Below are 56,397 nucleotides of genomic sequence, written 5' to 3'. Positions count from 1 at the left end.
TGCCGCGATGGTAGATGCCACGCACAACATTGCTGTCGCCATGTGCCAAGGCACGCTCGATCGCATCAGGATTCCAAAGGCCCGACTCGTTCAGGAATGTCGATGCTGTCGCCCGGAGTCCATGAGCGGTGACTTCTTCCTTCGAGTATCCCATGCGACGGAATGCGGCATTGAGCGTGTTTTCACTCATGGGACGCTTGGAGCTGCGCGCAGACGGGAAAACATATCCTTCGCGGCCGAGCATCTCGGCCAGATCAGTGAGATAGCCTCTAACCTGCTTGGAAAGCGGGACGGCATGCGCTCGGCGCGCTTTCATTTTACCGGCAGGGATCTTCCAGACCCCATCGACGAGGTCGATCTCATGCCATTCGGCGTGCCGGAGTTCGCCGGGGCGCACAAACACGTGCGGCGCGATCTGCAAAGCCAACTTCGTCACCATGTAGCCAGTGAAGTCGTCGATGGCGCGGAGCAACCCGCCTAGCTCGGTGGGCTCGAGAATTGCTGCATAATGCTTGGCTCGCGGCGTTACGAGTGCACCCTTCAGCATACTGGTCGGATCGGATTTGCAACGGGTCGTTGCGACACCATAGCGAAACACGCGGCCTGCGAACGAGCGGCATTTCTTCGCAGTCTCGTGCTTACCCGTGGCTTCTAGTCGTTTAAGAGGAGCCAGGACTTCGAACGGCTCGATCTCGTTGATGGGTCGGTTCCCGATGGCAGGCGCAAGCTTGTCGAGGAAATAATTGGCCTTGACGATCGTGCCATCGGCACGGCCATTCTGGACCATCATCTGTTCAATATACTCACGTGCAACTGCCTCGAACGTCTGTGCAGAAAGGAACTCGGCGCGGATTTTCCGCTTCCGCTTCTCAAAGGCCGGGTCGCCGCCAGAGGCAACAGCTAGTCGTGCCTCGTAGGCTGCGTCTCGCGCTTGCTTGAGGCTGATTTCGGGATAGCTGCCGATGCAGAGCTTCTTTTGCGCACCGCCGGTCCGGTATCGGAATCGCCAAAGCTTGCCGCCGGTCGGCGTGACCTCAACATATAGGCCGCGCTCATCGGTGACCTTGTACGGCTTATCCTTGGGCTTGAGTGCGCGGAGGCGAGTATCTGTCAGCGGCATGTGGGGGCCTTTTCATCTGGGCCTTTGCGAAACGGCCTCAAAAGGCCCACAAAAGTGTCTGGAAGCCCCGAGAACAGGCGGGACGATCCGGAACGATCCAAGGGCCAAATCCCTAGGATTTCTGCGGGTTTTATAGATTATTTGGGAGAACGTGAGAAGAACAAATGGTGCCCAGAAGAGGACTCGAACCTCCACGACCATACGGTCACCAGCACCTGAAGCTGGCGCGTCTACCAATTCCGCCATCTGGGCTGATCACGGGAAGGCGCGTCCTACCGTCTGGCGCGGCATTGTCAATGGAAGAAACTGATGCTGCGTGACGAAAGATGCGTTTGCAGGCAGCGGGAGCTTTCGCGCCGCTTGCCGATTGGTATAGGAACAGATTGAACGGAGCCGAAGCGCTTCCATCCAGAAACGAAGACAGGACGATCATGCAGAACCAGTTGGTGACGGTTTTCGGCGGCGGCGGTTTCCTGGGCCGCTATGTTTGCGAGGAATTGCTGAAGGCGGGCTGGCGCATCCGGATCGCCGAGCGCGATCCGTCGAACGCGGTTGGTATCAAGCCGATGGGCGGCCTAGGCCAGACGCAGTTCGTATCCTGCGACATCACCAAGAAGGATGGCCCGCTGCGGGCCGCGCGCGGAAGCGATGCGATCGTCAACCTGTGCGGCGCTTTTGCCGATCGCGGCGAGGATGTGAACCGTGACGGCGCGGACCATATCGCCAAGGCCGCAGCGCAGATCGGCGTGAAGGCGTTTGTCCATGTTTCTGCCATCGGCGCAGATCCGGAGAGCAACAGCGTCTACGGGGAGACCAAGGGCGAAGGCGAACAGCGGGTTCGCAAGGCGTTTGCCAACGCCACCATCATGCGCCCTTCGGTGATTTTCGGCCCGGACGACGATTTCCTCAATCGTTTCGCCAACATCATCCGCATGAGCCCGGTGGTGCCGGTGATCGCCGCCAGCACGAAGTTCCAGCCTGTATTCGCGGCGGATGTCGCGGCGGCCATCGCCCGTGCGGTAGCGGAGCCGTTCACGTTCGGAGGCCAGACCTTCGAGCTGGGCGGGCCGGAGCGCATGACGATGATGGAACTGAACCGCTGGATCGCACATGAAATCCGCGCCGAGCGCCTTTTCATCGAAGTACCGTTCACCGCCGCATTCGGCCTTGCGCTCTTTACGCGCTGGCTTCCCAAGCCGCCGATCACCGACGATCAGCTAATCATGCTGAAGAAGGACAACGTAGTGGCAGAGGATGCCAAAACCTTGCAGGATTTGGGCATCGAACCGAAGCCGCTTGCGAGCATCGCGCCCGACTATCTGATCAAGTACCGTCGCCACGGCCGCTTCAGCAGCAAGGCGCGCACCGCCTGATGCGGCCGCAGGGGGCGGCGCTCGCTCAGAAGAAATAAAGCAGCGCCACGCCCATCAGCACACGGTAAACCACGAACACCATCATCGACGCGTTTTTCAGGAAGCGCATCAAGAACACCATGGTCGCCAAGGCCGCGAGGAAGGTGAGGCCACCGGTAATCAGCGCCTCGACCAACAGCGCGCTGTCCGCGTTCAGCAGATCCGGCACGATCAGCACCCCTGCCCCGGCAATTGCCGGGATCGACAGCAAGAACGAAAAGCGGGCTGCCTCAACGCGGGCAAAGCCCAGCGTCCGCGCCATCGTCATGGTGACACCCGAACGGCTGGTGCCCGGAATAAGCGCAAGCGACTGGGCGAGGCCGACCAGCAGGCCGTCGAGAAAACGAACATTTTCAAAGCTGCGGTTGGTGCGGCCGAACTTGTCGGCAACGCCGAGCAGGATGCCGTAGACGATCAGGTTCACGGCGATGAGATGCGTCAGACGCAGCGATTCGAGCAGGTCATCATTCTTGATCTGCAGGTTGAACATCGTCTGGAAAACGCCGTTCAGCATTCCCGTCTTGATCGCCAGACCCACGACGACGGCGGGAATGGTGCCGATGATGATCCACCAGAACAGCCGCTTCTCCTGCGGTGCATTGCCGATGCCGATGCTCGCAAAGCCGCCGCGTGCAAGACCCGCCACATCGCGAAAGAAATAGGTGACGATCGCCAGCAGCGAACCGACATGCACGGCGATATCGATCATCGGACCCTGATCTTCGAAACCTGTCAGATAAGGCAGGATGATGAGGTGGCCCGAAGAGCTGATCGGCAAAAACTCGGTGACCCCTTGAACGAGCGCGATCAGGAGCATTTGAATGAAGGACATGCGCGATTTCCGGCTTGATGGAGAAGCGTTCGCGCGCGGCTTTAGGCTTTGCGCCGGGCAAAGTCAGCCGGGATGTTAGGTCCGGTGCGGACGTTCTTTCAATGCAGCTTCGCAATAAAATTATCTCCGGCCCTTCGAAATGTTCAATTTAGGTAATAAGTACTTTCCCATTGCGCGGAAAGTGGCTGACAAGCGCCCTCATCCAGCTTAGTCCCGCGCGCATGAGTGACAGGATGCTTCAATTCGTGGATCGCCAGCAGAGCTATCCCGACAAACGCCCCGCCGATGCCCGCGCGCAGGACTTCCGCGAGATCGCGGATCGCTATGCGCGCGAGGCAGCCGAGGACCAGTCGGCGCGCTGCTCGCAATGCGGCGTGCCCTATTGTTCGGTCCATTGCCCGCTGCACAATCATATTCCGGACTGGCTGCGCCTGACCGCGGAGGGACGGCTGCGCGAGGCCTATGAGATGTCGAACATGACCTCGACCATGCCGGAAATCTGCGGACGCATTTGCCCGCAGGACCGATTGTGCGAAGGCAATTGCGTGATCGAATTTTCCGGCCATGGCGCGGTGACGATCGGCTCGGTCGAGAAATATATCACTGACACCGCCTGGGCCGAAGGCTGGGTGGAGCCGCTGCAGCCGGGGCCGGACCGCGGCCAGTCCGTCGCCGTGATCGGCGCTGGACCGGCGGGCCTTTCCGCAGCGGAATATCTGCGCGTCGGCGGTTATGAGGTGCATGTTTACGACCGGCATGACCGCAGCGGCGGCCTGCTCACTTACGGCATTCCCGGCTTCAAGCTGGAGAAGGAAGTGGTGATGCGCCGTGTCGATCGCCTGAAGGACGGCGGCATCCACTTCCACGAAGGTTTTGCGGTGGGCAAAGACGCCACGCTGGACGAGCTGCGCGAAAAGCATGACGCGATCCTGATCGCGACCGGCGTGTACAAGGCGCGCGACCTGAAGGCGCCGGGCAGCGGCCATGACGGCATTGTGCCTGCGCTGGATTTCCTGATCGCCAGCAACCGCAAGGGCTTCGGCGACAGCGTGCCGGAATATGACGACGGCTCTCTGAATGCGGCAAACCGTCATGTGGTGGTGGTTGGCGGCGGCGACACCGCGATGGACTGCGTTCGCACCGCGATCCGCCAGGGCGCGAAATCGGTGAAGTGCCTCTACCGCCGGGACCGGGATAATATGCCCGGATCGCAGCGCGAGGTTGTCAACGCGGAAGAGGAAGGCGTCGAGTTCGTCTGGTTGAGCGGCCCCACCGCGTTCGAAGCCGATGAGAACGGCGGCGTCACCACCCTTCGCGGCACGCGCATGAAGTTGGGCCAGCCCGATGCCAGCGGCCGCCGCGCGCCCGAACCCGATCCGGAAGGCGATTTTACGCTGGAGGCCGATCTCGTCATCAAGGCGCTCGGCTTCGAAGCGGAAGATCTGCCGATACTGTTCGGTGCTGAAGACCTCTCGGTCACCCGCTGGGGCACGCTGCGCATCGACCATGAGACGATGATGACGAGCCTGGACGGCGTGTTCGCTGCCGGAGACATCGTGCGCGGCGCCAGCCTCGTCGTATGGGCCATCCGCGACGGACGCGAAGTGAGCGAGGCGATGCACCGTTATTTGCGCGCCAAGAAGCTGGAAGAGAAGGAAGCAGCATGAAATCGAACGCCCTTTTGCTTGCCGCCGGTCTTGCGCTGGCCAGCCCCGGCTACGCACAGGAGAATAACGAGGCCCCGGACGCGGTCGCCGTCACAGCAGATGATGAGCGCGCCTCGGACGGTCTGAGCGATGCCGAACAAGCGGAAGCGCAGGCTGCGCTTTCGAAAATGTTCGACGGCATGGCGCAAGATTTGCGTGCCGATCTCGAGCCGGTCGATCCGGAGCGGCTGGCGCTGGCCGGACCAATTGCATCGAAGGTACTGCCCGATGGCGTGATGCGAGACATGATGTCGAAGAGCTTCGACATGGTTTCGAAGATGATGGAAACCATGGCCGAAGGGTTGCCGCTCTCGACCATCGCCGCTGTCGGCGGACTGTCCATGGATGAGGCGACTTCGCTGGATGACGCGACGGTGGGCGAAGTCATGGCCATCGTCGATCCCTATTATAAGCAGCGATCGTTGCAGATGTTCGATCGGATGACGGTGGTGATGGGCGGCATTGCGGCCGAGATGGAGCCGCTTATGCGCACCGCCCTCGGACGGGCCTATGCGAAGCGGTTCACGAGCGATCAGCTTGCCGCCATCGGCGCGTTCATGGACACGCCCGCCGGCAGCGCCTTCGCTGCCGAGAGCTACCGCATTTACACGGACCCCGAGATGATGGTCGCAACGGCCGAAATGATGCCCAAGATGATGGCACGACTGCCCGAATTAATGGCAGCGGTAGAGAAGGACGCGCTTCCCCCGCCGCGGCAGATCGATGATCTGAGCGCCGAGGAAAAAGCCAAGCTGGCGGACCTGCTCGATGTCGATGTCGACGACCTTTCCGATCCGCCTACGGACGAGATGATGTCTGAAGAAAGTGACGCAATCTAGCGGGTGACGGCCGCTCCAAAAAGCCGACGATTCCCGCTCTGAACGAATGAAAATGACCATGGACAACCAAGCCGAACGCCGCCGCATCGCCGAAGAGGGCATGTACCATCCCGATATGGAGGGCGATGCCTGCGGTACCGGACTGATCGCCGAAGTATCCGGCAAGCCTTCGCGCCGCGTCGTGACCTCGGCGATCGAGGCGCTGCGGGCTGTTTGGCATCGCGGCGCAGTGGATGCGGATGGCAAGACCGGCGATGGGGCCGGCATCATGGTCGATCTGCCCGAACGCTTCTTCGACGATGCGATTGCGGACGGCGGCCACCGTGTGCTGCCCAATCGCCTCGCCGTCGGCATGATCTTCCTGCCGCGCACCGATCTGAACGGGCAGGACCAGTGCCGCATGATCGTGGAGAGTGAGCTGATCGCCAGCGGCTACACCATTTACGGCTGGCGTCAGGTACCGGTCGATCCGTCCGTGATCGGTCGCAAGGCGCAGATCACGCGCCCGGAGATCGAGCAGGTGATGATCGCCGGCCCCATGCCGGAGGAAGAGACGCTCGAGGAGTTCGAGAAAGACCTCTACCTTGTGCGCCGCCGGATCGAGCGTAAGGTGATCGAGGCGCAGATCGCGGATTTCTACGTCTGCAGCCTCTCCTGCCGCTCGATCGTCTACAAGGGTCTGTTCCTGGCCGAGAGCCTGTCCGTCTTCTATCCGGATTTGCAGGACGAGCGTTTCGAAAGCCGCGTCGCGATCTTCCACCAGCGCTATTCCACCAACACCTTCCCGCAATGGTGGCTGGCCCAGCCGTTCCGCGCGCTTGCCCATAATGGCGAGATCAACACCATCCGCGGCAACCGCAACTGGATGAAGAGCCACGAAATCCGCATGGCGAGCATCGCCTTCGGGGACGCCTCGGACGAGATCAAGCCGGTGATCCCGGCAGGCGCATCCGACACCGCCTCGCTCGACGCCGTGTTCGAAACACTGATCCGATCCGGCAAGGAAGCGCCGACGGCAAAGCTTACGATGATCCCCGAAGCCTGGCAGGCGTCGGTCGATCTGCCGGCCGAGCACAAGGCGATGTACGAATATATGGCCAGCGTCATGGAGCCATGGGACGGCCCCGCCGCGCTGTGCATGACCGACGGACGCTGGGCCGTGGCGGGCGTGGACCGCAATGCGCTGCGGCCCCTGCGCTACAGCCGCACGTCTGACGGCCTCCTCGTCATCGGCTCCGAAAGCGGCATGGTAATCTTGCCCGAGCCCGATGTGGTGGAGAAAGGCCGCCTCGGCCCCGGCGAAATGATCGCCGTCGATCTACAAGAAGGCGCGCTCTACCGCGACCGCCAATTGAAGGACCGCGTGGCCGCCGAACAGCCTTATGCGGAGCTGGTGAAGGGCTTCCGCACGCTTGGCGATCTACCGGAATGCGAGGCGCCGGACGTGCCGCGCTATGACCGAGCCGAGCTATCCCGCCGTCAGGTGGCCGCAGGACAGACGATCGAGGATATGGAGATGATCCTCGCGCCCATGGCCGAGCAGGCAAAGGAAGCCGTGGGATCGATGGGCGACGATACGCCGCTGGCCGTCATCAGCCACAAGCCGCGGCTGATCAGTCAGTTCTTCCGGCAAAATTTCAGCCAGGTCACCAACCCGCCGATCGATTCCTTGCGCGAGCGGCATGTGATGAGCCTGCGCACGCGTTTCTCCAACCTCGCCAACATCCTCGATGAGCAGGACCAGAACGATCACGTCCTGGTGCTGGAAAGCCCGGTGCTGCTGTCGGCAGACTGGGCGCGGCTGAAATCGGCGTTCGGCAAGCTGGCCGGTGAAATCGACTGCACCTTTGATCCGCATGCCGGCCATGAAGAGCTGCGCACGGCCATCACCCGCATCCGGCGCGAGGCCGAGGAGGCCGTGCGGGGCGGCAAGACCGAGCTGTTTTTGACCGACGAGGCCATTTCCGAGGATCGCTGCGCCATCCCGATGGTGCTGGCCGCAGCGGCGGTCCACACGCATCTGGTGCGCAAGGGATTGCGCGCCTTTTCCTCGATCAACGTGCGCACCGCCGAATGCCTCGACACGCATTATTTCGCGGTCTTGATCGGCGTCGGCGCGACCACCGTGAACGCCTATCTGACCGAGGCCGCCATCGCAGAGCGCCATGGCCGTGGCCTCTTCGGCGATCTTTCGCTGGAAGAATGCCTCGCCAACTTCCGAACGGCGATCGACGACGGCTTGCTGAAGATCATCGGAAAGCTGGGGATCGCCGTGATCTCGAGCTATCGCGGTGGTTACAATTTCGAAGCCGTCGGCCTCAGCCGTGCGCTGGTGAACGATCTCTTCCCCGGCATGCCCAACAAGATTTCGGGCGAAGGCTATATGTCGCTTCATTTGAACGCGACCGACCGGCACAAGCTGGCGTTCGACAGCATGGTGGCAAAGCTGCCGATCGGCGGCTTCTACAAGCAGCGCGCAGGCGGCGAGGAGCATGCCTGGTCCGCGCAGCTGATGCACCTTCTCCAGACCGCGGTCGCGAAGGACAGCTATTCCAGTTATCTGCAGTTCTCCGCGGGCGTTCGCGCGCTGGACCCCGTCTATCTGCGCGATTTGATGGAGTTCAATTACGCACGCGAACCGCTTCCGGTGGACGAAGTCGAGGCGGTGACGGAAATCCGCCGCCGTTTCCTCACCCCGGGGATGAGCCTGGGGGCGCTGTCTCCGGAAGCGCATGAGACGCTGGCGATCGCGATGAACCGCATCGGCGCAAAGGCAGTGTCGGGCGAAGGCGGCGAGAGCCCGGAACGTTTCAAGCCGCGCCCCAATGGCGATAACGCCAACAGCGCGATCAAGCAGATCGCATCCGGGCGCTTCGGGGTCACCGCCGAATATCTCGGTGCCTGCGAGGAAGTGGAAATCAAGGTCGCGCAGGGCGCCAAGCCCGGCGAAGGCGGGCAGTTGCCCGGCTTCAAGGTGACCAAGTTCATCGCCAAGCTGCGCCACTCCACACCCGGCGTCACGCTGATTAGCCCCCCGCCCCATCACGACATCTATTCGATCGAGGATCTGGCCCAGCTGATCTACGATCTGAAGCAGATCAATCCGCGCGCGCGGGTCTGTGTGAAGCTGGTGTCCGCAGCAGGCATCGGCACAGTTGCTGCGGGCGTTGCCAAAGCGCACGCCGACGTGATCCTGATTGCCGGCCACAATGGCGGCACCGGGGCCTCTCCGCAGACGAGCATCAAATATGCCGGCACGCCGTGGGAAATGGGCCTGTCCGAGGTCAATCAGGTGCTCACCCTCAACGGACTGCGCCACCGTGTGAAGCTGCGCACCGACGGCGGGCTCAAGACCGGGCGCGACATCGTGATCGCCGCGATTCTAGGCGCGGAGGAGTTCGGCATCGGCACGCTGAGCCTCGTGGCCATGGGCTGCATCATGGTGCGCCAGTGCCATTCCAACACCTGCCCCGTGGGCGTCTGCGTGCAGGATGAGCGGCTGCGCGAAAAGTTCACCGGCACGCCGGAAAAGGTCATCAACCTCATGACCTTCATCGCCGAAGAGGTGCGCGAAATCCTCGCGCGCCTGGGCGTTTCCAGCCTGGACGAGGTGATCGGGCGCACCGAACTCCTTCGTCAGGTCAGCCGCGGCGCGGAGCATCTCGACGATCTTGATCTCAACCCCATACTCGCCAAGGTTGACGCCCCGGACACGCATCGCCGGTTCAAGATCAACACCTTCCGCAACGAGGTGCCCGACAGCCTGGACGCACTGATGCTGAAAGACGCAGGGCCGGTGTTCGAGAAGCGCGAAAAGATGCAGCTCACCTACACCGTGCGCAACACGCACCGCGCGGTGGGCACGCGCCTCAGCAGCGAGGTAACGCGAGTCTTCGGCATGAAAGCGCTGGACGATGATTACATCCAGGTCCGGCTGCGCGGCAGCGCGGGGCAATCGCTCGGCGCGTTCCTTTGCAAGGGCATCCGACTGGAAGTGTTCGGTGATGCGAACGATTATGTCGGCAAGGGCCTGTCCGGAGGGCACATCATCGTGCGCCCGACGGTCAGCTCACCGCTGAAAAGTCAGGAAAACTCGATCATCGGCAACACCGTGCTCTACGGCGCGACCGCAGGGCAGTTGTTCGCGGCAGGCCAGGCGGGCGAGCGCTTTGCGGTCCGCAATTCGGGGGCTGAAGTCGTCGTCGAAGGCTGCGGCGCCAATGGCTGCGAATATATGACCGGCGGCACAGCCGTGATCCTGGGGCAGACGGGCGGCAATTTCGGCGCAGGAATGACCGGCGGCATGGCCTTCGTTTACGATCCGGAGGCCGTGTTCCCGATGCGCGCCAACCCCGGCAGCATCGTCTGGCAGCGGCTGGAAAGCGCCCATTGGGAAGAGCAACTGAAATCGCTGATCGAAGCCCATGTCGCGGCAACCGACAGCCGCTGGGCCGCCTCCATTCTGGAGGACTGGGACAGCGCGCGCGGAGCCTTCTGGCAGGTCTGCCCAAAGGAAATGCTCGGCCGGCTGGACCATCCGCTGAGCGAGGGGGAGCCGGAGGTGGTCGCAGCGGAATGAAGGCTTAACCGGTAAGGCCTGCCTTGCGCAGCGCGCGATAGGCATAAGCCTTCGGCTTGTTGCTCGCCGGAAAGCGGCCGGGCGCTTTGGGTTCAAACCCAGCGCTGCGCAGCAACCGGTTAAACCCATGCGCGTCCGCCTCGGCAAAGCTCCAGTCGCTGCGCCAAGTGATGGAGAGGCTGATCGAGGGCTCCGGACCGTTGCGCACGAAATGCGGTGCCATCACCGGCACGAACACCGCCTGCCCCGGCGCCAGATCGATCGCGGTGCCGCTGGCCTGGAAATCGTCGCGCCAGACGAGATTGCGCTGATGGCCGGAATGATAAGCCTCATGCGCGCTTGGCGGGGCGAAGCGGGCGTCGCCCGCAGGAAACTGCGTCATCACTTTGCTTCCGCGCAACTGGAGAAGGATGTTGTGCTCAGGATCGAAGTGATAAGGCGTCATCGAATTCGGGGATGATACGAAGATGAAGCCCTGGGGCCGCAGCATGCGTCCCGTCTTGGCTTCGATCGCGGGCCTCAGCTCGTTCAGAAGCTGCATCAGCAACGCGGCATAATCGGGCCTCTGCTCGATATTCTTGAGCACCGCCCAGCTGCGGCAGGCATCGATAGTGCGTATCGTCTCACCGATCGACAGGCCGTTATCAGGCACGTCGGCGGCATCGATGCCGACCGGCAAATCGCCGGGATGATATTCGACGCTGCCTGCCGGAAGCGCCTCGCTCAGGTCGGCGATGGCCTCCAGCGTGAGCAGGTCGTGCACGCGAAGATGATGGTTCAACCTGTGCGGCGTTTCGGGATAATGCTTCGCAAAGCGCGTGGTGGTTTCATCGTCGAATATTCTGGTCATGCCGTGTCTCCATGCCGCGCCGCCATCCAGTCTTCCGCCTTTCGCAGCGCATCGAAGGCGAGCCGACGGGCCTTGCCGCCAATGGCAATCGATACGCGCCCGATCGCGCGCCGCTCGGTCCAGAGACTGTCGATCATCGGGTGATCGGGGGCCGCGCAGCTGTCCGCCCAGGCGACATCGGGCCGATCCAGCAGCGCGTAATTCTCGATCTGCAAGAGCACGCCCGGGGAAAAGCGCGCAAAGGCTTCGTCGAACGTCGTCTTGAACGAGAACACGCCCTCGCCCGATCGTAAATTGACCAGCATCGCGATCGGCGCGCCTTCGAAACGCAGCGCCAGCAACTCCAGCCGGCCCGCCTCGGCCAGCGCCCCCAACATTTCACAGAACAGCGCGCGGGTGTCCGCCTGGCTGCCCAGCGCGCTTTCTTCCTGCCCTTTCCAGCCGGCCGCCTCCAGCGCGAGGAATTCATCGACCCAGCGCTCCAGTCCTTCGCCGCCCTCGCTCCGGTCGAATGTCAGCGCGCCCATATCTTCGAGCCGCCGCTTCTGACGCCTTAGTTCCTTGCGCTTCTTGGACCGGACGGCCTGTTCGTAATAGGCATCCGAACCGAGCGGAGACTGGAGGAAGGCCCGCTCGTGCCGCCGCACGATATCGCAGCGGCGGCGCTGGTCCTCGCATAGGTTGAAGAGCGTCCGAGACGCTGGATTGTCCAGTGCAAAGCAATCGAGATGGAAGAAGAGGCCGCGCCCCGCATGCGCATCGCAATAAGCAAGCAGTGCCTCCCAAAAGGCCTGCTCATGCCCGTGCGCGATCAGCGGGTTGCCCAGAAAGGCATTGGGATGCAGCCAGTTCTGCCAGTTAGGAACGGGCCGGTTTCCATAAAGCGGCTCGAGCGAAAGCGGCATCAGCCCGATCAACTGGCTTAGCCGCGGAATACCTTGCCAGAGCAGGAACAGCTGCGCGCGGCCGTCCGGGTCACAATGGGCCAAAGCCGCAGGCAGAATCTTGCTTTCGGAAAACACATTGGTGCCGGTGGTTTGCCGGTCCAGCTCCTGCCATGCCCATAAGAGCGCAGCATCAATCGCGCTTGCCGCCACCAGCTCGGCCTGCACCGAACCTGGTGCCGCAATCGGCACCGGCGCTGGCACTGCGCCTTCGAAGGCCTCCGGAAATATAGTCTGGTTCAAGCCGCACGCTCCCTAAGCGGCTTGTTCTAGAAGCTATTCGCAAAGATTCGGCTAAAGTCGCGGCCAAGAGAAAGGGCCGCCGGAACTGCCGGCAGCCCGCTATCCCGATCGTAATAATGAACTAAACTGCTGCCAGCGCGGCGAGCAGCAATAGTGCCACGATATTGGTGATCTTGATCATCGGATTGACCGCGGGGCCGGCGGTGTCCTTGTAAGGATCGCCCACCGTGTCGCCGGTCACCGCGGCCTTGTGCGCCTCGGATCCCTTGCCACCATGATGGCCGTCTTCGATATATTTTTTTGCGTTGTCCCACGCGCCGCCGCCCGCCGTCATCGACAGCGCTACGAACAGGCCGGACACGATCACGCCCAGAAGCAGTGCGCCCAGAGCCGCGAAGCCATTAGCCTGCCCCGCCACCAAAGTGATGACGAAATAGACCACAATCGGGGCCAGCACCGGCAAGAGCGAGGGGACGATCATCTCCTTGATCGCCGCCTTGGTGACAAGATCCACGGTACGCCCGTAATCCGGCTTGGCGGTGCCCTGCATGATGCCGGGATTATCACGGAACTGCCCGCGCACTTCCTCGACCACAGCACCCGCGGCGCGGCCAACGGCGGTCATGCCCATCGCGCCGAACAGATAGGGCAGCAGCGCGCCGAGGAGCAGCCCCACGATGACGTATGGATTGCTGAGCGAGAAATCGACGTTGAGGTCCGGAAAGAACTCATCGAGGTCGGTCGTATAAGCGCCGAACAGCACCAGCGCGGCGAGGCCCGCCGAACCTATGGCATAGCCCTTTGTCACCGCCTTGGTGGTGTTACCCACCGCGTCGAGTGCGTCGGTTTTCTCTCGCACACTGTCATCCAGCCCCGCCATTTCGGCGATACCGCCTGCGTTATCGGTCACCGGGCCATAGGCATCGAGCGCGACCACCATGCCGGCAAGCGCCAGCATAGCCGTGGCCGCAAAGGCGATGCCGATAAGACCCGCCAGCTGATAGGCGATGACGATGCCGACGCAGATCACCAGCGTTGGCAAGGCGGTCGCCTCCAGGCTGATTGCTAGCCCCTGGATGACGTTGGTGCCATGGCCGGTTTCCGAGGATCGGGCGATCGAGCGGACCGGGCGGTAATTGGTGCCGGTGTAATATTCGGTAATCCAGATGATCAGCCCGGTCACGGCGAGCCCGACCATCATGGAGAAGAAAAGGTCCCAGCCGGTGAAGCTGGCAACGGTGCTGGCCCCGGTCTCGGCGGTGAACCCGTCCGTTGCGAGATCGCCGCCGATCGGTGCGCTCATATCCCCGAAGATGTACTGCGTCGCGAGATAGATGGCCGGAATTGACAAGATCGCAGTGACCAGAAAGCCCTTGTACAGCGCGCCCATGATGTTGGTGCCGCCGCCCAGGCGCACGAAATAGGTGCCGATGATCGAGGTGATGATACATGCGCCGCCGACCAGCAGCGGCAGGCTCATGAGATTGAGGAGCGCCGCATTGCCGACATCGACCAGCAGCGCGGACAGCACCATCGTGGCGCCCACGGTGACGACATAGGTCTCGAAAAGATCGGCAGCCATGCCCGCACAGTCGCCGACATTATCGCCCACATTGTCGGCGATGGTCGCCGGATTACGCGGATCGTCTTCCGGAATGCCTGCTTCCACCTTGCCGACCAGATCGGCACCGACGTCCGCCGCCTTGGTGAAGATGCCACCGCCCAGACGCGCAAAGATGGAGATGAGCGAGGCACCGAAGGCCAGTGCAACCAGAGCGTCGACCACCGTTCGATTGTCCGGGCGATAACCGGCTGGGCCCGTCAGATACCAGAAGAACACCGAGATCGCGAGCAGCGCCAAGCCGGCCACCAGCATCCCGGTAACGGCCCCCGCGCGGAAAGCAACGGTAAGGCCGCTCTGCAGGCTGGTCGAGGCGGCCTGCGCGGTCCGCACATTGGAACGGACCGAGATGTTCATCCCGATATAGCCCGCAACGCCCGATAGAATGGCTCCGATGACGAAGCCTACCGCGGACGTAATGCCGAGGAAGACGAACACCAGTATCGCGACGACGACACCGACAATGGCGATCGTACGATACTGCCGGCCAAGATAGGCCTTGGCACCCGTTTGGATCGCGCCAGCAATCTCCTGCATAGTTGAATTACCGGCATCGGCCCCAAGAACCTGACGACTGGTAATGAACCCGTAAAGTACGGCGATGAGGCCGCAGATGATAGCAATGACAATGACAGACATGGCGTTCAGACTTCCCCTCCTGCTCCAATAGGTGCCGCCTCGTTTTCGGGCGACTTGGGAAGGGAGACTAACCGGATGCCGTCAATTGACAAGCGGCAAACGGATGAGGGGGTTTAGTGGCGATAGCCGCCGATCGCATCGGGATTGAGCACAGCGTCGTCGAGCCTGACGGTGCCGGGCTGCCCATCCACCATCGTGCCGATGCGCGCGGCGGGCACCGGCGGTTCGCACTCGACCGGGGCCGCGAATAGCAGCGCATAATCATCGCCCCAGCGCAGCAGTTCGTCTTCTCTGCCCCGCAGGACGGCACGCGCCGCGTCCGAAACGGGGATCGTTGCCGTGTCGATGGCGGCAGCGAGGCCGCTGGCTTTCGCGAGCCGGGCGGCGTCGATCAGCAACCCGTCGCTCACGTCCATCATCGCACTGGCGAGCGGGGCGAGCGCCTGTCCCTCCGCCAGCAGCGGGCGAGGTCGCAAATAAGCGGCGGTGAGCGGCCCGTCATCCGCACCGCCCGCTTCCAGCAGCGTGAAGCCGGCAAGCGCATCCCCGATGCTGCCGGCCACCCATAGCGCATCGCCGTCTCGCGCGCCGGACCGCGCCGGCACCGGATCGCTGGTAGCGCGGCCGATAGCCGTACAACCAAACACACGGGTCGCGCCCTCGGGCAAGCGGATCGTGTCCCCGCCCAGTAGCGGCACATCGTATCGATCGAGCACGGCCCGCAGCCCTTCGGCAAAGGCGGCATCCCAGGCATCATCGCCCAACGCGTGACTGGTGAGCACCCCCAAGGGCTCCGCGCCCTTGGCGGCCAGATCGGAGAGGTTCGTGGCGATCAGCTTCCAGGCGACATCGACAGCATCCGTGTCGATGCGGACATGCACCCCCTCGGCGATGCTGTCATGCGTCAGGATGAGCGTCTCGCCGCCCAGCTTCAGCACCGCGGCATCATCGTCGAGGGCGCGGGCCGCCGGATGCGTTGCGAGGGCGCGGAGGCGATCGATGAAGGCGAATTCGGCGCTCACCGCCCCTCCAGAGCCGTCATCCGAGGGCGGGACTCACTCGCCGCGCACTTCTTTCGAAATGCCGTCGAGCAGTCCGTTCACGAACTTGGCGTCCTTGTCGTCGAAGAAGGCATGGGCGATATCGACATATTCGTTCACCACCGCGCCGGTCGGCACGTCGGGCCGCGCGAGCAGTTCGTAGGTGCCGCAGCGCAGCAGCTGCAACATCGCCTTGTCGAGCCGGTCGATCTTCCAACCTTCGGCCAAGCGGCCTTCGATCAGCGCGTCGATCTCGGCGCGGCGCGAGTCGACCCCGGTTACCACATCGTCGAAAAAGTCCGGCTCGCCTTCCGCGATCGGCTCTTCCTCGATCGCCGAACCCAGACGGTGTTCGTGGAACTCGCGCAGCAGGCGGGCCAGCCCGATGTCTTCCATGTCCATCTGGTACAGCGCCTGCACGGCGGCGAGCCGGGCAGCGGAGCGGGGTTGGGATCGGGAATGGCTCATCATCTTTTACCTGTTCCTCTGTGAACTCTCAGGCGTCCAGCCGCCGCCGAACGCTTTCGGCATGGGCGGGAAGCCCCTCTTCCTCGGCCAGCCGCACCGCTGCCGGGCCGACCTTGGCGAGCGACGCTTGGTCCAGTTGAATGAAGCTGGTGCGCTTCATGAAGTCCAGCACCGAAAGGCCGGAGGAGAAGCGCGCACGCCGCCCGGTCGGCAGCACATGGTTCGGCCCCGCGACATAGTCGCCCACCGCCTCGGGCGTATGCCGCCCCAGGAAGACCGATCCGGCATGGCGGATGCGCGCAAACAGCGCCTCGGGCTCGGCGATCGAGAGCTGAAGATGTTCCGCCGCCAGCCGGTTCGCCAGCGGCACCGCATCGGCGAGGTCCGCCACGGTGATGATCACACCGTGATCGTTCCAGCTTGCCTCCGCCGCCTTGCGCGTGGTGAGCGCAGCAGCTTGTACCTTCACCGCATCCTCGACATTGCGGGCCAGATCGGCGCTGTCGGTGATGAGGATGGACTGGCTGGTCGGGTCATGCTCGGCCTGGCTGAGCAGGTCCGCGGCCACGATCGCGGGATCGTTCTCGCCGTCCGCAATCACTAGGATTTCGCTGGGGCCGGCGACCATGTCGATGCCGACCACGCCGTAGAGCTGGCGCTTTGCCTCGGCCACCCAGGCATTGCCGGGGCCGGTCACGACATCCACCGGCGCGATCCTGTCCGTGCCGTAAGCGAGCGCGGCGATCGCCTGCGCGCCGCCGATGCGCCAGACTTCGTCCACCCCGGCCAAAGCGGCAGCGGCCAGCACCAGCGGGTTCGCCTCGCCGCCCGGCGTCGGCGTCACCATGACGAGCCGCTCCACGCCGGCCACCTTGGCAGGCAGCGCGTTCATCAGCACCGAGCTGGGATAGGCCGCACGTCCGCCGGGTACGTAGACGCCCGCGGCATCCACGGGCAGCCAGCGCGCGCCCAGGCGCACTCCGGCATCGTCGGTCCGCTCGCTGTCTTCGGGCCGCTGTGCTTCATGATAGGTGCGGATTCGGGTCGCGGCCAGTTCCAGCGCCTCGCGCAGGTCCGGCTCGAGCGCGTCGAGCGCCGCCTCGCAAACCTCGCGTTCGATGCGCCAGCCGCTTTCGTCCAGATCATGGCCGTCGAACCGCTTGGTCAGCTCTGCCAGCGCTTCGTCGCCATCGGTGCGGACGCGGGCGAGGATGGCGGACACGTCAAGCGCGACATCCGGATCGCTTTCGCGGCGCGCGGTAACGATGCGCTTGAACGCTTCGGCAAAGCCGGGATAGGCCGCATCAAGCCGCTTCACGCACGCCTCCGGCGATGGCGCGAAACCGCTCGACGAGCGCGGGAAGCGTGCCAGACATCATCTTGAAGGCCGCGCGGTTGACGATCAGCCGGGCCGAGATGTCCATGATGGTCTCGGTCTCGACGAGGCCGTTTTCCTTCAGTGTCTGCCCGGTCGACACCAGATCGACGATGCGGCGGGTGAGGCCCAGCGCGGGCGCCAGCTCCATCGCGCCGTTCAGCTTCACGATCTCCGCCTGCAGGCCCTTGGCGGCGAACCAGCGGCGGGTAAGCTCGGGATATTTGGTGGCGACGCGCACATGGCTGAGCGTGGACAGCGCCTGCCCCGGCTCCGCATCCTTCGGCTCGGCCACGGACAGGCGGCATTTGCCGATGCCGAGATCGACCGGCGCGTAGAGCTCCGAATAGCCGAACTCCTCCACCACATCCGAACCGACGATGCCGATCTGCGCCGCGCCATGCGCCACGAAGGTGGCGACATCGAACGCGCGCACGCGGATGATGCGTACATCGTCGCGATTGGTGCCGAATTCGAGCGCGCGGTTCGCCTTGTCGAAGAAGCCGGGCTCCGGCTCGATCCCCGCCTCGCGCATGACGGGCAGGGCCTCGTCGAGGATGCGTCCCTTGGGGATGGCGAAGGTGATGGGGCGGTTCATGATGGCGGCGATGTAGCTGCGGCTCCGTTAAAGGGCAATGAAGCTCGCGCGCCTAATCGCGCGCGGCGCGGCTAACGCAGGAACGCCTCCATCGCGTCGATCACCTTGTCGGGCGCTTCCCAGGGCACGAAATGGCCGCTGCCCGGCACCTCGACCAGCGTCAGGTCCTCCACCTGCTGGTCCGTCCCCTCGGTGTTGACCGGCGGCAGCGCGAGGTCGTCGAGCGCCCAGACCACCAGCGTGGGGATCGTCACCTTCGGGAAGTCGCGCTTGGCGAACTCGGGCAGTTCGGCGTCCTCGTCCATCGCGGGGACGTGGACGGAGCTGGCGCGGTACCAGTTCAGCATGCCGAAGGCCGCATCGCGGTCCTTCCAGTCGGCAAGCAGACGGTCCCGCTCCTCGTCCGGCATGGCGCTGCTGCGCTCCCACTTCACCGCCTTGGCGAGGATGCCGACCAGCCCATGCTCGCGCACCAGCGCGTCATTGTCCCGGTCCCGGAAGGCGCGGATGTACTGCGCACTCTCGCGCTGCTGGGGCCGCTGGATCAGCGCGCGCTGATAGAGCCAGGGATGCGGCGCGTTGGCGATCACCAGCCGCTCTACGCGCCCGTTTTGCTGCCCTGCCAACGCCACGGCCCAGGCGATCGCCCCGCCCCAGTCATGGCCGACGACGGTGAACCGGTCCACACCGCAGGCATCGGCGAGCGCGAACACATCGGCCACCAGCTTGTCGGGCGTATAGGCCTCCACCTCCTGCGGCTTGGACGATCCGCGATAGCCGCGCTGATCGGGCGCGATGCAGCGGAAGCGGTCCTTGAAATGCTCGATCTGGTGGCGCCAGGTGCGGTGGCTTTCGGGGAAGCCGTGGAGGAAGAGGAGGACCGGCGCGTCCCGCGGCCCCACGTCGACGGCGTCGATCTCCACGCCGGTGGCGAGCGTGTGGCGGACGAGGTCGTAGTCGGGAACGAGGTTGGGAGTCGGATCGGGCATGGGGCTCTCCTGAAGCGATTTGGGCCAGCTTGCTTCACACACTTCACACTGTCCAGAGCGGGAAAGTTCAGGGCCCGATCCGCCAAGGAAAAAAGATGATTAGGAGCGGAGTTCGATGCGGTTCGCATAACCCCATTTCGATAACCGATCTGGTTTCCTGTAGGACAGCTTTTTCTTGCCTCCCGTTATGGGTAGCTCACTGTCTTCGGCTGACCCTCGGGGATCGGTATCCGTTCCTCGCTGTCGCCCGGCACGTCCGGAAAAGCCTTCGCCTTCCAGGCCTCGCGCGCTTCGGCGATGCGCTCTCTCGAGCTGCTGACGAAATTCCACCAGACATGGCGCTGCGTGGCGAACGCCTCACCGCCCAGCAGCATCACGCGCGCGTCCGATGTGGCGCGCAGCGTCATCGCCTCGCCGGGTGCCAGCACGTAGAGCGTGTGCCGCTCCAGCGCGTCGCCATCCAGCTCGGCATCCCCCAGCGCCACCAGCACGGCGCGTTCGTCCGCCCCCGCCTCGATCGGTACGCTCGTTCCGGCATCCAGCAAAATATCGGCATAGATCGTCTGGGCATGCTGCGTAGTCGGCGCGGTCTTGCCCCATAATTCGCCCATGATGATGCGCGCCTTCAGGCCACTGTCTTCCAGGATCGGCAGATCGTCTGCGCCGATATGCTGGAAGGCGGGATCGATCTCCTCCTTGCCGTCGGGCAGCGCCAGCCAGGTCTGCATGCCGGAAATGCGCCCCTGATGGCCGCCGGCGCTGCGCTGCCGCTCGGCCTCCGGCGAGCGCTCGGAATGCACGATGCCGCTACCCGCCGTCATCAGGTTCACCGCGCCCGGACGGATGGTGGCAAAGGTACCCAGCGAATCGCGATGGTCGATCGCCCCGTCGAACAGATAGGTGACGGTGGACAGGTTGATATGCGGGTGCGGCCGCACATCCATGCCGCCGCCCAGATCGAACTGAGCGGGGCCGAACTGATCGACGAACACGAACGGCCCCACCATCGTGCGGCCGCGCGAGGGCAAGGTCCGCCGCACCTTGAAATCGCCCAGATCATGCGTGGTGGGGGTGATGGTTTGCAGGGTCATCTAATCCGCGTCCAGTTCCGGATAATGACGGAAAATACCGTCTTCATTAAAAGAAATGCGCCGCTCGCTCTTCAGATAGTCCGCGATGCCCGCTAAGGCTTCCACCGCATCGGCGCAGGCGTGGAGCTTCGGATAGTCGGACGATAGCGCCGCCATGCGTTTGGGGAACGCATATTCCAAGCCGCGGACCAGCTGGAACAGCGAAGTATCGACATGGCTCCACCCCTGCCCGCGCACGAACGGGCCGTCCGCGTTGCCGAGCGCGGCTTCGAAATGATCGAAATATTTGGGGATGCGGTCTTCGCGAAATCCTTTCGCGGTGCGCTTCGCCTCATCCTTCTGGTCTTCATAATAATCGCCGGTGCCGACCGGATGGTGCGTGTCATGCGCCTCGGCCACGATATCGGTGACCACCAGTTGCAGCTGGATGAGGCCCAGTGTTTCCGCCTCGCTCTCGCCGCCGAAGCCGTGCTTTTCGCCCAGCCAGCTGACGATATGCGCGGTCTGCGCGATGCAGAAATCGCCATCGACCAGATAGGGCGGCGCATAGGGCGCGCGCCAGCCGTTGCGCGCCTCCATATCGTCCATCAGCGCCTCGGCACCTTCGTCCCGCGCGCGATCCCGATATTCGATGCCTGCGGCTTCAAGGGGAAGCCGCACAAATTCGCCCCGCCCCTGAATGCTGGGCCAGTACCAGAGATCATAGGGCATGCGGGCTTCTCCTTTGCGGGGTTCGGCAAGGAGAATGGGCGGGAGGGACTGCACGTTCCCGATCGCCGCTCAAACCGTAGCCCTGAGCCTGTCGAAGGGCGCCTCCCCTGCACGCGCGGCGCTCGACCGAGAGACGTCCCTCGACAAGCTCAGGACTTCGGATCTTGAATGTGACTCGCCCACTTACCGTAGCCCTGAGCTTGTCGAAGGGCGCTTCTCCTCCGTGCACCGCGCTTGATCGATAGACGTCCTTCGGAGTCGCAGACGGCGCATGGCGCCACCGGCTCAGGACTTACGGATTATTTTTGTCGCGCGGATCACATCCGCGCCCCGCCCTATTCCCCCGGTGCGCTGGCCTTGATCTGCATCGCGTGGACGCGCTCTTGCATCAGATCGCCCAGCGCGCGGTTGACCATGCGCTGCCGATCGACGCGCGATTTGCCTGCGAACGCGGCGCTTTCCACTGTCACCGAAAAGTGGCTTTCGCCCGATCCGTCGTCGCCGGCATGGCCGCGATGCTGCGCGCTGTCGTTGCTCACCACAAGGCTGGTGGGCGCGAGCGCCTCGGTCAGCCGCGTTTCGATCTCGGCCTGTACCGGCCCTTTTGAATCCGTTGTCATGCGCGCCTATATAGCTTGGCTCCCACGAAACCCCAAAGGCCGAGCCGCTTTCCCTTCATGTCTTCCCAATCCGACCGCCGCCGCCATGACCGATTCCACGGACGCGTGGGCGACGGTCAGCGGACCTGCGACCATCCCGCCTGCGCCGAAGCGGGCGAATTCCGCGCGCCGCCGCCCGGCGGGCATAGCGGCGACGGACCCGGCCAGTGGCGCTGGCTGTGCCTGGATCATGTGCGCGAATTCAACGCGGGCTATGATTTCTTCGACGGCATGGGCGCGGACGAGATTTACGAGGCGCAGTCCCCGCTGGGCGGCTTCTACCAGAGCACGAACCGCTGGGGCGCAGGCGCCAGCCCGCCGCCGCGCTGGCAGGATTTCGACGATCCGCTGGACGCCATCGGCGCGCGCTTCCGCAGGACGATGCCGCGCGCCCGGCCCGACGGCACACCCTTAAGCGATGCCGATGCCAAGGCGCTGAAGACTCTGGGCCTGGAACGCGATGCCGACCGCCGCACGATCCGCCGCCGCTACTCCGAACTGGTCCGACGCTACCACCCCGACCGCAATGGCGGCGACCGCAGCCATGAAGACAAGCTGCAACGCGCGATCAAGGCTTACGAGCGCCTGAAGAAAAGTCCGGCGTTCGGGTGAAGCCCCTCTCCTTCAGCCGTCAGGTTCGGATAACGATATCCACCCGTTCGGCAGGGACATCGAACAGCGCGGCGATCTGCCGCCGGTGCTGGTCCAGTCGCTCGCCTCTACTTAATTCCGGACCTTCGGACTTGGGGCGAGCCGACGTCTGGTCAGGCTCCCATTTCCGGTTAGAACTCATCAACTGTACGAAGCTCACTTCCAGCACCTCGGAAAGCTTGTGAGCGACTTCGATGCGCGGCACGACTCCATTCTCTTCCCAGTTATTCACCGCCGTGGGCGATACCTCCACACGACGCGCCAACTCGGATTTGCTCAGCCCAGCGAGCTCCCGAAAATGCTTGATTTTCCTGCCGATTGCCTGCGGATCCATGACCGTTCCTTCCTACCGATGCCAACAACGAAACATTTAAACTAAAGTTTCGTATTAAACAATAGTTGAATTTACGGTCGGTCGATTGCTGGCCTCAATCTCTGCCCGGGGCGCCTAGCGGGAAGAGGTGGCGGTAGGGGCGCGCCTCATCGATCACCCGGGCGATGGTGGGGCGGGCGAGCAGGCGTTCGCGATAGGCGCGCAGGTTCGCGTGGCCTTCGGGAATTTCGTGCACCCAGTCGGCGTAGAACAGCGCGGGCGCGGCGGCGCAATCGGCGATGGTGAAGCGCCCGCAGGCGGCCCAGTCCCGGTCCTCCATCCAGCGATCGAACCAGGCGTAGGCCTTTTCGAGCCTCTCCCTCGCCCGCGCCGCGCCTGAGGCATCGCGCTCGCCATCCGCTCGCAGCGCATCGTCCACGATCGCCTGCACCGGCGCGGCGATATAATCGTCCAGCAGCGCATCCATCTGCCGCGCCTCGATCGCGCGGACCGGATCGGCGGGGACGAGGTGCCCGGCGCTGCCGTGCACCACCTCCAGATATTCGATGATCGCCGAACTTTCGATCACCGTGCGATCGCCGTCGACCAGCACCGGAAACTGCCCGCCCGGCCCCGCATCCCGGACGAACGCGCTGTTATCGGGATGGCCGGGATCGACCATGCGGAAATCGAACGGCAGCGCGCGCTCGTACAGCGCGATCAGCACCTTCCAGGTGAAAGAGGAAAAGGGGTGGCCGTACAGCTGCATCATGGCGGGTCTCTCCTTGCCTTCCCCGTGATCGGGGTTTGCCGCAACCTTCCCCATTCGCGCCTGTTTGCCCATGCTTTTTTTCGTAAAGATAAGGCGGCCCCCATCCAGCCCCACGCTTGTTTCGCCCGCACCCGGCGCGTAACGCATGGCGGCATGGACCCCTCCATGCTCCCCGCCGGGCGCCCGCCCGAGGACAGGCCGCTCTATCGCGATGCCTGCCGGGCGGCGCATGCGATGGATATTGTCGGCCAGCGCTGGGCCATCCCGGTGCTGCGCGAGCTGATGCTGGGCCCGCGGCGCTTCTCGGAAATCGAGAACAATGTGTTCGGCATCAGCGAAGCCGCTCTGGCGCAGCGCCTTGCCTCGCTGGAGGCCGCGGGCGTCCTGACACGCCAGGCGCTGCCCCCACCCTTGTCCGACGAGATCTACGAGCTGACCGACTGGGGCTATGCCGCCGAACCGATCCTGTGGATGCTGAGCGGCTGGGCCATGCAATCGCCGCTGCACGATCCCGCGCGCCCGCTCAGCGCCGCCTCTCTGCTGCTATCGATGAAGGTGATGCTGGACCGGGAGGCCGCCGCGCCGCTCACCGGCATTATCCGGATGAAATTGAGCGGCGAGGATTATTACGCCACGCTGGAGCAGGGCGATATCGAAGTGGGCCGGGGGCGGCCCGAAAAGGTGCGCGTCACGATCACCGGCGAACCCGCGATCCTGGCCGGATGGCTGTTCGGCAGCGGCGATGATGAGACACTGGCCGCCGCCGACAAGCTGGCCGTGGAAGGCGATCTGGCCTTCGCGATGGGCTTTGCCGATTGCTTCGATGTGCCCGAAAAGGCCCCGCTTCCGGATGCGGACGAAACGCCGTTCGCGTAAAGCTGCAACCAATCATCGGTCCTCACGCGTTGCAAGCCTTGGCCCCAGCCCCTAACTCGGTGGCCGACTCTCCCGCCTGCAGGACCAGCGATGACCGATATTTCCAACGCCCAGCCCGATAGCCGCGCCGACACGGTGATGGACGCGCCCGACAAAATGGTGAGCGCGAAAGAGCTGTTCGGCATCCCCATCGACATGCAGGTGCCTGCGTTCAGCGAGGCGGACGAGCGTGTGCCCGATCTGGACCCCAGCTATGTGTTCGATCCGGACACCACCGCCGCGATCGTCGCGGGCTTTGCGCACAACCGGCGCGTGATGGTGCAGGGCTATCACGGCACGGGCAAATCCACGCATATCGAGCAGGTGGCCGCGCGCCTCAACTGGCCGTGCATCCGCATCAATCTGGACGCGCATATCAGCCGCATCGATCTGGTTGGCCGCGATGCCATTGTGCTCAAAGACGGCCAGCAGGTTACCGAATTTCGCGAAGGCCTGCTGCCCTGGGCATTGCAGACGCCGACCGCTCTGGTGTTCGACGAATATGACGCCGGGCGCCCGGACGTGATGTTCGTGATCCAGCGCGTGCTGGAGACCGAGGGCAAGCTGACCCTGCTCGATCAGAACCGGGTGATCCGCCCGAACAAATATTTCCGCTTGTTCGCCACCGCCAACACCGTGGGCCTGGGCGATACGAGCGGCCTCTATCACGGCACGCAGCAGATCAACCAGGGCCAGATGGACCGCTGGAACATCGTGATCACGCTCAATTATCTGCCCGCCGCCACCGAGTCCAAGGTGGTGCTGAGCAAGGTGTCCGACACCGCCGAAGACACCGTGCAGAAGATGATCAAGGTGGCCGATCTGTCGCGTCAGGGCTTCATCAACGGCGATATCAGCACGGTGATGAGCCCGCGTACTGTGATCAGCTGGGCGCAGAACACGGCGATTTTCGACAATGTCGGCTTCGCCTTCCGCCTCAGCTTCCTCAACAAATGCGATGAGGCGGAACGCCAGCTGGTGGCCGAATATTATCAGCGCGTTTTTGGCGAGGATTTGCCCGAAAGCGTGGTCGGGGGCTGAAGCTCATTACGGATCGTACCCGCCTCGACGACCTGAAATCCGCGCTGGCCGGATGCGCGCGGGCAATGGCGCGCGAGCCGGAGCTCGATCTGGCCTGGACCGCCGATGCGCCCTCCTCCTCGCGCGGGCACATGAAGCTGCCGATGCCGCAGCGCGATCTGCCGCCCGAACAGATTGCCGAGGCGCGCGGCTATGCCGATCAGTTCGCGCTGCGCATGCGCCATCACGATGCCGCGCGCCACGCCGCCGCGCGCCCGCCCGAAGCGATCGCCTCTGCTGCCTTCGACGCGATCGAGCATGCGCGGATCGATGCGCTGGGATCGCGCGGCATGGACGGGGTGGGCCGTAATCTCACCGCCGCGCTGGAACAGCGCATGCGCTCCGACCCGATCACGCGCGCCAAGGCCCGCGACGAGGTGCCGCTGTCCACCGCACTGCAGTTGATGGTGCGCGAGCGCTTGACCGGCGAGAAACCGCCCGCGGCAACGCAGGCGGGCGTGAACCTGGTGCGCGACTGGATCGAGGAGCGCGCCGGGTCCGATCTCGATGCGCTGGGCATGGCGCTGGACGATCAGAACGCCTTTGCCGCGCTGACGCAGAGCCTTCTCGAACATCTCGACCTGACCGAGGGCGAAGTCGAACCCGACGAGGGCGACGATGCCGGGGACGACGAGGACGACCTGTCCGAGGAGGAACAGGACGAGACGCAGGACGACCAGCAGTCCGACAGCAGCCAGACCGAAATGCGCGCCGAGAGCGACGACAGCGGCCAGGACGAAAGCGACGAGCAGGCCGACGGCGAGATGTCCGACGACAGCGAGTTGATGGAAGGCGATATGGGCGATGAGGGGATGCAGCCCGTGGGCCCCAACCGCCCGAACTGGGATACCTCGCCCGATCTTGGCTATGACATCTGGACCGAGAAGTTCGACGAAATTGTCGAGGCGTCCGAACTGGCCGATGAAGAGGAACTGACTCGCTTGCGCCAGTTCCTGGATCAGCAGCTCGCCAATCTGCAGGGCACGGTGACGAAGCTCGCCCACCGTCTGCAGCGCCGCCTGATGGCGCAGCAGAACCGCAGCTGGGATTTCGACCAGGAGGAAGGCTTGCTGGATGCCGCGCGGCTGGCTCGCGTCGTCGTCAGCCCCGGCCATTCGCTGAGCTACAAGAGCGAACGCGATACCGAGTTTCGCGATACCGTGGTGACGCTGCTGATTGACAATTCGGGCTCGATGCGTGGACGGCCGATCGGCATCGCGGCGGTGAGCGCGGAGATTTTGGCGCGTACGCTGGAACGCTGCGGCGTGAAGACCGAAATTCTGGGCTTCACCACCCGCGCCTGGAAGGGCGGCCAATCGCGCGAGGATTGGCTTGCCGCCGATCGCCCAGCCCAGCCCGGCCGTCTCAACGATTTGCGCCACATCATCTACAAGCGCGCCGATGAACCCTGGCGCCGCGCCAAGCGCAATCTGGGCCTGATGATGCGCGAAGGACTCTTGAAGGAAAATATCGACGGCGAGGCGCTGCTATGGGCGCACAACCGCATCATCGCGCGGCCCGAGGAGCGGCGCATCATGATGGTGATATCGGACGGCGCGCCGGTGGACGACAGCACGCTGTCGGTCAATCACGGTGCCTATCTGGAGCAGCATTTGCGCAAGGTGATCGAGTGGATCGAAACCCGCTCGCCCGTCCAGCTGGTCGCCATCGGTATCGGCCACGACGTCACCCGCTATTATCGCCGCGCCGTCACCATCATGGACGCCGAACAGCTCGGCGGCACGATGATCGAACAGCTCGCCCAGCTGTTCGACGAGGAGTAACCGAAGGCCGCGCTGGCACGACGCCTTTTGATGGGGCATAGGGTTCGCATCCAAGAGTAGATGACCCGATATGCCCCACAACATCCCCCTCAAGCTTTACAACAGCCTCACCCGCAAGACCGAGGTGTTCCACCCCGTCCACAAGGGCCAGGCGCGGGTCTATAGTTGCGGGCCGACGGTCTATAACTATCCGCATATCGGCAATATGCGCGCCTATGTTTTCGCCGACACGCTGGGCCGCGCGCTGAGCTATCGCGGGTTGCGGCTGATCCACGTCATCAACATCACCGATGTCGGCCATCTGACCGACGATGCCGATGCGGGCGAGGACAAGCTGGAAAAGGCCGCTGCGGCGGAAGCCGGGTCGGGCGAAGAGGCGCGCACCATCTGGGACATCGCGCAGCATTACACCAAAGCCTATTGGGCCGATGTAAAGGCGCTCAACATCCGCGAGCCTGCGCATTGGTCGATCGCGACGGACTTCGTCCCCGCGATGATCGAATTCGCCGAAAAGATTGCCGACAAGCATTGCTACGAGCTCGACAGCGGCCTGTATTTCGACGTCTCCACCATCGCCGATTATGGCACGCTCGCCCGGCAAAAGCCGGATGACGATGGCGAAGGCCGGATCGATGCGGTGGAGGGCAAGCGCCACCCGGCCGATTTCGCGATCTGGCGCAAGACGCCCAAGGGCGAAAAGCGCCAGATGGAATGGGACAGCCCCTGGGGCCGCGGCGCGCCCGGTTGGCATCTGGAATGCTCGGTGATAGGCGAAAAGCTGCTCGGCCTGCCGTTCGATATCCATACCGGCGGGATCGATCATCGGGAAATCCACCATCCCAATGAGATCGCGCAGAACCAGGCCTTTTGCGAGGCAGAGGGCCATGCCTGCGGCAGCGGCGCGCGCATCTGGATGCACAACAATTTCCTGATCGACCGCACCGGCAAGATGTCCAAGTCGTCGGGCGAGTTCCTGCGCCTGCCGCTGCTGGTGTTCAAGGGCGTGCACCCGCTCGCCTATCGCCTGATGTGCCTGCAGGCGCATTATCGCAGCGAGCTGGAGTTCAGCTGGGACAATCTGGAAGCCGCCCTCACCCGTCTGAAACGCCTCGTGATGGGCGCGCAAAAGCTGAAGGAGCATGAGGACGAGCGGGAGCTTTCGCATCCGCTGATCCTGGCCGCCAAGACCGCGTTCGATGAGGCGATCGCGGATGATCTCAACACCCCCAAGGCGCTGACCGTGGTGGAACAAGTGATCGCCATGAAGAAGGTGTCCGAGGGCGATCGGTACCGCCTGATCGTGCATATGGACGAGGTGCTGGGGCTGGACCTTCTGCATCTGCGGCGCGAGAGCCTGCGCATCCGGCCGGACGACGCTCAGCTCACGCGCGCGGAAGTCTCGGAACTGCTGGACCAGCGCAAAGCCGCGCGGGAGGAAAAGGATTTCGAACGCTCCGACGCGCTGCGCGACGAGTTGAACGCCAAGGGCATCGAACTGATGGACGGCGATCCGCTAGGTTGGGAGTGGCGCCTGTCGCTCTAAGCGGCCTGCCTGCCCGCCCACTGCATCGGATCGCGCAGCGAAGCGTTTCTCCGCATTACACGCTAATTCTAAAGGACACCTGCTCATGATCAAAGCCGTTCTCCCCGCCATGGCGAAACCTTTGATCGAAGCCCGGTTGCCCGCCGATATCGAGCCGCACTGGTTCACCAGCGGCAAAGAGGCGATCGCGGCGGCGGGCGATGCCGAGATCGCGTGGATCGACATGTACAACAAGGCAGCGATCCGCGAAGCCGTGGACGGCGCGGACCAACTGCAATGGCTGTTCACCATCTATGCCGGGCTCGACCATCTGCCGATGGAGCGGCTTGCCGCGCTCGATGTCACCGTCACCAACGGCACCGGCATCAACACCATCCCCGTTGCCGAATATTGCCTGCTCGGCATGCTCGCGCTCGCCAAGCGCTATGACGAGGTGGTGCGCGCGGCGGACCGGCACGAATGGCTCGAAAACCCACCCGGGCGGCGCGAGCTATTCGCCTCCAAGGCGATGATTTTGGGATATGGCGCCATTGGCAAGGCCATCGGCGACCGGCTGAAACCCTTCGGCGTCGACGTGACCGCCGTCGCCCGCACCGCGCGGCCCGACGAAGGCGTGATCGGGCAGGATGACTGGCACGATCGGCTGGGCGATATCGACTGGCTGATCATCGCTTTGCCCTCCACCGGCGATACCGAACATATCATTGGCGCGGGCGAGATCGCGAAGCTGAAGAAGACCGCGTTGATCGCGAACATCGCCCGCGGCGACGTGATCGATCAGGACGCGCTGATCGCCGCGCTGAACGAGGAGCGGATCGCAGGCGCCTATCTCGACGTGACCGATCCCGAGCCCCTGCCGTCGGACCATGCACTATGGGACGCGCCGAATGCGCTGTTCAGCATGCACCTGTCCGGCAAATCGACGATGGTAATGTTCCAGCGCGCCGCCGAGCTGTTTCTGGAAAATCTGGAGCGCTATCGGTCGGGAGGCGACATGAAGAATGTCGTGGATCTTAAGCTGGGTTATTGAACGCAGGCTTCTAAGAAATTTCGTCATTGCGAGCTGCAGGCGACGCAATCCAGGGCGTAAGGAGCGCTACCCCACCCTGGATTGCCGCGTCGCTTCGCTCCTCGCAATGACGCCGATTGGGATTAAATTCCGTCACCCATGCTGAGCAGCGTGGCGTTGCCGCCGGCGCTGGTGAGATCGGTGCTGGTCGTGCGCTCGGCGCAGAAGCGGTAGAGATAATGCGGGCCGCCCGCCTTCGGGCCGGTGCCCGAAAGCCCTTCGCCGCCGAAGGGCTGAGAGCCTACGATCGCACCGATCATCGAGCGGTTGATGTAGAGATTGCCCACCTCCGCGGTCTTTTCCACCTGATCGGCGGCACGCAGGATGCGGCTGTGGATGCCCATGGTGAGGCCGTAGCCCTTGGCATTCACGCGCTCGACCGTCTTCTCCAGCTCGCCGCCCTTCCAGGTGGCGACATGGACGATCGGGCCGAACCATTCCTTGTCCAGCTCATCCATGCTGTCGAGCTTGATCAGCGTGGGCGGGACGAACAGGCCCTTGTCCTTGCCCGGCACCTCGCAGGCGTGGATCACATTCTTGTGCCATGCCTCGCGATAGGCATTCAGCTTGTAATAGCTCGGCTCATCGATCACCGGGCCGATATCGGTATCGGGCTCATGCGGATCGCCGATGACGAGAGCGTCCATCGCCCCCTTCAGCATCGTGATCGTACGATCGTACACCTCTTCCTGTATCAGGAGCAGGCGCATGGCCGAACAGCGCTGCCCGGCCGACTGGAAGCCGGAGATCAGCACATCGCGCACCACCTGTTCGGTCAGCGCGGTTGAATCGACGATCATCGCGTTGATGCCGCCGGTTTCCGCGATCAGCGGGATCAGCGGGCGGTCGTCTTCAGCCACCAGGCTGCGCGCGATCACCTTCGACGTGGCGTTGGAGCCGGTGAAGGCGATGCCCGCGATGCGCCGGTCATAGGTCAACGCGGCGCCGGTCTCGGCCCCGCCGACGGCGAGTTGCACCGCGTTACGCGGCACGCCCGCCTCGCGCATCAGACGCACGGCGAGCGCGGCGATCTTCGGCGTCTGCGGGGCGGGCTTCGCCACCACAGTATTGCCGGTGACGAGGGCGGCGACGACCTGGCCGACGAAGATCGCCAGCGGGAAGTTCCACGGCGCGATACAAGCCCAGACGCCGCGACCTTCCATGCGCAGGACGTTCTGTTCGCCCGTCGGCCCGGGCAGGTCGATCGGCTTCAGGTTCTTGCGCGCCTGCGCTGCGTAATAGCGGCAGAAATCCACCGCCTCGCGCACATCGCCCAGCGCATCGGGGATGTTCTTGCTGCCCTCATCGACCATCACGGCCATCAGGTCCTCATGCCGCTCCTCCATGAGGTCGGCGAACTTTTCGAGGCATGCGGCGCGATGTTCGATGGTGGTCTTGGACCAGGCCGGAAACGCCTTGTGGCAATTGTCGATACATTCATCGACGTCCTTCTCCCCGCGCAGTTGCACAGGAACGGGCTTGCGCAGCCGTTCTGCCAACCCTTCGAGAAGCTCGCGGTCCTCCAGGTCCAGACCCTTGCTGTTCTTGCGCTCCGGCATGAACAGGTCTTCGGGCAGCGCGATGCCGGGATGGCGCGTGCCGCCCACGGCCTCCACCTTCTCCACCGGATCGGCGAGAAGCTCATCCTCATCCACATCGCTGGAGGTGAACTGGTGCACGAAGCTGGTGTTGGCGCCGTTTTCCAGTAGCCGCCGGACGAGATAGGCGAGCAAGTCCGCATGGCCGCCGACGGGGGCGTATGTGCGCACGCGGTAACCCTGTTCGCGGGCCATCCGCTCGTACAATCCCTCGCCCATGCCGTGCAGGCGCTGGAATTCGAACGCGTCCTTCGAAAGACCCGCTTCCGACGTCCAGTGCAGCAGCGTCGCGATGGTGAGCGCGTTGTGCGTGGCAAAGGCGGGGACCAGGTTCTTGGACCGGATCATTTCCTTCGCGCAGGCCAGATAGCTGACATCAGTCGCGATCTTGCGCGTGAACAGCGGGAAATCGGACAGGCCCATTTCCTGCGTATGTTTAATCTCGGTATCCCAATAGGCGCCCTTGACGAGGCGCGTGTTGATCTTGTTGCCGGTTTCCTCGCCCAGCGCATCGGCCCATTTGACGACGGCGGAGCCGCGCTTGGAATAGGCCTGGATCGCCATGCCGAACCCGTCCCAGCCCTCCAGCGAGGGATGGCGGGCGACATCGCGGATGATATCCAGGCTGATCATCAGCCGCTCGGATTCCTCGGCATCGACGGTCAGCGCGACACCCGATTCGCGGCAGCGCAGCGCCAGATCGAGCACCATTTCGGAAATGATCGGAATGCAGATACCCGCCCGTGCCGGCTCATAGCGCGGGTGGAGAGCGGACAGCTTCACCGAGATGCTATGCCCATTGCCCGCCGCGCCCGCGACATCGGCGGCATGGCGATAGGATTCGAAATAGCGATAAGCGTCGTCCATCGTGCGCGCCGCTTCGCCCAGCATGTCGAAAGAGGCCACGAAATCGCGGTTCTCCTTCTTGTTCATGCGGGCGATCGCTTCTTCGATATTGCGACCCATGACGAACACTTCGCCCATCACCTTCATCGCCTGATGCACGGCCTTGCGCACAAACGGCTCTCCGCTGCGGGCGATCAGGCGGCGCAGGATATTGGCTCGCGGCGATCCGCCGACCACCGCTTTGCCCAGGACGAGGCCCCAGGTGGCGCTGTTGACCATTCGGTTGGCGGACGCACCGGCATGCGCGCCCCAGTCCGCGCCGCCCATCTTGTCCGAAATCAGCCGGTCCGACGTATAGGCATCGGGCACGCGCAGGAACGCCTCGGCCAGCGAAAGGAGCGCAGTGCCCTCTTCGGTGCCCAAGCGATATTCCTGCAAAAACTGGTTGATCCACCCCTTGGACTGCCCCTCGCGCAGGTCGACCAGCAGATTGCGGGCCTTACCGAGAATCAGCGCGCGTTCCTCCGCGCCCACCTTCGCCTGGAGTACGAGGGGGGCGAGCACGTCGGGCTCTGCCTTGCGGTGCAGGTCGCGCAATTCGCCGCGTAGGTCGTCGCTTCTGATCATGTAAGTCCAGTGGAATAGATTGGGGGAGTAAGGGGAACAGAAGTTCTCCGGAAAGGCTCCCAATCGCATGTTCACCGGGGGTATGGCAAGGAAAGCGGAAAAGCCCGGGGGTGCATTCCACAGCTTTTCAAGACTTCGGGCGCGAAGAGATGCGAGACGACCGGGCGCCGCGCGCGACCCAAAAAAATTGGGGGCCGGCGTCTCGACGTGCCGACCCCCACCCCCGGTTACGCAACGCGAGGGTTCCCCTGTCACCCGGCCCCGAAACGCGGGAACCACCGGGCGAAAAAGGGTAGCGATGAAGCAAAACCCGCCTTCCGAAACGCGAAGGCTTTGCCCCATCGACCATGTTGTTATGGACAGTTGGCGTTGAGTGGCCGCTGAATGTCTCTTTTATCCTCCGTTCAGGAAAAGCGTCATTAAGATTAACAGATTGACATTTAAGCGGCGGCGCACCCTGCTGGTTATCGCCCTGCTCATCGCGCTATCCTGGATGGCGCTGAGCGGCGATCGGCAGCACCGACCTAATAATGATCAGGTGATTTCCAGCAATTCCATTCCGCTTGATCCGCGCAATCCTTCGCGCACCGAGCTGGGAAAACTGCGCTTTCTGGGCGCCTGGGTGCTGGAAAGCGAGAACGACCGGTTCGGCGGTATCTCCTCGCTCGAAGCGCTGCCGGATGGCCGTTTCGTGGCGCTGGGCGACGGCGCGACGCTGATTGACTTCCGCATCGCCCCGGGCGGCGCGATCGTCGATCCGTTCATCCGTCCGCTGCCCTGGCGCGGCAATCAGAAGGAAGAACCGGAATATGAGGAGCGCGATTCGGAATCGATCGTGCGGGTGCCGGAGACCGGGGAATATTGGATCAGCTTTGAAAACCGCTCTTCGCTACGCCGCTATTCGCCGGACCTCAGCCGGGAACTGGAGACGATCCGCCCCAAGGCGATGAAGCGCTGGCCCAGCAATGGCGGAGGCGAGGCGCTGGCCCGCCTTGCCGATGGCCGCTTCATCGTCATCAGCGAAAAAGGGAAGGCGCAAGGCGGCGGCTATGAAGGGCTCATCTGGCCAGGTCAGCCCAGTGTGAAGCAGGAGCCGCAACGCTTCGCCTATCTTCCGCCCGAGGGTTTCCGCGCCACCGATGCCAAGGTGCTGCCGGACGGGCGGCTGCTGGTGCTGAACCGCCGCCTCGCCTTTCCCACCGGCCTCTCGGCGGCGCTGACGGTGATCGACGCCACCGCGATCCGTCCCGGCGCCCGGGTGCGCGGCACGCTGCTGGCCCAGCTCGAATCGCCCCTCGCGGTCGATAACATGGAAGCGTTGGCCGTCACGCAGGAGGGCGGACAAAACATCGTCTGGATCGCCAGCGACGACAATTTCAACGCCTTCCAGCGAACCCTGCTGATGAAGTTCGCTCTGCCCAAGGAGCCTTCCGCCACGACCGGCCCGGGCTTCGACAGTCTGAACTGAATCTTCGTCCGCAAGCGCGATTCGCCTCGCCGGTCGTCTGCAAAAAGCGTAGAAGAAAGGCCGCAAAGGCATCCTGTACCTGGCAGCAAGACGGGGGGTTGGCATGACGGCGGATCAATTCGGCAGGCCGTGGCAGCGGACGCTGGCCATGAAGGCGGCCCCTTTCATCATCCTCGTCCTCGCGGGCCTCGCCGCACGCACCTCGCTCGCGGCGGCCTATCCGCTCATCGCCTTGCTGCTCTTCTGGTGGATCGCGTCCGACACGATGATGCTGTCGCTCCTCGCCCGCTCATCCGGCAAGCCCGGCGCAAAAGCGGTGCTCGGCGTGCTGGCCATGGCTAGCTTTACCGTTCTGGCCGGCGCACCGCTTGCCTTGCGGGACATGGCCTTGGCGACTCCGGCCATTCTCGCCGTCATGGGGACGTTTCTGGTCGGTCATATCGCATGGGGGTTGATCCGGGCGGGCAAATCGCTGCGCGCCCATCAGGACCGCAAAGCCGGATGGATCGCCGCAGCCTCCGAAGTCCTGCCGCCCGCACTGGTTCGTCTGGCCGCGGCGGAACTGGCGATCCTTCACATGGCATTGTTCCGCTGGGGCGGGCCGGCCGATGTTCCAGCAGACTGCCGCGCCTTTTCCTATCACCGCCATCTGGCGCCGATGTGCGCCGTCATGCTGGTGCTGAGCGCGATCGAAATGACCGTCTATCATCTGCTGCTGGGCCATTGGAGCCGCACGGCAGCCATGATCCTGTTCGTCATCAGCGATGCCGGGTTCGTCTATCTGGTCGGCTTCATCAAATCCTTCCGCTTCCGGCCGGTTCTGCTGACGCCGGAGGGGGTGCGCGTTCGCACCGGCTTCTTGATCGATCAGCTGATCCCGTTCGAATCGATCGCACGCATCGAAACCGGGTTTAGCGGAGCGCAGGTCCGCGAACCGGGAGGCTTCAACGCCGCGCTGCTGGCATGGCCCAATATCCTGCTGGTGCTCGACCCGCCGGTTCAGCGGCCCTCGCTCGTCAAGGGCTCTCGCGCCTATAGCAAAATCGCCTTCCGCTTGGACGATCCGGAAGCGTTCGTCCGGTTGCTGCGCTGGCGGCTGGGAAGAATTGCGCCGTGACGTCCGGGCATGGCGTCCGGGCCGTAAGGGCCCTGAAGGTCTATTGCCCGATCGATCGGGAAGCGCTTGCGCCGCTGATGCGCGGGGAGCTGCCGACGGCGGCGCAGGCGGGCGCGTTCACAGCCATAATCGACCTGATCCGCGCCGACAATCCGCTCGGTGATTTCGGTATCTACCGGTCCGTGATCGAGCTCACGACCGGCCTGGAAAGCTTCACGCCCGGCCCGGACGCCCGGCCCACGCTGGGAGACGCCGATACGGCGGCCCTGTCTCCGACGGCGATCCTGACGGTCTACATCCCGTCGGATGCGCCGCAGGAGGCCGTGGACCGTGCCATCGAAGCGATCCTGGCCGCACACCCTTGGGAGGTGCCGGTCATCGAGCTTAGCGAGACCGCTCTGATCACGCGCTCCTGACGTAATCCAAATAGCGCGTTGCAACGCTGCAACCGGGTTCGCAGCACACGCAAAAACCCCGCCGTCCCACGTCGGACAGCGGGGTTTTTGTGAATTTCCGAAAAGTCGGTGAAGCGTATCCGCCCTCAGGCGGCGGCAAGCTTCTTGCTGACTTCCTTCTTCACCTTGCGGGCGCGATCGCTCAGCTTGGTGTCGGAGGTCTTCATCAGCCAGTTGTCGAGGCCGCCATTATGCTCGACAGAGCGCAAGCCGGCGGTCGAGACGCGGAACTTGAAGCCCCGGTCCAGCGCGTCGGACAGCAGCGTCACGTCCTGCAGGTTCGGCAGGAAAACCCGCTTGGTCTTGTTGTTGGCGTGGCTCACATTGTTGCCGATCATGCGGCCCTTGCCCGTCAGTTCGCAGATGCGCGACATCGTTCGTTCCCGGTCGTCTCTGAGGAATGGAAAGCGGGGCCTTTAGCCGGGATCACAGGACGCGTCAACGCCCCCTGGCATCTTGCAGCACGGTTTCCCGCCCCGGAACCACGTTCGCTGCGCATCCGTTATGACCATGAACCGACGATCAATACAGCAAGGAGCCAATCCCATGCGCCCCGTTCTTCTCGCCCTGTCCAGCCTTGCCCTCACCGCGTCGCTCGCCGCGTGCGGGTCGACCAGCGACACGCCTGCGGCCGAAGCGACCGCGGAAACCGCGCAGGGCGACATGACGGGCGGCACCGAGGTTGATCCCGCCGCCGCCACGAACGCAGATGAGGTGGTGCTGCCGGACGAATCGGCGGATGTGAACGCCAGCGTGGACGCACGCGCCCCGGAAATCGCGATCGACAGCCCGTCGGCCACCATTGATGCTTCCGGCGTGCGCGCCGACCCCGGCTCGGTGCGCGTCAACACGCCCGATGCCGAAGTGCGCACAAACGGCCGGTAAAACCCCGTTAGCGTTGCTCACCGCCCGCAGCGAGTCGCTGCGCCACGGTCATCGTCTGAATCACGAACAGTACGATGAACAGCACACCGACCGCGCCGATAAGGCAATCGAACAGCGACAGTCCCGCCACCCAATTGGCTGTCGGACCCATCGCATACATCATCGCCGTCAGTCCCAGCAGCACGAATCGCAATTCCGTGGGGCCGGCGGAGAGGTATGACAGCTTCATCTCGCCCATCACATGGACCGAAAGATAGGCGTGGATCGACAGAAGCAGATAGCCCGATAGCGTCAGCAGCGCGATGTCGAGGCGAAGATAGGGGCTCAGGCCCAGCCCCGCGAGGATCAGCAGCGTCGTGATGCCGTCACAGCTGTGATCGATGAAATAGCCGAAACGCGGACGCTCGATTTTCCGCCAGCGCGCGATGCTGCCGTCCAGCGAATCGCCGAACCATTGAACGAAATAACCGGCAACCGCGAGCCACAGCCAGTCGCGCCCTTCTCCGCTCAGCGCATAACCGAGAAAGATGGCGAGCGATCCGACCATCCCGAATGTGGTCAGCCGATCGGGGGTCACCCAAGCGGGGAGCCGCGCGCAGAGCCAATTCAGCAGTCGCCGTTCGCTGCGAGCCAGCACATTCTGCTGGATTCGCTCGATCGGTCGATCATTCTTTTTTTCGCCTTGCGCCATGTGCCCTTATCCCGCCCCCGCGCGGCAAGAGCAACAGACGATCATATTTGCTCCACGTAGGTTTCAAAAAACTGCAATCTTTCGCTCGCCTTTTTTGGAGGGGCAGTACGCGTCGTCGTTCCTTCCGAAATGAGCGGGGCACAGGGGGGCCAGCGGAAACCGGCTGCGGGAATGAACGGAACTCCCATCGCAGGGGGCCGTTGACCGAATGAATCGAAACCGAAACAATTGGAATTATTGATGACCAAATCCCTACCGCTGATTTCCGTTGCCGCATTGGGCCTCAGTCTCGCAGCCTGCAGTGTCGACAAAACCGAAGAAGGCGAAGCGCCCGAACTGGATGTCGAAGCCGATGCCGGTCAGCTGCCCGAATATGACGTCGATACCGCCGACGTGAACGTGGGCACCGAAACCACTGAAGTGACCGTGCCCGAGGTGGATGTGACCACCGATAAGGAAAAGGTCACCGTGCCCGACATCAATGTCGAGCCAGCAGACCAGCAGTAATCGTCATGGAAAAAATCCTCCTCATCATCCTGGCGATCCTACTGCCGCCAGTCGCGGTGCTGATCCATAAGGGTGTTTCCAGACCCTTCTGGATCGACCTGGTTCTGACCATTTTGCTGTACCTGCCAGGGCAGGTTTACGCGGTTTATGTCGTACTGACGGAATAACTCCGTGCCGCTTCAGCGCGCCGCGCTCTTCATGGGCGCGGCGCTCGATCTTGCACGCTCAGCGGCCGATGCGGGCGAAGTTCCCGTCGGTGCCGTTGTCGTGCATGGAGGCGAAATTATCGGGCGCGGCGGCAACCGTCCGATCAGCGATCACGATCCTACCGCCCATGCCGAAATCGCCGCAATCCGCCATGCCGCGCGAACGCTCGGCACGGATCGGCTGAACGGCTGCGATCTTTACGTAACGCTGGAGCCCTGTGCGATGTGCGCGGGCGCGATTGCCCATGCGCGCATCCGGCGGCTCTATTACGGCGCGCCCGATCCCAAAGGTGGCGCGGCGACGCATGGGCCGCGATTGTTCGAGCAACCGACGATCCATCACCGTCCCGAGGTCTATGGCGGGATCGGCGAGGAGGAAGCCGCAGCGCTGCTAAGGAAGTTTTTCGAGGCACGGCGTTAGGCGCGCACCCCGCCCCGCATTCGTCAAACAAGTTCGCAGCCCTGAGCTCGTCGAAGGGCGCTTATCCGATACGAACGGGGTTCTCGTGCGAGATACGCCCTTCGACAAGCTCAGGGCTTACGGTTCGTCGTGATGCGGTCCTTTCGCGCTTCGCGCTCTACCGCCCCCTCAATGTACGAAGCGGGCGACCACCTCGCGGTAGCTACGGCTGACCTTCACCTGCGCGCCAGAGCCCAGCACCAGGAAGCACTCGCCATTGGTATGCGGCTTCACCTGGCGCACCTGATTGAGATTGACGATCGTGGAACGGTGGACGCGCTGGAAAACGCGCGGATCGAGGCGCTTTTCCAGGTCCTTCATGGTCTCGCGCAAGATCAGCGAATTGTCCGCGGTGTAGATGCACATATAGTCGCCGGCGGCGTCGATCCGTTCGATCGTGTCCACATCCACGCGGAAGATCTGGCCGCGGTCCTTCACGTTGATCAGTTGCTCGTACCGGCCGTGCATTTCATCGTCATTGGCGATGTTTTCCACCGCCTCGGGCGCGACTTCGTTGATCACCTCGCGCAGCCGCTCGACCTCTTCGGTCTGCTTGCGATGGCCCATCCGTTCGCGAATGCGCACCATCGTATCGGCCAGCCGCTCTTCCTCCACCGGCTTCATCAGATAGTCGATCGCCTGCGCCTCGAACGCGCGCACGGCATGGTCCGAATAGGCGGTAACGAAGACGAACATCGGCGGATCGATGTCCATGACGCCCTGGACCACGGAGAATCCGTCGAAGCCGGGCATCTGGATGTCGAGAAACACCAGATCGGGCTTCAGCGTCTTGATCTTGCGGATCGCCTCACGCCCGTTGTTGCAGGTAGCGACGACCTCGACATCGTCGATCTTGGCAAGGCGCAGCTCCAGGCCCTGAATGGCCAATTTCTCGTCATCGACGACGATGGTGCGGATGGTCATGCGTTTATCATTCCTCTGCGCTCAGGCGTGCCCCCTGATGCATCGCTGGTCTCGCTCCCCGGCTCGACCTTGTGTTCATATGGTATCTCGACGATCACCTCAAACCCCCCGCCGGGAGGGGACGATATGTCGAAACGGTGGTCCGGGCCATAGGCCTGGGTGAGTCGTTCGCGTGTATTGGCCATGCCCACGCCGGTGGACGATGTCGCCTTGCTCGGCTTGGCCCCTGCCATGCCGGGGCCGGTATCGGCCACCGATATGCGAACGCGCGATCCCAGCAACTGCGCGCGCACGCGGATATCGGCGCCTTCTTCCTTCGGCGTCACGGCATATTTGATGGCGTTTTCGACCAGCGGTTGCAGCAATAGCGACGGAATCAGCGCGTCACAGGCTTCCTCGTCGATCTCAAAGGAGGGGCGCAGGCGATCCTCGAACCGCATCTTTTCGATATCGAGATAGAGCTTCAGCGTTTCCACTTCCTTCTCCAGCGTCACGCGCGCCGACGCTTCGTTGACGAGCGTAAATCGCAGGAAGGAGGACAGGCGGGACAGCATGGCATTGGCCGGCTCCGTCTGCTTCAGAAGCACCAGCGTGGAAATGCTGTTCAGCGTGTTGAACAGGAAATGCGGGTTGAGCTGGTATCGCAGCATGGTGAGCTGCGCGCTGGTGGCCTGCGCCTCCAGCCGGAAGAGCTGATCGGCCTGCTCCTCGGCGCGCACATAATAGTTGATCGCGAAGTAGAGCGCGGACCAGGCCGACAGCAGGATCCCATCGATGAACAGCTGCCCCACCAGCAGGCGGGCAAAATTGGTGTCAGAGACCGGATTGACGGTCTGAAACACCCAGGCATCTATAAAAGCATAGGCCCCGATCGCCGCGGAAAGACTGACGACCGAGGTGCCCCACAGCACCGCCGATTGCCGATCGAACACGACGCGGTAGATGCTGGAGAGAATGAGCGAAATCGAATAGCCGGTAATGGTCGATACGATGACGGGTACCAGAAAGCTCAGCGGCTGCCCGTTCGCGAGGCCCGTCGCTGCGCGAAACACGAGAATGCCCGCCCAGCCAGCCGAATGCAGGTTCCAGAAGGCCCGGTTCTTGTTGGAAAAGAACGGTTCGAAAGGAAGATCGACGATCGCCATCCCCCCTTCCCATAACGGCAAGTGCCGAGAGCCCCAACCGATTTAGCGTTCCCGCATCGACCGCTCATGCTAGAAACGGCACGGACGGACGCGGGGGAGCGCGATGGTATCTGCATTGAACGGTACGCAACAGTGAGCGCGAACGGGCTCTTGTGGCTGTTGCTTTTGCAGGCGGGCGCGCCGCCGGACGCACCTGCCCCACCCGATCGCCCCGCCAGCGATCACGCCGCGGACGAACTCAACGCCTTCGATCTCTCGCAGCTTCCCGAGCTACCGTCCGAAGTGACGGACAATGTCATCGTGGTGCGGGCCGATCCGGATCGATATCGGGTGGGCGGTCTCGATCTGCGGTTCGAAACGAACGACAAGGCCGAAATCGATCTCGGCAACGGGACGCGCGCCGCTGCGGAAGTGGAGGCCGAAACGATCGCGCCCGGCATCGTCAGCAAACGGATGATGCTGCGGCTGAAAATGCCTTTTTAAAAGTTTCCCGACACCGCCTTCAGATGGCAGCGAGCTTTTTCACCGCCTGGTTCTCGCCATCCCGGCCGCGCTCCCGCAATTCGCTCTCGTCGATCCAACAGAGGCCCTGATGGTCGATCTCCCGGTCATCATGCGCGCGGATGCTGACGGGCTTGATCGGGCGCCGGTCCCGCTCGTCGCACAGCACGGGGTTGGACGGCACGCCGGTCTCCCACCGCTCGCCCCACTGGCGCAGCGCAATCATGGCGGGCAGCAGGTCCAGCCCCTTGTCGGTAAGCTGGTAAATGATCTTGCGCCGATCGTCCGGTGACGGCGTGCGCTTCAGGATGCCCACCTCGACCAGTTTGGACAGACGGCCCGACAGAATGTTTCGCGCGATGCTGAGTTCGCTCAGAAATTCCTCGAAATGATGGACGCCGTTAAAGGACGCACGCAGGATCATGAACGACCAACGCTCGCCCACCGCTTCCAGCGCGGCGGGGAGCCCGCACTCGGCGATTTCGCGTAGCGGTTCGCGCAATTTGGCCATGATCTCTCCAATACTCGGGGCCACAGTAAACGGCTCTGCGGCGCATTATGCAAACGAATTTCCGAAAATAGGTTGCAAAGTAATACCCATTTATATAGGTAGTGATTCGCAACCTAACAAGGTGCCTCCCAAAGCTCGCAAGCGAAGGATCATCCCCATGCGAAACACCCTCTCCCAGATCGCTCCTCGCCTCGGCATGCTTGCCGGTGCGCTCGCCGTTTCCGCCACCCTTTTCACTGCCGCGCCGCAGGCTTACGCCGCGCAATCGGACGGCGCCTTCTACCGCGCAGAGCTGGTGCAGCCGGTCGAGGCCCGCCGCTCGGTCGTGCGCGATGCCATGTTCATGTGCAGCGGCACCGAATGCACCGGCACCAAGGCCAACAGCCGCGCCAACATCGTTTGCGCCTCGTTTGTGCGCGAATTCGGTGCCGTCGCCAGCTTCTCGGCCGAGGGCGAGGCGCTGGACGCCAAGGCGCTGGAAAAGTGCAACAGCCGCGCGAAGTAATTCGCCCCCGACGATCGGTGCCCGCCACCGACGATGAAATCAGCGCGCCGGACATCGCTCCGGCGCGCTTTTTTGTTGCATCGCGGCGTGGGCGCCTCATCTTGAGAAGCAATGCTGCGCCAATATGAACTGGTCGAGCGCGTGCGCGCTTATCATCCTTCCGTCGACGAGGACCGGCTCAACCGCGCCTACGTCTTTTCGGTCGCCAAGCATGGCAGCCAGAAGCGTGCAAGCGGCGATCCCTATTTCAGCCACCCGATCGAAGTGGCCGGTCTGATGACCGACCTGAAGCTGGACGAAGACACCATCATCACCGCTCTGCTCCACGACACGGTGGAGGACACACTGACCACGGTCGACGAGATCGGCGCGAAGTTCGGCGGAGACGTTGCAAGGTTAGTCGACGGCGTCACCAAGCTGTCCAAGATCGAAGCGCAGACCGAAGACGAGCGTGCCGCGGAGAACCTGCGCAAGTTCCTGCTCGCCATTTCGGACGATTTGCGCGTGCTGCTGGTGAAGCTGGCCGACCGGCTGCACAATATGCGCACGCTTCATTACATCGGTAAGGAAGACAAGCGCCGCCGCATCGCGCGCGAAACCATGGATATCTACGCGCCGCTTGCCGAGCGCGTGGGCATGTACGAATATATGCGCGAGATGCAGCTCCTCGCCTTTGAGCAGCTGGAGCCCGATGCCTATCGCACCATCACCGGCCGGCTCGAACAGATCCGCAAGGAAGGCGGCGACCAGCTGACCGCCGTCGCCAATTCCATCGCCTTCGCGCTCGAAGAAAAGGGCATCGAGGCCGATGTGGAGGGCCGCGAGAAACACCCCTACTCCATCTGGAAGAAGATGCAGGAGCGCCATGTCAGCTTCGAACAGCTGACCGACATCTATGCCTTCCGCATCATCACCAAGAACGTCGCCGACTGCTATCAGGCGCTGGGCTTGCTTCACAGCCGCTGGAAGATGGTGCCTGGGCGCTTCAAGGACTATATCTCCACGCCCAAGCGCAACGGCTATCAGTCGATCCACACCACGCTGATGTTCGACCGCAACCGCCGCGTCGAAGTGCAGATCCGCAGCGAGGACATGCACCGCGATAGCGAGTTCGGCCTGGCCGCGCATTGGGGCTATAAACAGCAGGAACAGCCCGACGGCCAAGCCGGATGGATCCGCGATCTCGTGGAAATTCTGGAGACCAGCCAGGATGCCGAGGAGCTGCTCGAGCATACCCGCATGGCGATGTATCAGGACAGGATCTTCGCCTTCACTCCCAAGGGTGCGCTCCACCAGTTGCCCAAGGGCGCGACGCCGATCGACTTCGCCTATGCCGTTCACACCGATCTGGGCGACCGGACCGTGGGCGCGAAGATCAACGGCCGCCACGTGCCGCTGCGCACGCCGATAGACAATGGCGACATGGTGGAAATCCTGAAGTCCGACAAGCAGGAGCCGCAGCCCAGCTGGCTCAGCTATGTCACCACCGGCAAAGCACGTGCCGCCATCCGCCGCTATGTCCGCCATCAGGAACGGGCCGAGCTGATTCAGCTGGGCCGGATGATGTATGAGGAAATCGTCGACCGTCTGCCCGCCAAGATCGGCAAGAAAGCGCTTTCCGCCGCCCTGGAGCGCCTGGATTACGATAGCGAGGACGATCTGATGCACGCCATCGGCATGCGCAAACTGTCCGACCGCGATCTGATCGAGGCGCTGATCCCGGGCCATAGCGAGGACTGGGCAGAGCGCGATTTTCCGGGGCAGGACCGCGCTATCTCCATCCGCGGACTGACGCCGGGCGTCGCCTATGAACTGGCCGATTGCTGTCTGCCGGTGCCCGGAGACCGCATCGTGGGCCTGCGCCGCGAAGGCACGCCGGTGGAGGTCCACGCGATCAACTGTGCCCGGCTTGCCGACGGTGTGGATGCGGACTGGATCGATCTGCGCTGGGGCGAGGGCAGCGAAGGGGCCGCGGCGCGCCTGCGCATCACGCTGCAGCATCGGCCCGGCGCGCTCGCCGAGGTCGCGGGGATCTTCGGGCTGCACAAGGCCAATATCCTGAACCTGCGCCTCACCGGTCGCGACGGTCCGTTCCAGACGTTCGAGATCGATCTGGAGGTGCATGACCTGCACCATCTCATGCGCATCATATCGGCGGTGCGCGCCTCCGACGTCGTTGCTCAGGCAGACCGCGTCTACGGCGACTAAGCGGTTTGGCGGATGCGCGTCAGCGGATCGTCTGGCGCAGATCCTTTCCATTGCCGCAGGCGATGCGGGCGGAACCGGTGGTGCGGATATCGCAGGAGGCGGGGCCGGTGATCGCGATGCTGCCCAAGCCATTGTTCATGATTTTGGCAAACTCCTCCACCTCGGCTGCGCTGTTGGCCGGTCCGCTATGGGTCAGGTCCAGCCGCTCCAGCACCAGGCCGGGCGCCAGCCAGCTGGCCGCGCCGTTCAGTTGCACATTGCCTTCGCGCACCATGCCCGTGTCCATCGCCACCGTTCCGGTACCCACCGCGCTTACGTAAAGCTGATCGGCGGTGACTTGTCCTATGTCGATGGTGCCATTGCCCGTCAGCATCACGCGTACGCTGCGATCATCCAACGCATCGGCGTTCACACGGCCATTGCCGCGCAGGATCAGCTGCGAAAGCTTGCGGGTCGACAAGCTCACCTGAAGCGGCCCCCCGTCCTTCACCTCTCCGCGGCCCGTCCGCACGGGTGAAAGAAGGCGGACGGTGAGCGTGGTGCCCGCGCGGCTGAACTGGACCCGATCAAGCTGCTCCTGCGCGCCCTCCGCGCTGGCGCCGGGCGAGGCTTCGGTCTTCACATCGACTGCGATATCGCCTTCCACCACCAGCCGCTCGAACCCACCCATGACGAAGCTGCGCTCCTTGGCAGCAGCAGGCGCAGCGGCAAGGGCGACGGCACAGAGCGTCAGCAGAAGGCGGATCGGCATGGTCTTGGTCCCGGAACGCGGCGTTGCCGGGATCATGGCCCAGTTCGATCAGGAGAGCAAAGGATTAGCCGCCGCAGTTCAGCTTGCCCGATCCCATCGAGGACAGATCACATTCGGCGGTGCCCAGCACGGTGACATCGCCCGAACCCATGATGCTGGCTTCTACCCGGCCGTCCGAACGCAGGGTCACATCGCCCGAGCCCGCGATCGAGACGTCGTTAGTGTCGCTCATCAGCTTGCTCGCATCGACATTGCCCGATCCGGCGATCGAAATGTCCGAGCTGGCGGCCTTGCCCGCCAGCGTGATGTTGCCGGAGCCGGCCATGCTGACCTCGAGCTGGCTCGTCTGCACGTCCGCAACGCGGATGGTGCCCGATCCGGCATTGTTGATCTCCACGCCTGGCACGCGCATCGCGTCGACCTCGATCATGCCGGATCCCATGCCGTTCAGCGCCTTCAACGACGCGCCCGTGACGTAAATCGTGGCCTTGTCCTTGCCATCCCAACGATAACTGTCGCGACCGACCAGAAGATGACCGTCTTTCAGCTGATAGCGCAAATGGGAGAGCAGATCGGCGGGGGCGTCTGCCCGGATCGAGAAGCTGTCGCCGGTGGTGAACACCACGCGGTCCGGCCCCAGCGCGCCCAGCTCATCGAACGCCGCAACCATCGCGGCCTGCGCCGTGATGGGATTGGCATCGTCCAGCTCGCTCTTGGTCGCGCTTCGGACATCGTCCACCGCGTCGAATACCGAATAGCCGCAGGCGGAAACCGCCAGGCAGGAAGCCATGATCGGGGCGAGGAGCAGTTTGTTCATCGAACCATCCTTTGCTGTGTTAGTGCAGCAATACAATGCAGGGCAGCTCCCTGCAAGGATGGTTCGTCGATCGCTGAATGTCGCTCGCAGACAGAAAAAAGGGCGCCCGCAGACGCCCCTTCTTCGTTTCAGTTCGGCAAGCCGCCGGATCAGGCCTCTTCGGGCTGATCGTAATATTGCGGCGCAGCCTCGTTCAGGATGTCGAGAATCTTCTGCAACGCGGCGGGCTCATCCGTTTTTTCCATCGCGGCCAGTTCGCGCGCGAGGCGGCTGGAGGCGGCTTCGAAAATCTGGCGCTCGGAATAGCTCTGTTCGGGCTGATCGTCCGGACGGAACAAGTCGCGCGTCACTTCGGCGATCGACACGAGGTCGCCCGAATTGATCTTCGCTTCATATTCCTGCGCGCGGCGGCTCCACATGGTTCGCTTGACCTTGGGCTTGCCCTTCAGCGTTTCCATCGCCTGCTTCAACGTCTTGTCGCTGGAGAGCTTGCGCATGCCCACGCTCTCCGCCTTGTTGGTCGGAACGCGCAGCGTCATCTTTTCCTTCTCGAAGCGCAGCACATAGAGCTCGAGCTGCATCCCTGCGATTTCGTCATTCTGCAATTCGATCACACGGCCCACACCGTGCTTTGGGTAGACGACATAGTCGCCAACATCGAAGAGAACCGCATTGGAAGCCATAAACTAGCCTTTCGGGAGGGAACGGGAGAGGCGCGCCCCGGGCCGGGCGGCGTCGCCGAACGCTGGTCTGGAATGATTTTATAACCCTTACGGGGACCCATCACGGTTGGACGCACGATTACGCCATCCGTTACACATATCACTGTAACAGATTCGTTAGATTATTTCCAGCACCTGTTCGATTGGTACAGGTGCCGGGAAGAATTTCATTGGTGGCAGGCGATTACGCCGGAAGCTCAATCGCCCTCGCCCGGCTCCGGCGAGAAATATTTCTCGAACTTGCCCTCTTCGCCCTTATGCTCGTCCGCATCGGCGGGGGCTTCGCGGCTGACCGTGATGTTCGGCCATTCGGCGGAGAACTTGGTGTTGATCTCCAGCATCTTTTCGAGGCCGTCCTCGGTGTCGGGCAAAATGGCCTCAGCCGGGCATTCCGGCTCGCACACGCCACAATCGATGCACTCGCTGGGATTGATCACCAGCATGTTCTCGCCCTCATAGAAGCAATCGACCGGGCAGACCTCCACGCAGTCCATATATTTGCATTTGATGCAGTCTTCGGTGACGACGTAAGTCATGGCGCAACAGGCTCCGGATAGGCTTTAGGCTTCGTTTCGTCCTGCTATGGCGCGGCGGCCCTGCAAGTCAATCCTTGCCGCTGCGGCAAAGCGACTGATTTTCCTGCGCCGCCCCCAAAGCTAAAGTTCCTCATAGCAGGCACGCGCCTCTGCGGGCGGGCCGCGCCGCGCAGGCAGAGCGAGCACGCGCACAATCCGCACCGCATCGTTCAGCGGCAGCGCGATGACATCGCCCGCTTTCACGCAAGCGCTGGCGCGTTCGACATGACGGCCATTCAGGCGGACATGGCCCGCAGCGACGATCGCCTGAGCCTTGGCGCGGCTTTTGGACAGGCGGAGGAACCAGAGCAAGCGGTCGATCCGCAGCTCCGCCTCCACTCAGCGGCGGCCCGTGAGCGCCGCCAGCTGTTCGGCGAGCGCGCCCTGCGGCTGCTTGTCGCGCGGAGGGCCGTCATGACGCTTGCCCCTCGGCCCGCCGCGGGGCCCGTCACCCTTCGGCCCTTTGCCTTTGGACTTGTCGCCGGGCTTGCCGTGCCGGCGCGGCCCCTTGCGGTCCTGATCGCGCCCCGCCTTGGCAAGGCCGACCCAGCGATAGCGCAGCACAGGATAGCTCGGCGCGGGCGCAGGCTTGGCCGTCTCGCCTGCCGCATCGGTAGGCGCGGCGTCGGACGGCGCAGCTTCAGACGCCGCAGCTTCGGAGGGTTCGGGCACGCTGTCGGCGTTCTGCACCGCAGCGCTTTCGGGCGCTTCGGCAGTCGGAACGGCGCCCGCGGCATCCGGCTCTGCCAGCGGTGGTTCCGCAGGATCGCGTTCGGCGGGCTGAGTTTCAACATCGGGTGCTTCGACCGTGTCCGGCGCGGCGACCGGCTGCGGATTGGCGGGAGCCTCGGCAGTGGCCTCGTCACCCTGGGCGGTGCCCTCCGCCGCCTCTTCCTTGGGCTCGGCAGGCGGCAGGCGCCGGAAACCGGCGTCGCGCATCAGCATGTCGAAGCCTTTTTCGCTAAGGCCGAGCGAGGTGGGCAGCGCCAGATCGATATCGAAATCGCGCGCCTGGCCTCGCGCCTCATGCGCTTTCTTCGCCAGCCGCTCGACCAGATCGATCCGCAGATGCTCGGTGCCGAAGCGGCGGTAGCCCGCATTGCGGCAATCGCGCGCATTGGCAAAACGCCAGTCGGACAGATGCACCGCGCTTTCGGGCGGCAGCTCCGGCATCGGCTTGCCCGTCATCACGGCGTCCAGCGCGCTGCGCCAACGCGCCGCGCCCGGCTTCAACGCCAGGTGATGATAGATATCCAGCGCGCCGAAGACGATGCCCGCCTTGCGCGCGGCGGCCCGCTGATCCTTGTCGAGCGCATGGACGGCATCGGCCACATCGGCGCGCGCCGCCACTCCGCCCTGCTCGGCCAGCTGGATCGCGAGCGCACGGACGGGACCCGGCGCATGCGGGCTCTGCGAGAGCGTGAGCAGCGCGGTGACGCCGCCCAGATGCTTGTCGATCCGTGCGGTGAGCCAGGTTTCGGCCCGCGCGGTCACCGCGGCAAGATCCGATCCCTCCAGCCCGTTCAGCGCCTTGGCGGGCTTGAACACAGGCTGCAACAAAGTCTTGCCCGGCTCCAGCACGCCCAGTTCACCGCCGCGCCACATGACCGCGGGGCGCCCGTCCCCATTGGGTTCGAGCGTGAATTCACTATCGTCCGATGCGGCCAATTCGCCGGCTTTCTGCGTCATCAATCCTCCGAGATGCCGTTCCGCGGCCGCCAACAGCAGGCGGCTTTCGCTGGCCCGCGCATCGGCCGCCGGACGAAACCGGAAACCGTCGAGCGTGCCGATCTCTTCTCCATCAACCAGCACCGCGCCGCGTTCGTCAAGCGAAACGGGCAGCAATGAGGCATCCTTGCCCATCTTCCTGAGCAAAACCGAGGTGCGGCGATCGACGAAACGTTGCCGCAGCCGATCATGCAAAGCGTCCGACAGCTTCTGTTCCAGTTCGCGCGTGCGATCGGCCATTTCCTCGCGCGCCTCCACCCAGTCCGGGCGGTGCGCGATGTAGCTCCAGGTGCGCGTCGCCGCGATCTTCTGCGCCAGCGCCTCGACATCGCCGCGCATATCGTCGAGCCGCGCGATCTCCTGCGCCACTTTTGTGCGCGGCAGCCGTCCGGTTGCCAGATGCCGCCACAGGCGGGCCACGAAACGGGCATGATGTTCCGGCCCCACTTGCCGGAAATCGGGAAGCGAGGCCGCAGCCCACAATCGCCTCAGTCCCTTGTTTCCGCGCGCGGCGTCCATGACTTCGGGGATATCGGCGAGGCGCTTCAGCACCGCGAGGTCCACCGCCTCGGGCGCGGCGGACAGCACCGGATCGGCGGGCTTTGCTTCCAGATCGCCGATCAGCGTATCGATATTGGTGAAACGCGGATCGCTCTCGCGCCAGTAAAGCTTCTCCAGCGACTTGAAGCGATGTTCCTCGATCGCCTCGATCTCTTCAGGCGTGAATTCACCGCCCTTGCCGGTCAGAACGCCGAAGCTGCCATCGGTCTGGTGCCGTCCGGCGCGCCCGGCAATCTGCGCCATTTCCGGTACGGTGAGCCGCCGCCGCCGATGGCCGTCGAACTTGTGGAGCGAAGCGAAGGCGACGTGGCGCACGTCGAGGTTCAACCCCATCCCGATGGCGTCCGTCGCCACCAGATAATCGACCTCGCCCTCCTGAAACATGCGCACCTGCGCGTTGCGGGTGGAGGGACTGAGCGCGCCCATCACCACCGCCGCGCCGCCCGCGAAGCGCCGTAGCATTTCGGCCACGGCGTAGACTTCCTCCACTGAAAAAGCGACGATCGCGCTGCGCCGCGGAAGGCGCGAGAGTTTTTTCGCCCCGGCATAGCTCAGTGTCGAAAAGCGCGGGCGCGTGACGATCTCGGCTTCCGGCAGCAAATGCCGTACCAAAGGCCGTAGCGTTTCGGAGCCCAGAATCATCGTCTCCTCCCGCCCCCGCGCGCGCAGCAGCCGGTCGGTGAAGACATGGCCGCGCTCCGGATCGGCGCCGAGCTGCGCCTCGTCCAGCGCGACGAAGCCGAGTTCGCGGTCCAGCGGCATCGACTCCGCGGTGCACAGATACCAGCGCGCGTCCGGCGGCTCGATCTTCTCCTCGCCGGTGATCAGCGCGACGCGGTTCGCGCCCTTCATCGCACACACCCGGTCGTACACCTCGCGTGCCAGGAGGCGCAGCGGAAAACCGATCATGCCGGAAGAATGCGCCGTCAGCCGCTCGACCGCGAGATGGGTCTTGCCAGTATTGGTGGGACCGAGAACGGCGGTGATCGGGGAAAGGCTGGCCATGGCGCTGCCCCAAGATCGGAGGAAGCGCCGCGAAAAGCAAGCGGAGCGGTAAGCGATCCCTTCCCCGGACCCGTAGCCCTGAGCCTGTCGAAGGGCGTTTATCGATGACGCGTCGCGCATATCGGAAAGCCATCCTTCGACAGGCTCAGGAATTCGGCACGGGAGAAAGCACGGGTTCCAGCGATTCATCTTCCGGCGCGCACGACTTGTCGCTGAAAAGTCCCGATCCGCCGCCGTTTAAATTGACTTTAACCCTGTTCCGCCACAACCGGTGCCTCATTGGAGGCCGGGCGGCATGGGTGCCGTCCGCGAAAGGGTTTCGGGGTTGTTCAAGGGACGCGATGACTTTCCGGTCGGCGGAGCGGGCGCGGCGACGCTGTCGCTCAGCGGCGCGCTCGCCCCGACGGCACCCGCAGGCCATAAGTTTCGCGAGCGCGTGGCCGCGCTGCCGCTGTTCGAGCTTTCGGTCGACCTGGGCGAGGATATCGGTTCGCTGCGCTGGTGGCGCGGGGTCGCGACGCTGCTGCTGCTGATCGCCGGTGCCATCGCCCTGCGCCCCGCCTTCGAGCCGATCTACGGCATCCAGCCCGAAACGCTGAGCGGCGACGCCTTTCAGGAATCGCGCGCCTATATGATCGCGCCGCTGGCCTATGGCGGCGACACCGGCCGGCGCATGGCGGCAACCGATGCGGTGGTGCCGCTCGCTTCCAGCCCCGAACGGCCGCAGATCGACATGTCCGCAACGCTCGGTCGCGGCGACAGCTTCGAGCGCGTGCTTAAGCGCGCGGGCGTGGGCGGCGACGATGCCGCCAAGGTTGAGGCGATGGTGAGCCAGGCAATGACGCTGTCGGACATCGATCCGGGCACGCGGATCGATCTGGTGCTGGGTCGCCGCGCCTCTAAAACACAGCCCCGCCCGCTCGAAAACCTCGCTTTCCGTGCGCGCTTCGATCTCAACCTGGAAATCCAGCGCGTCGACGGCATGCTCCAACTGAAGCGCGAGCCGATCAAGGTGGACGATACGCCTCTGCGCGTGCGCGGCAGCGTGGGCGGATCGCTCTATCGCTCGGCCCGCGCCGCCGGTGCGCCCGCCGATGCAGTGCAGAAGTTCCTGCAGGTGATCGGCCAGCAGATGAGCATCGGCGCGATCCGCTCCTCTGACGAATTCGATCTCGTGCTCGACTATCGCCGCGCCGAAACCGGCGAGGTGGAGGTGGGCGATCTGCGCTACGCCGGCATTATCCGCGACGGCAAGGACAAGGTGCAGATGCTGCGCTGGACCAGCGGCGGATCGACGCAATGGTACGAAGCCTCCGGCGTCGGCCGTTCCAGCGGCGAAATGCTGCGCCCGGTCGGCGGCAAGGTCACCTCCGGCTATGGCCGCCGCTTCCATCCCGTGCTGGGCTATGCCCGCATGCACGCGGGCACCGATTTCCGCGCGCGCTACGGCGAGCCGATCTACGCCGCTGCCGATGGCCGCGTGACCTTCTCCGGCCGTCATGGCGGGCACGGCAATTATGTGAAGCTGCAGCATGCCGGCGGCATCGCCACGGGCTATGCGCATATGAGCCGCATCGCCGCGCGCAGCGGCCAGCGCGTGCGGCGCGGACAGATTATCGGTTATGTCGGCTCCACCGGCCTCTCCACCGGTCCGCATCTCCATTACGAGCTTTATAAAGGCGGCCGCACGGTGAACCCGCTCTCTGTGAAATATATCGAGCGTGCGCAGCTTTCGGGCCGGGAACTCGCAAGCTTCAAGGCGCTGCTGCGCCAACTGAAGTCGGTGAAGCCCGGCGCGGCGCTGGGCCAGTTCACCACCGCGCGCAGCCAGGCCGAGCCGGTGCGCGAGATTGATCGGCTGGAGCATAAAGGCGCCGCTTGAGGCCAGGCGGCCCGCGGGTTAAGCATCGCGCTTCACCCTGCCGAATGTTGAGGCACGCCGCGCGCACGCCGGCTGCCCGGAGAGCCTCCCATGCCGAACTACGCCTATCCCGCTACGCGCCTGCGCCGATCGCGCGCCCACAAGTGGAGCCGGGAAATGGCGCGGGAGAACCGGCTGCACTCGAGCAATCTAATCTGGCCGCTGTTCATCGCGAACGGCGAGGACGAAGAACCGGTGGGCAGCTTGCCCGGCGTCTCGCGCATTCCGGTTTCCGGTCTTGCCGACAAGGCGCGCGAGGCGATCGACCTCGGCATTCCCTGCCTCGCTCTCTTCCCGCACACGCCGCCCGAAAAGCGCAGCGACGATGGCGAGGAAGCCTCGAACCCTGACAATCTGATGTGTGCGGGCATCCGTGCGATCAAGGATGCGGTCGGCGACGATATCGGCGTGCTGACCGACGTCGCGCTCGATCCCTATACGAGCCACGGGCAGGACGGGCTGCTCGACGAGGCGGGCTACGTCGTGAACGACGCCACCGTCGATGCGCTGGTATCGCAGGCGCTGAACCAGGCCGCGGCAGGCAGCGACATCGTTGCGCCGTCCGACATGATGGACGGGCGCATCGGCGCGATCCGCGACGCGCTGGAGCAGGAGGGCCACGCCAATGTCCAGATCATGGCCTATGCCGCGAAATATGCCTCCGCCTTTTACGGGCCGTTCCGCGATGCCGTCGGCTCAGGCGGGCTGCTGAAGGGCGACAAGAAAAGCTATCAAATGGACCCGGCCAATGCCGGCGAGGCCATGCGCGAGATCGCACTCGACATCGCCGAAGGTGCGGACAGCGTGATGGTGAAGCCGGGCCTGCCCTATCTCGATATCGTGCGCATGGCCGCGGATCGGTTCGATCTGCCGGTCTACGCCTATATGGTGTCGGGCGAATATGCGATGATCGAGGCCATGGCCGCTGCCGGAGCGGGCGAGCGGGACGTGATCCTGATGGAGATCCTCACCGGCTTCGTGCGGGCGGGTGCCAGCGGCGTGCTAAGCTATCACGCCCCCGTGGCTGCGCGGCTGCTGGCGAAGTGATCGCGGCCTACACTATTGATCCGTACGGACTGCGCTTGTCGAATCTCAGGCCGAACGGAACGTAGCAAACCAACATGGCTACCCTCGCCTCCTCATCTGCACCCACGGCGCTGGCGGGCAAGCGCTGGCTGTTCGTCGTCACGATCCTGACGGGCAGCTTCCTGCTGTTCCTGGTCCAGCCGATGCTGGCGCGCATGGCGCTGCCGCGCCTTGGCGGTGCGCCCGCCGTGTGGAACAGCGCGATGCTGGTCTATCAGGCGCTGCTCCTGGCGGGTTATGCCTATGCGCACCGGATCGCGGCGCTGCGGCGACGCACGCAGGCGGCCATCCATGTCGGGCTGTTCGCGCTCGCGATGCTGTGGCTACCGGTGGGCCTTGCCGGATTTCAACCGCCGAGCGATGGATCGACCGCTTTGTGGGTGCCCTGGCTGCTGCTCGCTTCGATCGGTCCGCTGTTCTTCATGGTGTCCGCGCAGGCCCCGCTGATGCAGCGCTGGTATGCACTGTCGGGACAGGAGGGCGAGCCTTATGCCCTCTACGCCGCCTCCAATTTCGGCAGTTTTGCCGGGCTCCTCGCCTATCCCTTGCTGGTGGAGCCGTTCCTCACGCTCAATTCGCAAAGCTTCCTCTGGTCGCTGCTCTATGGCGCGCTGCTGCTGCTGGTGGCGGCCTGCGGCTGGGCGCTGGTGCAGGCGACGCCGCTGGACCGCCCGGAGCGGGAGCGGAGCGAAGCGGAAGAGACGCCGGCGCCCTCATTGCGCGACAAGCTGCGCTGGGTGCTGCTGGCCGCCATCCCCTCCGGCCTCATGCTGTCGACGACGACGCATCTCACCACCGATCTCGTCGCCATGCCCCTGATCTGGGCGATCCCGCTCGGCCTCTATCTCCTCAGCTTTACCGTCGCCTTCGCCACCCGCCGCGCGCCGACGCGGATCATCACGCTTCTGACGCCCTCGATCCTGCTGATCTGCGGTGCCCTCGCCTTCATGACGCCGGGCAATGCAGTGCTCGTGCAGCTCGGCTCCAGCCTCGTGATGCTGTTCGCCGTTGCCGTCGCCTTGCATGGCGAGATGTACCGCACCCGGCCCGCGCCCGAGCATCTGACCGGCTTCTATCTGATGATGTCGGTCGGCGGCGCACTTGGCGGGCTGTTCTGCGCGCTGATCGCGCCGCTCGTCTTCGACTGGACCTGGGAGCATCCGATCCTGATCCTGGCTGCTGCGGCCCTGATCCCGCAGCAACGCCTGTTCTCGATCGGCGAGGAAGAGGTTTTTGGAGAGGCCGGCATGCGCCGTGTCGCCATCGCGATCGGCCTGCTCGCTTTGGCCGTGGCGCTCTACATCGCGCTGAAGGTGGACCTCGAAATGGGGCCGCTGCGGATCATCCTGCTCGGTATCATCCTGGCGCTGGGCGCGCTCGTGATCGGCCAGCGCATCGGCTATGTGATGGTGGTGGCCGCGCTGCTGTTCGCCAATGGCGGCTATTACAACGCGGCGCTGAGCTGGAGCGACTTGCGCACCCGCAGCTATTTCGGCGTCTACAGCGTCAACGCCGCGCAAGGCGGGCGCCTGCGCTGGCTATCGCACGGCACCACCATGCACGGCATGCAGCTGACGGATCAGCCCACCCGGCCGATCAGCTATTATGGCATGACCTCCGGGGTGGGGCAGGCCATGACGCAGGCACCATCGCTTTACGGGCGGAACGCCTCGATCGGGGTGGTCGGCCTCGGCACCGGCACGCTCAGTTGCTACAAGCGCCCCGGCCAGAATTGGCAGTTCTTCGAAATCGATCCGACGGTGATCAGCCTATCCCGCAACGGCGGATATTTCAGCTATATCGATCGCTGCGCGCCCGACGTGCCGATCCGTTTGGGCGATGCGCGGCTCACCATCGCCAAAGCGCCGCCGGGCAGCATCGACATCCTGGCCATCGACGCCTTTTCCTCGGACGCGATCCCCGTTCATCTGCTGACGCGCGAGGCGTTCGATGCCTATGCCCGCGCGCTGTCGAAAGACGGCATGCTGCTGATCCATATTTCCAACCGCTATATCGATCTGGAGCCGGTGCTGGAGAAGGAAGCCGCGGCGCGCGGCTGGGCCATCGCCAAGCGCTGGGATTATATCGGCCCCGAGCTGGAAGGGGACGGCCTGCGCACCTCGCAATGGGTGGCCATCAGCCCGAGCAAGGCCAAGCTTGCCGAGTTGACCGGCCCGCTAAAAACCGGCGATCCGCGCAGCTTCGCGACGCCCGCCTGGTCGCCCGTCGAAGGGCGCGAAGATTTCACCCGCTGGACCGACGACTTCGCCTCGGTCCTGCCGCTGATGCATTTGTGGAGATGAGCATGAGAGACGACGTCACCATCGCCGAAGTAAACGGCAAGGCCCCGCGCATTCACGACAGCGCCTTCATCGCCCCGGGCACCCGCATCATCGGCGATGTCGAGATCGGCCCGCAGGTGAGCATATGGTACAATTGCGTGCTGCGCGCCGACGTCAGCCGCATCGTCATCGGCGCGCGCTCCAATGTGCAGGACGGCAGCGTGGTGCATTGCGACGGGCCGATGCCGGGCCATCCGGACGGCTTCCCCACGCTGATCGGCGAAGACGTGCTGATCGGCCATATGGCGATGGTGCATGGCTGCGTGCTGAAAGCGCGCGCGTTCGTTGGGCTGGGCGCCATCGTGATGGACGGCTGCGTGATCGAGAGCGACGCGATGCTGGGCGCGGGCGCGCTGCTGCCCGAAGGCAAGCATATCGGTGAAGGCGAACTC

The 56,397-nt window shown here is 63.9% G+C and carries 51 protein-coding genes and 1 tRNA gene (2 of these 52 running past the window's edge); 24 read left to right on the top strand and 28 right to left on the bottom strand.

What is annotated here, in order from left to right:
- Positions 1–1,120 carry the 5' portion of a tyrosine-type recombinase/integrase gene (locus H7X45_RS14585; protein ID WP_187335489.1) on the bottom strand. Its footprint begins 104 nt before the window's first position, so only the first 1,120 of its 1,224 coding nucleotides appear in the window; it begins with the start codon at positions 1,118–1,120; the stop codon falls past the left edge of the window.
- 165 nt (positions 1,121–1,285) lie between these two features.
- Positions 1,286–1,372, bottom strand: a tRNA-Leu gene (locus H7X45_RS14580).
- Positions 1,373–1,551: 179 nt separating this feature from the next.
- Between H7X45_RS14580 and H7X45_RS14575 the strand changes: the two genes are divergently transcribed.
- The gene (locus H7X45_RS14575) at positions 1,552–2,493 is read left to right on the top strand and encodes a complex I NDUFA9 subunit family protein (RefSeq protein ID WP_187335488.1); all 942 of its coding nucleotides are present in this window, start codon (positions 1,552–1,554) and stop codon (positions 2,491–2,493) included.
- Positions 2,494–2,518: 25 nt separating this feature from the next.
- Here the strand turns inward: H7X45_RS14575 and H7X45_RS14570 are convergent, their stop codons facing one another.
- Entirely contained in the window at positions 2,519–3,364 is an 846-nt protein-coding gene (locus H7X45_RS14570; RefSeq protein WP_187335487.1) for an undecaprenyl-diphosphate phosphatase, read from the bottom strand.
- Positions 3,365–3,597: 233 nt separating this feature from the next.
- On the opposite strand from H7X45_RS14570, the gene H7X45_RS14565 reads away from it, so the two are divergent.
- The 3 genes from H7X45_RS14565 to gltB are packed head-to-tail and all read left to right on the top strand — an operon-like array spanning position 3,598 to position 10,488.
- A complete protein-coding gene (locus H7X45_RS14565; RefSeq protein WP_425498176.1) occupies positions 3,598–5,031 on the top strand; it encodes an NAD(P)-dependent oxidoreductase in 1,434 nt (477 codons plus the stop codon).
- Positions 5,028–5,909: a DUF2059 domain-containing protein gene (locus tag H7X45_RS14560; RefSeq protein ID WP_187335485.1), complete on the top strand. Its 882-nt coding sequence runs from the start codon at positions 5,028–5,030 to the stop codon at positions 5,907–5,909. Before H7X45_RS14565 ends, H7X45_RS14560 begins: the two co-directional genes overlap by 4 nt.
- 52 nt (positions 5,910–5,961) lie before the next feature.
- Positions 5,962–10,488: a glutamate synthase large subunit gene (gene gltB / locus H7X45_RS14555; RefSeq protein WP_425498175.1), complete on the top strand. Its 4,527-nt coding sequence runs from the start codon at positions 5,962–5,964 to the stop codon at positions 10,486–10,488.
- Between the two features lie 4 nt (positions 10,489–10,492).
- Here the strand turns inward: gltB and H7X45_RS14550 are convergent, their stop codons facing one another.
- The 11 genes from H7X45_RS14550 to H7X45_RS14500 form a co-directional block, all read right to left on the bottom strand.
- Positions 10,493–11,338, bottom strand: coding sequence for a cupin-like domain-containing protein (locus H7X45_RS14550; RefSeq protein ID WP_187335484.1), 846 nt, complete (start codon positions 11,336–11,338; stop codon positions 10,493–10,495).
- A complete protein-coding gene (locus H7X45_RS14545; RefSeq protein ID WP_187335483.1) occupies positions 11,335–12,525 on the bottom strand; it encodes a GNAT family N-acetyltransferase in 1,191 nt (396 codons plus the stop codon). Before H7X45_RS14545 ends, H7X45_RS14550 begins: the two co-directional genes overlap by 4 nt.
- 121 nt (positions 12,526–12,646) lie before the next feature.
- On the bottom strand, positions 12,647–14,785 hold the full coding sequence (locus tag H7X45_RS14540) for a sodium-translocating pyrophosphatase (protein ID WP_187335482.1): 2,139 nt from the start codon (positions 14,783–14,785) through the stop codon (positions 12,647–12,649).
- A 113-nt stretch (positions 14,786–14,898) separates the two neighbouring features.
- Positions 14,899–15,807, bottom strand: a complete 909-nt coding sequence (thiL, locus tag H7X45_RS14535; protein ID WP_187335481.1) for a thiamine-phosphate kinase — start codon at positions 15,805–15,807, stop codon at positions 14,899–14,901.
- A gap of 33 nt (positions 15,808–15,840) precedes the next feature.
- Positions 15,841–16,296: a transcription antitermination factor NusB gene (nusB, locus tag H7X45_RS14530; protein WP_425498174.1), complete on the bottom strand. Its 456-nt coding sequence runs from the start codon at positions 16,294–16,296 to the stop codon at positions 15,841–15,843.
- Positions 16,297–16,321: 25 nt separating this feature from the next.
- Positions 16,322–17,611 carry a histidinol dehydrogenase gene (hisD, locus tag H7X45_RS14525; RefSeq protein WP_187335479.1) on the bottom strand — a complete coding sequence of 430 codons (1,290 nt, stop codon included), beginning with the start codon at positions 17,609–17,611 and terminating at the stop codon, positions 16,322–16,324.
- On the bottom strand, positions 17,598–18,266 hold the full coding sequence (gene hisG / locus H7X45_RS14520) for an ATP phosphoribosyltransferase (RefSeq protein ID WP_187335478.1): 669 nt from the start codon (positions 18,264–18,266) through the stop codon (positions 17,598–17,600). Before hisG ends, hisD begins: the two co-directional genes overlap by 14 nt.
- 71 nt (positions 18,267–18,337) lie before the next feature.
- Complete coding sequence (locus tag H7X45_RS14515) at positions 18,338–19,255, bottom strand: alpha/beta fold hydrolase (RefSeq protein WP_187335477.1); 918 nt, start codon at positions 19,253–19,255, stop codon at positions 18,338–18,340.
- 185 nt (positions 19,256–19,440) lie between these two features.
- Positions 19,441–20,346, bottom strand: a complete 906-nt coding sequence (locus tag H7X45_RS14510; RefSeq protein WP_187335476.1) for a pirin family protein — start codon at positions 20,344–20,346, stop codon at positions 19,441–19,443.
- Positions 20,347–21,057 (bottom strand): glutathione S-transferase, encoded by a 711-nt coding sequence (locus tag H7X45_RS14505; protein ID WP_187335475.1) that lies wholly within the window; start codon positions 21,055–21,057, stop codon positions 20,347–20,349.
- Positions 21,058–21,392: 335 nt separating this feature from the next.
- Positions 21,393–21,677 carry a BolA family protein gene (locus H7X45_RS14500; protein WP_187335474.1) on the bottom strand — a complete coding sequence of 95 codons (285 nt, stop codon included), beginning with the start codon at positions 21,675–21,677 and terminating at the stop codon, positions 21,393–21,395.
- Between the two features lie 57 nt (positions 21,678–21,734).
- On the opposite strand from H7X45_RS14500, the gene H7X45_RS14495 reads away from it, so the two are divergent.
- The gene (locus H7X45_RS14495; RefSeq protein WP_187335473.1) at positions 21,735–22,328 is read left to right on the top strand and encodes a J domain-containing protein; all 594 of its coding nucleotides are present in this window, start codon (positions 21,735–21,737) and stop codon (positions 22,326–22,328) included.
- Positions 22,329–22,347: 19 nt separating this feature from the next.
- On the opposite strand, the gene H7X45_RS14490 is transcribed toward H7X45_RS14495, so the two are convergent.
- Positions 22,348–22,701 (bottom strand): helix-turn-helix transcriptional regulator, encoded by a 354-nt coding sequence (locus H7X45_RS14490; protein ID WP_187335472.1) that lies wholly within the window; start codon positions 22,699–22,701, stop codon positions 22,348–22,350.
- 94 nt (positions 22,702–22,795) lie between these two features.
- Positions 22,796–23,452 carry a glutathione S-transferase family protein gene (locus H7X45_RS14485; protein WP_246449484.1) on the bottom strand — a complete coding sequence of 219 codons (657 nt, stop codon included), beginning with the start codon at positions 23,450–23,452 and terminating at the stop codon, positions 22,796–22,798.
- A 153-nt stretch (positions 23,453–23,605) separates the two neighbouring features.
- On the opposite strand from H7X45_RS14485, the gene H7X45_RS14480 reads away from it, so the two are divergent.
- From H7X45_RS14480 to H7X45_RS14460, 5 genes are all read left to right on the top strand, one after another.
- Entirely contained in the window at positions 23,606–24,328 is a 723-nt protein-coding gene (locus H7X45_RS14480; protein WP_187335471.1) for a winged helix-turn-helix transcriptional regulator, read from the top strand.
- A gap of 90 nt (positions 24,329–24,418) precedes the next feature.
- A complete protein-coding gene (gene cobS, locus H7X45_RS14475; RefSeq protein ID WP_187335470.1) occupies positions 24,419–25,408 on the top strand; it encodes a cobaltochelatase subunit CobS in 990 nt (329 codons plus the stop codon).
- 5 nt (positions 25,409–25,413) lie between these two features.
- Positions 25,414–27,231, top strand: coding sequence for a cobaltochelatase subunit CobT (cobT, locus tag H7X45_RS14470; RefSeq protein WP_187337181.1), 1,818 nt, complete (start codon positions 25,414–25,416; stop codon positions 27,229–27,231).
- A 70-nt stretch (positions 27,232–27,301) separates the two neighbouring features.
- A complete protein-coding gene (gene cysS / locus H7X45_RS14465; protein ID WP_187335469.1) occupies positions 27,302–28,774 on the top strand; it encodes a cysteine--tRNA ligase in 1,473 nt (490 codons plus the stop codon).
- 85 nt (positions 28,775–28,859) lie between these two features.
- A complete protein-coding gene (locus H7X45_RS14460; RefSeq protein ID WP_343061079.1) occupies positions 28,860–29,804 on the top strand; it encodes a D-2-hydroxyacid dehydrogenase in 945 nt (314 codons plus the stop codon).
- A gap of 122 nt (positions 29,805–29,926) precedes the next feature.
- Here H7X45_RS14460 and H7X45_RS14455 read toward each other — a convergent pair whose 3' ends face one another.
- A complete protein-coding gene (locus H7X45_RS14455) occupies positions 29,927–32,914 on the bottom strand; it encodes an L-glutamate gamma-semialdehyde dehydrogenase (protein WP_187335468.1) in 2,988 nt (995 codons plus the stop codon).
- Positions 32,915–33,347: 433 nt separating this feature from the next.
- Between H7X45_RS14455 and H7X45_RS14450 the strand changes: the two genes are divergently transcribed.
- The 3 genes from H7X45_RS14450 to H7X45_RS14440 all read left to right on the top strand — a co-directional run bounded on the left by H7X45_RS14450 (position 33,348) and on the right by H7X45_RS14440 (position 35,915).
- Positions 33,348–34,382, top strand: a complete 1,035-nt coding sequence (locus H7X45_RS14450; protein ID WP_187335467.1) for an esterase-like activity of phytase family protein — start codon at positions 33,348–33,350, stop codon at positions 34,380–34,382.
- A gap of 103 nt (positions 34,383–34,485) precedes the next feature.
- Entirely contained in the window at positions 34,486–35,499 is a 1,014-nt protein-coding gene (locus H7X45_RS14445) for a hypothetical protein (RefSeq protein ID WP_187335466.1), read from the top strand.
- Positions 35,496–35,915, top strand: coding sequence for a YqfO family protein (locus tag H7X45_RS14440; protein ID WP_187335465.1), 420 nt, complete (start codon positions 35,496–35,498; stop codon positions 35,913–35,915). The genes H7X45_RS14445 and H7X45_RS14440 overlap by 4 nt, the downstream gene beginning before the upstream one ends.
- A gap of 125 nt (positions 35,916–36,040) precedes the next feature.
- Here H7X45_RS14440 and rpmB read toward each other — a convergent pair whose 3' ends face one another.
- Positions 36,041–36,328 carry a 50S ribosomal protein L28 gene (rpmB, locus tag H7X45_RS14435; protein WP_187335464.1) on the bottom strand — a complete coding sequence of 96 codons (288 nt, stop codon included), beginning with the start codon at positions 36,326–36,328 and terminating at the stop codon, positions 36,041–36,043.
- Positions 36,329–36,500: 172 nt separating this feature from the next.
- Here rpmB and H7X45_RS14430 point away from each other — a divergent pair, with 172 nt between their 5' ends.
- Complete coding sequence (locus tag H7X45_RS14430; RefSeq protein ID WP_187335463.1) at positions 36,501–36,839, top strand: hypothetical protein; 339 nt, start codon at positions 36,501–36,503, stop codon at positions 36,837–36,839.
- 7 nt (positions 36,840–36,846) lie between these two features.
- On the opposite strand, the gene H7X45_RS14425 is transcribed toward H7X45_RS14430, so the two are convergent.
- Positions 36,847–37,530: a CDP-alcohol phosphatidyltransferase family protein gene (locus H7X45_RS14425; protein WP_187335462.1), complete on the bottom strand. Its 684-nt coding sequence runs from the start codon at positions 37,528–37,530 to the stop codon at positions 36,847–36,849.
- Between the two features lie 240 nt (positions 37,531–37,770).
- On the opposite strand from H7X45_RS14425, the gene H7X45_RS14420 reads away from it, so the two are divergent.
- Genes H7X45_RS14420 through tadA form a run of 3 tightly spaced genes read left to right on the top strand, consistent with a single transcriptional unit; the run spans position 37,771 to position 38,664 of the window.
- On the top strand, positions 37,771–38,037 hold the full coding sequence (locus H7X45_RS14420; protein WP_187335461.1) for a hypothetical protein: 267 nt from the start codon (positions 37,771–37,773) through the stop codon (positions 38,035–38,037).
- Between the two features lie 5 nt (positions 38,038–38,042).
- On the top strand, positions 38,043–38,204 hold the full coding sequence (locus H7X45_RS14415; RefSeq protein WP_187335460.1) for a YqaE/Pmp3 family membrane protein: 162 nt from the start codon (positions 38,043–38,045) through the stop codon (positions 38,202–38,204).
- Positions 38,205–38,235: 31 nt separating this feature from the next.
- Positions 38,236–38,664 carry a tRNA adenosine(34) deaminase TadA gene (gene tadA, locus H7X45_RS14410; protein ID WP_187337179.1) on the top strand — a complete coding sequence of 143 codons (429 nt, stop codon included), beginning with the start codon at positions 38,236–38,238 and terminating at the stop codon, positions 38,662–38,664.
- A gap of 168 nt (positions 38,665–38,832) precedes the next feature.
- On the opposite strand, the gene H7X45_RS14405 is transcribed toward tadA, so the two are convergent.
- Together H7X45_RS14405 and H7X45_RS14400 are read right to left on the bottom strand one after the other, a co-directional pair.
- Positions 38,833–39,627, bottom strand: coding sequence for a LytR/AlgR family response regulator transcription factor (locus H7X45_RS14405; RefSeq protein WP_187335459.1), 795 nt, complete (start codon positions 39,625–39,627; stop codon positions 38,833–38,835).
- The gene (locus H7X45_RS14400; protein ID WP_187335458.1) at positions 39,624–40,772 is read right to left on the bottom strand and encodes a sensor histidine kinase; all 1,149 of its coding nucleotides are present in this window, start codon (positions 40,770–40,772) and stop codon (positions 39,624–39,626) included. The genes H7X45_RS14405 and H7X45_RS14400 overlap by 4 nt, the downstream gene beginning before the upstream one ends.
- 132 nt (positions 40,773–40,904) lie before the next feature.
- Between H7X45_RS14400 and H7X45_RS14395 the strand changes: the two genes are divergently transcribed.
- Complete coding sequence (locus H7X45_RS14395) at positions 40,905–41,255, top strand: hypothetical protein (RefSeq protein ID WP_214645507.1); 351 nt, start codon at positions 40,905–40,907, stop codon at positions 41,253–41,255.
- Positions 41,256–41,274: 19 nt separating this feature from the next.
- Here the strand turns inward: H7X45_RS14395 and H7X45_RS14390 are convergent, their stop codons facing one another.
- Positions 41,275–41,784: a winged helix-turn-helix transcriptional regulator gene (locus H7X45_RS14390; RefSeq protein WP_187335456.1), complete on the bottom strand. Its 510-nt coding sequence runs from the start codon at positions 41,782–41,784 to the stop codon at positions 41,275–41,277.
- 157 nt (positions 41,785–41,941) lie between these two features.
- On the opposite strand from H7X45_RS14390, the gene H7X45_RS14385 reads away from it, so the two are divergent.
- Positions 41,942–42,289, top strand: a complete 348-nt coding sequence (locus H7X45_RS14385; RefSeq protein ID WP_232343303.1) for a CC_3452 family protein — start codon at positions 41,942–41,944, stop codon at positions 42,287–42,289.
- Between the two features lie 111 nt (positions 42,290–42,400).
- The gene (locus H7X45_RS14380) at positions 42,401–44,497 is read left to right on the top strand and encodes a RelA/SpoT family protein (RefSeq protein ID WP_187335455.1); all 2,097 of its coding nucleotides are present in this window, start codon (positions 42,401–42,403) and stop codon (positions 44,495–44,497) included.
- Between the two features lie 19 nt (positions 44,498–44,516).
- Here the strand turns inward: H7X45_RS14380 and H7X45_RS14375 are convergent, their stop codons facing one another.
- From H7X45_RS14375 to H7X45_RS14350, 6 genes are all read right to left on the bottom strand, one after another.
- The gene (locus H7X45_RS14375; RefSeq protein WP_187335454.1) at positions 44,517–45,248 is read right to left on the bottom strand and encodes a GIN domain-containing protein; all 732 of its coding nucleotides are present in this window, start codon (positions 45,246–45,248) and stop codon (positions 44,517–44,519) included.
- Positions 45,249–45,312: 64 nt separating this feature from the next.
- The gene (locus H7X45_RS14370) at positions 45,313–46,065 is read right to left on the bottom strand and encodes a head GIN domain-containing protein (protein WP_187335453.1); all 753 of its coding nucleotides are present in this window, start codon (positions 46,063–46,065) and stop codon (positions 45,313–45,315) included.
- A gap of 149 nt (positions 46,066–46,214) precedes the next feature.
- On the bottom strand, positions 46,215–46,748 hold the full coding sequence (locus tag H7X45_RS14365) for a CarD family transcriptional regulator (protein ID WP_187335452.1): 534 nt from the start codon (positions 46,746–46,748) through the stop codon (positions 46,215–46,217).
- 236 nt (positions 46,749–46,984) lie between these two features.
- Positions 46,985–47,323, bottom strand: a complete 339-nt coding sequence (gene fdxA, locus H7X45_RS14360; RefSeq protein ID WP_187335451.1) for a ferredoxin FdxA — start codon at positions 47,321–47,323, stop codon at positions 46,985–46,987.
- Positions 47,324–47,443: 120 nt separating this feature from the next.
- A complete protein-coding gene (locus H7X45_RS14355; protein WP_425498173.1) occupies positions 47,444–47,674 on the bottom strand; it encodes a S4 domain-containing protein in 231 nt (76 codons plus the stop codon).
- A gap of 27 nt (positions 47,675–47,701) precedes the next feature.
- Positions 47,702–50,656: a helicase-related protein gene (locus H7X45_RS14350; RefSeq protein ID WP_187335450.1), complete on the bottom strand. Its 2,955-nt coding sequence runs from the start codon at positions 50,654–50,656 to the stop codon at positions 47,702–47,704.
- 295 nt (positions 50,657–50,951) lie between these two features.
- Between H7X45_RS14350 and H7X45_RS14345 the strand changes: the two genes are divergently transcribed.
- From H7X45_RS14345 to H7X45_RS14330, 4 genes are all read left to right on the top strand, one after another.
- Complete coding sequence (locus H7X45_RS14345) at positions 50,952–52,538, top strand: M23 family metallopeptidase (protein ID WP_187335449.1); 1,587 nt, start codon at positions 50,952–50,954, stop codon at positions 52,536–52,538.
- A 90-nt stretch (positions 52,539–52,628) separates the two neighbouring features.
- A complete protein-coding gene (hemB, locus tag H7X45_RS14340; protein WP_187335448.1) occupies positions 52,629–53,624 on the top strand; it encodes a porphobilinogen synthase in 996 nt (331 codons plus the stop codon).
- Between the two features lie 74 nt (positions 53,625–53,698).
- Complete coding sequence (locus tag H7X45_RS14335; protein ID WP_187335447.1) at positions 53,699–55,966, top strand: class I SAM-dependent methyltransferase; 2,268 nt, start codon at positions 53,699–53,701, stop codon at positions 55,964–55,966.
- Positions 55,963–56,397, top strand: partial view of a gamma carbonic anhydrase family protein gene (locus H7X45_RS14330; RefSeq protein ID WP_187335446.1) — the 5' portion only. Its footprint extends 123 nt past the window's final position; 435 of the gene's 558 nt are visible here — the first part of the coding sequence; it begins with the start codon at positions 55,963–55,965; its stop codon lies off the right edge, out of view. The genes H7X45_RS14335 and H7X45_RS14330 overlap by 4 nt, the downstream gene beginning before the upstream one ends.

The organism is Novosphingopyxis iocasae, from assembly GCF_014334095.1.
Classification (GTDB): domain Bacteria; phylum Pseudomonadota; class Alphaproteobacteria; order Sphingomonadales; family Sphingomonadaceae; genus Novosphingopyxis; species Novosphingopyxis iocasae.
Note: the sequence above shows the minus strand (reverse complement) of the source record. Positions and strands in the feature narration are given on the sequence as shown.

Excerpts from the sequence above, each read along its gene's own strand:
- H7X45_RS14575 (WP_187335488.1), top strand. The coding sequence starts at position 1,552 with ATGCAGAACCAGTTGGTGACGGTTTTCGGCGGCGGCGGTTTCCTGGGC.
- H7X45_RS14570 (WP_187335487.1), bottom strand. The coding sequence starts at position 3,364 with ATGTCCTTCATTCAAATGCTCCTGATCGCGCTCGTTCAAGGGGTCACC.
- H7X45_RS14565 (WP_425498176.1), top strand. The coding sequence starts at position 3,598 with ATGCTTCAATTCGTGGATCGCCAGCAGAGCTATCCCGACAAACGCCCC.
- H7X45_RS14560 (WP_187335485.1), top strand. The coding sequence starts at position 5,028 with ATGAAATCGAACGCCCTTTTGCTTGCCGCCGGTCTTGCGCTGGCCAGC.
- gltB (WP_425498175.1), top strand. The coding sequence starts at position 5,962 with ATGACCATGGACAACCAAGCCGAACGCCGCCGCATCGCCGAAGAGGGC.
- H7X45_RS14550 (WP_187335484.1), bottom strand. The coding sequence starts at position 11,338 with ATGACCAGAATATTCGACGATGAAACCACCACGCGCTTTGCGAAGCAT.
- H7X45_RS14540 (WP_187335482.1), bottom strand. The coding sequence starts at position 14,785 with ATGTCTGTCATTGTCATTGCTATCATCTGCGGCCTCATCGCCGTACTT.
- nusB (WP_425498174.1), bottom strand. The coding sequence starts at position 16,296 with ATGATGAGCCATTCCCGATCCCAACCCCGCTCCGCTGCCCGGCTCGCC.
- hisG (WP_187335478.1), bottom strand. The coding sequence starts at position 18,266 with ATGAACCGCCCCATCACCTTCGCCATCCCCAAGGGACGCATCCTCGAC.
- H7X45_RS14515 (WP_187335477.1), bottom strand. The coding sequence starts at position 19,255 with ATGCCCGATCCGACTCCCAACCTCGTTCCCGACTACGACCTCGTCCGC.
- H7X45_RS14510 (WP_187335476.1), bottom strand. The coding sequence starts at position 20,346 with ATGACCCTGCAAACCATCACCCCCACCACGCATGATCTGGGCGATTTC.
- H7X45_RS14505 (WP_187335475.1), bottom strand. The coding sequence starts at position 21,057 with ATGCCCTATGATCTCTGGTACTGGCCCAGCATTCAGGGGCGGGGCGAA.
- H7X45_RS14500 (WP_187335474.1), bottom strand. The coding sequence starts at position 21,677 with ATGACAACGGATTCAAAAGGGCCGGTACAGGCCGAGATCGAAACGCGG.
- H7X45_RS14495 (WP_187335473.1), top strand. The coding sequence starts at position 21,735 with ATGTCTTCCCAATCCGACCGCCGCCGCCATGACCGATTCCACGGACGC.
- H7X45_RS14490 (WP_187335472.1), bottom strand. The coding sequence starts at position 22,701 with ATGGATCCGCAGGCAATCGGCAGGAAAATCAAGCATTTTCGGGAGCTC.
- H7X45_RS14485 (WP_246449484.1), bottom strand. The coding sequence starts at position 23,452 with ATGATGCAGCTGTACGGCCACCCCTTTTCCTCTTTCACCTGGAAGGTG.
- H7X45_RS14480 (WP_187335471.1), top strand. The coding sequence starts at position 23,606 with ATGGACCCCTCCATGCTCCCCGCCGGGCGCCCGCCCGAGGACAGGCCG.
- cobS (WP_187335470.1), top strand. The coding sequence starts at position 24,419 with ATGACCGATATTTCCAACGCCCAGCCCGATAGCCGCGCCGACACGGTG.
- cysS (WP_187335469.1), top strand. The coding sequence starts at position 27,302 with ATGCCCCACAACATCCCCCTCAAGCTTTACAACAGCCTCACCCGCAAG.
- H7X45_RS14460 (WP_343061079.1), top strand. The coding sequence starts at position 28,860 with ATGATCAAAGCCGTTCTCCCCGCCATGGCGAAACCTTTGATCGAAGCC.
- H7X45_RS14455 (WP_187335468.1), bottom strand. The coding sequence starts at position 32,914 with ATGATCAGAAGCGACGACCTACGCGGCGAATTGCGCGACCTGCACCGC.
- H7X45_RS14445 (WP_187335466.1), top strand. The coding sequence starts at position 34,486 with ATGACGGCGGATCAATTCGGCAGGCCGTGGCAGCGGACGCTGGCCATG.
- rpmB (WP_187335464.1), bottom strand. The coding sequence starts at position 36,328 with ATGTCGCGCATCTGCGAACTGACGGGCAAGGGCCGCATGATCGGCAAC.
- H7X45_RS14430 (WP_187335463.1), top strand. The coding sequence starts at position 36,501 with ATGCGCCCCGTTCTTCTCGCCCTGTCCAGCCTTGCCCTCACCGCGTCG.
- H7X45_RS14425 (WP_187335462.1), bottom strand. The coding sequence starts at position 37,530 with ATGGCGCAAGGCGAAAAAAAGAATGATCGACCGATCGAGCGAATCCAG.
- H7X45_RS14420 (WP_187335461.1), top strand. The coding sequence starts at position 37,771 with ATGACCAAATCCCTACCGCTGATTTCCGTTGCCGCATTGGGCCTCAGT.
- H7X45_RS14415 (WP_187335460.1), top strand. The coding sequence starts at position 38,043 with ATGGAAAAAATCCTCCTCATCATCCTGGCGATCCTACTGCCGCCAGTC.
- tadA (WP_187337179.1), top strand. The coding sequence starts at position 38,236 with ATGGGCGCGGCGCTCGATCTTGCACGCTCAGCGGCCGATGCGGGCGAA.
- H7X45_RS14405 (WP_187335459.1), bottom strand. The coding sequence starts at position 39,627 with ATGACCATCCGCACCATCGTCGTCGATGACGAGAAATTGGCCATTCAG.
- H7X45_RS14400 (WP_187335458.1), bottom strand. The coding sequence starts at position 40,772 with ATGGCGATCGTCGATCTTCCTTTCGAACCGTTCTTTTCCAACAAGAAC.
- H7X45_RS14390 (WP_187335456.1), bottom strand. The coding sequence starts at position 41,784 with ATGGCCAAATTGCGCGAACCGCTACGCGAAATCGCCGAGTGCGGGCTC.
- H7X45_RS14385 (WP_232343303.1), top strand. The coding sequence starts at position 41,942 with ATGCGAAACACCCTCTCCCAGATCGCTCCTCGCCTCGGCATGCTTGCC.
- H7X45_RS14380 (WP_187335455.1), top strand. The coding sequence starts at position 42,401 with ATGCTGCGCCAATATGAACTGGTCGAGCGCGTGCGCGCTTATCATCCT.
- H7X45_RS14375 (WP_187335454.1), bottom strand. The coding sequence starts at position 45,248 with ATGCCGATCCGCCTTCTGCTGACGCTCTGTGCCGTCGCCCTTGCCGCT.
- H7X45_RS14370 (WP_187335453.1), bottom strand. The coding sequence starts at position 46,065 with ATGAACAAACTGCTCCTCGCCCCGATCATGGCTTCCTGCCTGGCGGTT.
- H7X45_RS14365 (WP_187335452.1), bottom strand. The coding sequence starts at position 46,748 with ATGGCTTCCAATGCGGTTCTCTTCGATGTTGGCGACTATGTCGTCTAC.
- fdxA (WP_187335451.1), bottom strand. The coding sequence starts at position 47,323 with ATGACTTACGTCGTCACCGAAGACTGCATCAAATGCAAATATATGGAC.
- H7X45_RS14350 (WP_187335450.1), bottom strand. The coding sequence starts at position 50,656 with ATGGCCAGCCTTTCCCCGATCACCGCCGTTCTCGGTCCCACCAATACT.
- H7X45_RS14345 (WP_187335449.1), top strand. The coding sequence starts at position 50,952 with ATGGGTGCCGTCCGCGAAAGGGTTTCGGGGTTGTTCAAGGGACGCGAT.
- hemB (WP_187335448.1), top strand. The coding sequence starts at position 52,629 with ATGCCGAACTACGCCTATCCCGCTACGCGCCTGCGCCGATCGCGCGCC.
- H7X45_RS14335 (WP_187335447.1), top strand. The coding sequence starts at position 53,699 with ATGGCTACCCTCGCCTCCTCATCTGCACCCACGGCGCTGGCGGGCAAG.